This is a genomic window from uncultured Tateyamaria sp. (genome assembly GCF_947503705.1).
Taxonomy (GTDB): Bacteria; Pseudomonadota; Alphaproteobacteria; order Rhodobacterales; family Rhodobacteraceae; genus Tateyamaria.
In genome coordinates, this window is the sequence record NZ_CANNES010000002.1 from 454,817 (window position 1) to 504,605 (window position 49,789).

General features: G+C 60.5%; 51 protein-coding genes and 1 riboswitch (1 of these 52 only partly in view). Of the genes, 31 read left to right on the forward strand and 20 right to left on the reverse strand.

The window, feature by feature from the left end:
- A protein-coding gene (locus Q1A44_RS08305) for a cytochrome c peroxidase (RefSeq protein WP_299622661.1) crosses the window boundary here: on the reverse strand, positions 1–588 show its beginning. 678 nt of this gene lie to the left of the window's left edge; only the first 588 of its 1,266 coding nucleotides appear in the window; the start codon lies at positions 586–588; its stop codon lies off the left edge, out of view.
- A gap of 51 nt (positions 589–639) precedes the next feature.
- Between Q1A44_RS08305 and Q1A44_RS08310 the strand changes: the two genes are divergently transcribed.
- Positions 640–1,110: a tetratricopeptide repeat protein gene (locus tag Q1A44_RS08310; protein WP_299622664.1), complete on the forward strand. Its 471-nt coding sequence runs from the start codon at positions 640–642 to the stop codon at positions 1,108–1,110.
- A 126-nt stretch (positions 1,111–1,236) separates the two neighbouring features.
- On the opposite strand, the gene Q1A44_RS08315 is transcribed toward Q1A44_RS08310, so the two are convergent.
- The 7 genes from Q1A44_RS08315 to Q1A44_RS08345 form a co-directional block, all read right to left on the reverse strand.
- On the reverse strand, positions 1,237–1,782 hold the full coding sequence (locus Q1A44_RS08315; RefSeq protein WP_299622667.1) for a hypothetical protein: 546 nt from the start codon (positions 1,780–1,782) through the stop codon (positions 1,237–1,239).
- A gap of 160 nt (positions 1,783–1,942) precedes the next feature.
- Positions 1,943–3,001: a TRAP transporter substrate-binding protein DctP gene (dctP, locus tag Q1A44_RS08320; protein ID WP_299622670.1), complete on the reverse strand. Its 1,059-nt coding sequence runs from the start codon at positions 2,999–3,001 to the stop codon at positions 1,943–1,945.
- A gap of 36 nt (positions 3,002–3,037) precedes the next feature.
- A complete protein-coding gene (locus Q1A44_RS08325; RefSeq protein ID WP_299622673.1) occupies positions 3,038–4,510 on the reverse strand; it encodes a TRAP transporter large permease in 1,473 nt (490 codons plus the stop codon).
- Positions 4,511–5,095 (reverse strand): TRAP transporter small permease subunit, encoded by a 585-nt coding sequence (locus Q1A44_RS08330; protein WP_299622677.1) that lies wholly within the window; start codon positions 5,093–5,095, stop codon positions 4,511–4,513.
- Between the two features lie 131 nt (positions 5,096–5,226).
- Positions 5,227–5,745 (reverse strand): flavin reductase family protein, encoded by a 519-nt coding sequence (locus Q1A44_RS08335; RefSeq protein ID WP_366942596.1) that lies wholly within the window; start codon positions 5,743–5,745, stop codon positions 5,227–5,229.
- Complete coding sequence (locus Q1A44_RS08340) at positions 5,742–6,632, reverse strand: aldo/keto reductase family oxidoreductase (protein WP_299622680.1); 891 nt, start codon at positions 6,630–6,632, stop codon at positions 5,742–5,744. Before Q1A44_RS08340 ends, Q1A44_RS08335 begins: the two co-directional genes overlap by 4 nt.
- Positions 6,632–7,786, reverse strand: a complete 1,155-nt coding sequence (locus tag Q1A44_RS08345; RefSeq protein WP_299622683.1) for an LLM class flavin-dependent oxidoreductase — start codon at positions 7,784–7,786, stop codon at positions 6,632–6,634. Before Q1A44_RS08345 ends, Q1A44_RS08340 begins: the two co-directional genes overlap by 1 nt.
- A gap of 101 nt (positions 7,787–7,887) precedes the next feature.
- Here Q1A44_RS08345 and Q1A44_RS08350 point away from each other — a divergent pair, with 101 nt between their 5' ends.
- The 3 genes from Q1A44_RS08350 to Q1A44_RS08360 all read left to right on the forward strand — a co-directional run bounded on the left by Q1A44_RS08350 (position 7,888) and on the right by Q1A44_RS08360 (position 10,115).
- On the forward strand, positions 7,888–8,598 hold the full coding sequence (locus Q1A44_RS08350) for a GntR family transcriptional regulator (RefSeq protein ID WP_299622686.1): 711 nt from the start codon (positions 7,888–7,890) through the stop codon (positions 8,596–8,598).
- 12 nt (positions 8,599–8,610) lie between these two features.
- Positions 8,611–9,717, forward strand: a complete 1,107-nt coding sequence (locus Q1A44_RS08355) for a Gfo/Idh/MocA family oxidoreductase (RefSeq protein ID WP_299622690.1) — start codon at positions 8,611–8,613, stop codon at positions 9,715–9,717.
- A gap of 68 nt (positions 9,718–9,785) precedes the next feature.
- The gene (locus Q1A44_RS08360) at positions 9,786–10,115 is read left to right on the forward strand and encodes a hypothetical protein (protein ID WP_299622693.1); all 330 of its coding nucleotides are present in this window, start codon (positions 9,786–9,788) and stop codon (positions 10,113–10,115) included.
- A gap of 21 nt (positions 10,116–10,136) precedes the next feature.
- On the opposite strand, the gene Q1A44_RS08365 is transcribed toward Q1A44_RS08360, so the two are convergent.
- Together Q1A44_RS08365 and Q1A44_RS08370 are read right to left on the reverse strand one after the other, a co-directional pair.
- Positions 10,137–11,459: a GH1 family beta-glucosidase gene (locus Q1A44_RS08365; RefSeq protein ID WP_299622696.1), complete on the reverse strand. Its 1,323-nt coding sequence runs from the start codon at positions 11,457–11,459 to the stop codon at positions 10,137–10,139.
- A complete protein-coding gene (locus Q1A44_RS08370) occupies positions 11,459–12,490 on the reverse strand; it encodes a substrate-binding domain-containing protein (protein ID WP_299622699.1) in 1,032 nt (343 codons plus the stop codon). Before Q1A44_RS08370 ends, Q1A44_RS08365 begins: the two co-directional genes overlap by 1 nt.
- Before the next feature lie 245 nt (positions 12,491–12,735).
- Between Q1A44_RS08370 and Q1A44_RS08375 the strand changes: the two genes are divergently transcribed.
- From Q1A44_RS08375 to ugpC, 5 genes are all read left to right on the forward strand, one after another.
- Positions 12,736–14,094, forward strand: a complete 1,359-nt coding sequence (locus Q1A44_RS08375; protein WP_299622701.1) for an ABC transporter substrate-binding protein — start codon at positions 12,736–12,738, stop codon at positions 14,092–14,094.
- Between the two features lie 160 nt (positions 14,095–14,254).
- The gene (locus Q1A44_RS08380) at positions 14,255–15,490 is read left to right on the forward strand and encodes a carbohydrate ABC transporter permease (protein ID WP_299622704.1); all 1,236 of its coding nucleotides are present in this window, start codon (positions 14,255–14,257) and stop codon (positions 15,488–15,490) included.
- Positions 15,491–15,517: 27 nt separating this feature from the next.
- Entirely contained in the window at positions 15,518–16,717 is a 1,200-nt protein-coding gene (locus Q1A44_RS08385; protein WP_299622707.1) for a carbohydrate ABC transporter permease, read from the forward strand.
- Positions 16,718–16,743: 26 nt separating this feature from the next.
- Entirely contained in the window at positions 16,744–18,396 is a 1,653-nt protein-coding gene (locus Q1A44_RS08390) for an alpha-amylase family glycosyl hydrolase (protein ID WP_299622710.1), read from the forward strand.
- 48 nt (positions 18,397–18,444) lie between these two features.
- Complete coding sequence (gene ugpC / locus Q1A44_RS08395) at positions 18,445–19,536, forward strand: sn-glycerol-3-phosphate ABC transporter ATP-binding protein UgpC (RefSeq protein WP_299622713.1); 1,092 nt, start codon at positions 18,445–18,447, stop codon at positions 19,534–19,536.
- 83 nt (positions 19,537–19,619) lie between these two features.
- On the opposite strand, the gene Q1A44_RS08400 is transcribed toward ugpC, so the two are convergent.
- A complete protein-coding gene (locus Q1A44_RS08400) occupies positions 19,620–20,822 on the reverse strand; it encodes an ROK family transcriptional regulator (protein WP_299622716.1) in 1,203 nt (400 codons plus the stop codon).
- 148 nt (positions 20,823–20,970) lie between these two features.
- On the opposite strand from Q1A44_RS08400, the gene Q1A44_RS08405 reads away from it, so the two are divergent.
- The 6 genes from Q1A44_RS08405 to Q1A44_RS08430 all read left to right on the forward strand — a co-directional run bounded on the left by Q1A44_RS08405 (position 20,971) and on the right by Q1A44_RS08430 (position 26,164).
- Entirely contained in the window at positions 20,971–21,990 is a 1,020-nt protein-coding gene (locus Q1A44_RS08405; protein ID WP_299622719.1) for a sugar ABC transporter substrate-binding protein, read from the forward strand.
- Positions 21,991–22,109: 119 nt separating this feature from the next.
- The gene (locus Q1A44_RS08410; RefSeq protein WP_299622723.1) at positions 22,110–23,189 is read left to right on the forward strand and encodes an ABC transporter permease; all 1,080 of its coding nucleotides are present in this window, start codon (positions 22,110–22,112) and stop codon (positions 23,187–23,189) included.
- Positions 23,190–23,957, forward strand: a complete 768-nt coding sequence (locus tag Q1A44_RS08415; RefSeq protein ID WP_299622726.1) for an ATP-binding cassette domain-containing protein — start codon at positions 23,190–23,192, stop codon at positions 23,955–23,957.
- 1 nt (position 23,958) lies between these two features.
- Entirely contained in the window at positions 23,959–24,576 is a 618-nt protein-coding gene (locus Q1A44_RS08420) for a nucleoside/nucleotide kinase family protein (protein ID WP_299622730.1), read from the forward strand.
- A complete protein-coding gene (locus Q1A44_RS08425; RefSeq protein WP_299622734.1) occupies positions 24,573–25,490 on the forward strand; it encodes a carbohydrate kinase in 918 nt (305 codons plus the stop codon). The genes Q1A44_RS08420 and Q1A44_RS08425 overlap by 4 nt, the downstream gene beginning before the upstream one ends.
- Positions 25,491–25,495: 5 nt before the next feature.
- A complete protein-coding gene (locus Q1A44_RS08430) occupies positions 25,496–26,164 on the forward strand; it encodes a D-lyxose/D-mannose family sugar isomerase (RefSeq protein WP_299622738.1) in 669 nt (222 codons plus the stop codon).
- Here the strand turns inward: Q1A44_RS08430 and Q1A44_RS08435 are convergent.
- Complete coding sequence (locus Q1A44_RS08435) at positions 26,155–26,967, reverse strand: IclR family transcriptional regulator (protein ID WP_299622742.1); 813 nt, start codon at positions 26,965–26,967, stop codon at positions 26,155–26,157. The two genes, Q1A44_RS08430 and Q1A44_RS08435, sit on opposite strands and share 10 nt — an antisense overlap.
- A gap of 87 nt (positions 26,968–27,054) precedes the next feature.
- Between Q1A44_RS08435 and hpaE the strand changes: the two genes are divergently transcribed.
- Positions 27,055–28,566, forward strand: a complete 1,512-nt coding sequence (gene hpaE, locus Q1A44_RS08440) for a 5-carboxymethyl-2-hydroxymuconate semialdehyde dehydrogenase (protein ID WP_299622745.1) — start codon at positions 27,055–27,057, stop codon at positions 28,564–28,566.
- Positions 28,567–28,743: 177 nt separating this feature from the next.
- Positions 28,744–30,141: a pyridoxal-dependent decarboxylase gene (locus Q1A44_RS08445; RefSeq protein ID WP_299622750.1), complete on the forward strand. Its 1,398-nt coding sequence runs from the start codon at positions 28,744–28,746 to the stop codon at positions 30,139–30,141.
- A gap of 85 nt (positions 30,142–30,226) precedes the next feature.
- Here the strand turns inward: Q1A44_RS08445 and Q1A44_RS08450 are convergent, their stop codons facing one another.
- From Q1A44_RS08450 to Q1A44_RS08465, 4 genes are all read right to left on the reverse strand, one after another.
- Complete coding sequence (locus tag Q1A44_RS08450) at positions 30,227–31,141, reverse strand: glucokinase (RefSeq protein ID WP_299622755.1); 915 nt, start codon at positions 31,139–31,141, stop codon at positions 30,227–30,229.
- Positions 31,142–31,903, reverse strand: a complete 762-nt coding sequence (locus Q1A44_RS08455) for an ATP-binding cassette domain-containing protein (protein ID WP_299622759.1) — start codon at positions 31,901–31,903, stop codon at positions 31,142–31,144. It lies immediately after the preceding gene.
- Positions 31,900–33,222, reverse strand: a complete 1,323-nt coding sequence (locus Q1A44_RS08460; protein ID WP_299622763.1) for a sugar ABC transporter permease — start codon at positions 33,220–33,222, stop codon at positions 31,900–31,902. The genes Q1A44_RS08455 and Q1A44_RS08460 overlap by 4 nt, the downstream gene beginning before the upstream one ends.
- A gap of 149 nt (positions 33,223–33,371) precedes the next feature.
- The gene (locus Q1A44_RS08465) at positions 33,372–34,361 is read right to left on the reverse strand and encodes a substrate-binding domain-containing protein (RefSeq protein WP_299622870.1); all 990 of its coding nucleotides are present in this window, start codon (positions 34,359–34,361) and stop codon (positions 33,372–33,374) included.
- 219 nt (positions 34,362–34,580) lie between these two features.
- Between Q1A44_RS08465 and Q1A44_RS08470 the strand changes: the two genes are divergently transcribed.
- Genes Q1A44_RS08470 through hisD form a run of 3 tightly spaced genes read left to right on the forward strand, consistent with a single transcriptional unit; the run spans position 34,581 to position 38,698 of the window.
- The gene (locus tag Q1A44_RS08470; RefSeq protein ID WP_299622767.1) at positions 34,581–35,783 is read left to right on the forward strand and encodes an ROK family transcriptional regulator; all 1,203 of its coding nucleotides are present in this window, start codon (positions 34,581–34,583) and stop codon (positions 35,781–35,783) included.
- Entirely contained in the window at positions 35,776–37,344 is a 1,569-nt protein-coding gene (locus Q1A44_RS08475) for a CRTAC1 family protein (RefSeq protein WP_299622771.1), read from the forward strand. Before Q1A44_RS08470 ends, Q1A44_RS08475 begins: the two co-directional genes overlap by 8 nt.
- Positions 37,345–37,396: 52 nt before the next feature.
- Complete coding sequence (gene hisD, locus Q1A44_RS08480) at positions 37,397–38,698, forward strand: histidinol dehydrogenase (protein WP_299622774.1); 1,302 nt, start codon at positions 37,397–37,399, stop codon at positions 38,696–38,698.
- Here hisD and Q1A44_RS08485 read toward each other — a convergent pair.
- Positions 38,688–39,866 carry an alpha/beta hydrolase gene (locus Q1A44_RS08485; RefSeq protein ID WP_299622778.1) on the reverse strand — a complete coding sequence of 393 codons (1,179 nt, stop codon included), beginning with the start codon at positions 39,864–39,866 and terminating at the stop codon, positions 38,688–38,690. The genes hisD and Q1A44_RS08485 overlap by 11 nt on opposite strands.
- 141 nt (positions 39,867–40,007) lie before the next feature.
- On the opposite strand from Q1A44_RS08485, the gene Q1A44_RS08490 reads away from it, so the two are divergent.
- Genes Q1A44_RS08490 through Q1A44_RS08505 form a run of 4 tightly spaced genes read left to right on the forward strand, consistent with a single transcriptional unit; the run spans position 40,008 to position 41,919 of the window.
- Positions 40,008–40,487, forward strand: coding sequence for a UPF0262 family protein (locus tag Q1A44_RS08490; RefSeq protein WP_299622782.1), 480 nt, complete (start codon positions 40,008–40,010; stop codon positions 40,485–40,487).
- Complete coding sequence (locus tag Q1A44_RS08495; RefSeq protein ID WP_299622786.1) at positions 40,488–40,949, forward strand: low molecular weight phosphatase family protein; 462 nt, start codon at positions 40,488–40,490, stop codon at positions 40,947–40,949.
- Complete coding sequence (locus Q1A44_RS08500; RefSeq protein ID WP_299622790.1) at positions 40,946–41,338, forward strand: ketosteroid isomerase-related protein; 393 nt, start codon at positions 40,946–40,948, stop codon at positions 41,336–41,338. Before Q1A44_RS08495 ends, Q1A44_RS08500 begins: the two co-directional genes overlap by 4 nt.
- On the forward strand, positions 41,338–41,919 hold the full coding sequence (locus Q1A44_RS08505; RefSeq protein ID WP_299622874.1) for a GNAT family N-acetyltransferase: 582 nt from the start codon (positions 41,338–41,340) through the stop codon (positions 41,917–41,919). The genes Q1A44_RS08500 and Q1A44_RS08505 overlap by 1 nt, the downstream gene beginning before the upstream one ends.
- 12 nt (positions 41,920–41,931) lie before the next feature.
- Here the strand turns inward: Q1A44_RS08505 and Q1A44_RS08510 are convergent, their stop codons facing one another.
- Positions 41,932–42,294, reverse strand: coding sequence for a hypothetical protein (locus Q1A44_RS08510; RefSeq protein ID WP_366942597.1), 363 nt, complete (start codon positions 42,292–42,294; stop codon positions 41,932–41,934).
- Positions 42,295–42,571: 277 nt separating this feature from the next.
- Here Q1A44_RS08510 and Q1A44_RS08515 point away from each other — a divergent pair, with 277 nt between their 5' ends.
- The 7 genes from Q1A44_RS08515 (at position 42,572) to Q1A44_RS08545 (ending at position 48,141) form a co-directional block, all read left to right on the forward strand.
- Positions 42,572–42,697 carry an EcnA/B family entericidin gene (locus Q1A44_RS08515; protein ID WP_299622794.1) on the forward strand — a complete coding sequence of 42 codons (126 nt, stop codon included), beginning with the start codon at positions 42,572–42,574 and terminating at the stop codon, positions 42,695–42,697.
- Between the two features lie 524 nt (positions 42,698–43,221).
- Positions 43,222–43,310, forward strand: a riboswitch (TPP riboswitch).
- A gap of 43 nt (positions 43,311–43,353) precedes the next feature.
- Entirely contained in the window at positions 43,354–44,130 is a 777-nt protein-coding gene (gene thiM, locus Q1A44_RS08520) for a hydroxyethylthiazole kinase (RefSeq protein WP_299622797.1), read from the forward strand.
- On the forward strand, positions 44,127–44,762 hold the full coding sequence (thiE, locus tag Q1A44_RS08525) for a thiamine phosphate synthase (protein WP_299622801.1): 636 nt from the start codon (positions 44,127–44,129) through the stop codon (positions 44,760–44,762). Before thiM ends, thiE begins: the two co-directional genes overlap by 4 nt.
- Positions 44,759–45,577 carry a bifunctional hydroxymethylpyrimidine kinase/phosphomethylpyrimidine kinase gene (gene thiD / locus Q1A44_RS08530; RefSeq protein WP_299622804.1) on the forward strand — a complete coding sequence of 273 codons (819 nt, stop codon included), beginning with the start codon at positions 44,759–44,761 and terminating at the stop codon, positions 45,575–45,577. Before thiE ends, thiD begins: the two co-directional genes overlap by 4 nt.
- The gene (locus tag Q1A44_RS08535) at positions 45,574–46,512 is read left to right on the forward strand and encodes an ABC transporter substrate-binding protein (RefSeq protein WP_299622808.1); all 939 of its coding nucleotides are present in this window, start codon (positions 45,574–45,576) and stop codon (positions 46,510–46,512) included. Before thiD ends, Q1A44_RS08535 begins: the two co-directional genes overlap by 4 nt.
- Before the next feature lie 85 nt (positions 46,513–46,597).
- On the forward strand, positions 46,598–47,413 hold the full coding sequence (locus Q1A44_RS08540) for an ABC transporter ATP-binding protein (protein WP_299622811.1): 816 nt from the start codon (positions 46,598–46,600) through the stop codon (positions 47,411–47,413).
- Entirely contained in the window at positions 47,410–48,141 is a 732-nt protein-coding gene (locus tag Q1A44_RS08545) for an ABC transporter permease (protein ID WP_299622815.1), read from the forward strand. The genes Q1A44_RS08540 and Q1A44_RS08545 overlap by 4 nt, the downstream gene beginning before the upstream one ends.
- Before the next feature lie 223 nt (positions 48,142–48,364).
- Here the strand turns inward: Q1A44_RS08545 and Q1A44_RS08550 are convergent, their stop codons facing one another.
- The gene (locus Q1A44_RS08550; RefSeq protein WP_299622819.1) at positions 48,365–48,967 is read right to left on the reverse strand and encodes a hypothetical protein; all 603 of its coding nucleotides are present in this window, start codon (positions 48,965–48,967) and stop codon (positions 48,365–48,367) included.
- On the reverse strand, positions 48,922–49,674 hold the full coding sequence (locus tag Q1A44_RS08555; RefSeq protein ID WP_299622882.1) for a CAP domain-containing protein: 753 nt from the start codon (positions 49,672–49,674) through the stop codon (positions 48,922–48,924). The genes Q1A44_RS08550 and Q1A44_RS08555 overlap by 46 nt, the downstream gene beginning before the upstream one ends.
- Between the last annotated feature and the right edge of the window lie 115 nt (positions 49,675–49,789).

Genomic DNA, 49,789 nt, shown 5'->3' on the forward strand with positions numbered 1-49,789 from the left:
GATATCGGCGATGGTGATGTCGGTCGCTTTGGTGATGTGGGGGAAGGCGCCTGCGAACCCTTCGGCATAGGCGGGGATGTGGCGAACCCGGTCAGTGAGGATCGGCCAAGCGTAATCAATGCGTTTGTGAACCGCGCCCGCGACCTCGTTTTCCTTGGGGTTTCCGGCCATCTCAAACTGCGCCACGAGAGGAAAAATTGCCTGTGCAGCCAATAGGTTAGCGAGGCCCTCGGGCAACCACTCCTCTGCTGGGGAGTTAAAGCCGTTCTCGTAAGTATCTGCCACGCTGAGCCGCCCATCGTGGAACATAACGGTGAGGTCTTTAGCACCGAGGTTCCACAGCGCGGGCGCATTGCGCGGGATGCGTTTGCGGATGCGATCCTCGCCCGTACCAGCGGTGCGTTTGGGGCCAAGGCCCACGCCTCCTTCACCGATGCCGAGACTTAGCCCGTCGGCGGTGCCGAGGTCGGGGTGGTGGCAGGTCGAACAGGCGATGTTCTTGTTGCCCGACAGGATCGGATCATAGAACAAAAGCTGGCCCAGTTTGGCTTGCGCCGGGTCGGCTTGGATGAAATCATCCGCAGTCAAAGGACGCGGCAGATCATCCGCCCAGGCGGGTGCAGCACAGAGGAATAGCGCATGAAAAAGATAGCGATAACCCTTGTTTTTATGGCCTTTCCAGCGTTCGCCGAAATTGAGGCTGGCCGCGATTTTATGGAGGCCGGCGACTATAAGGCCGCCTATGACGCGCTGTGGCCCGCGGCCCGGTCGGGCAATGCAGATGCCGAGGAACTCATTGGCGTCATGTACGCCTTGGGCCTTGGGGTCGAGCGGGACGACGAGCGTGCCTTCGAGTGGTATTTGCGATCCTCGATGAAAGGGCATCCGGGCGCGCAAAGCGGGGTTGGCTGGTATTATGAGGTCGGGCGCGGCATGCCTGCCCCGGACCTTGTGCGCGCCTATATGTGGTACACGCTGAGCGCGATTGGCGGCGACCCGGATGCAGCGATTTCGCTGGAAGAGGTGGTCAAGAAAATGACGCAGGAAGAGATCAATCGGGCGCATGTTCTGGTCGCTGACTACAAGGTGTGGATGTATCCGTTCCGGTGAGTTTGGCAGGGGTTTGAGGGCTTGGGAAGGGGGCTGACAGGCCCATCAGAAAATAGTCCCGACGCCATATGCAAGCCAGTTCTTACGATCTGTCGTGCGTTCCTATCATCGACCTAGACAGCCAGATCAGTCAAAATAGATCAGCCGTACAGCAGCACCGGGGTCATCAAAGAATGGAAACGTCTTTGTCGCAGAAATGAAAACGGTCCGGTCCAAGTCCTGACTTCGCCAAGCCTGAACAACACTTTTGGACAGCCCCTGCCCGTTTTCTGCATTCGTAGTTGCCACGTATTGCCGAACCCATGGCTGGGCGAGGTCAAACGCCTGTTGCGGGGTCAGGTCTTCGACCCCAACCAGACAAACCCGTTCGCTGCGATTGCCCAACACAACAAGGACATCACCCTCTGAGTTCTGCATAACTGCAAACCGGGGCATCCTGTTTATACCTGCAAACTGACCTTCTGTCGTTTCTTTAAACCCGGCGGCACGAAGCGCTACCGCTGTTTTTTCAAGCTTTGGGAAGTTCTTGCCGCAGATCGTTACGGCTTTCTGCGCCTGAGCAAATGCGCGCGCGCTGGCAGGTGTTGCGCTGATCTGCTTGGGATCGACGGGTGTGTCGCAGCCGGCCAAGATCAGGGCTAATACCATAAATATCGATTTACGTTTTAACATCATTTTTCTGAAACTTTCGGAAACCCTGTTTGAACCGCGAGCCTATCTTTCAAAGCAAAGCATTCAACCCCAACATGTGTCATTGCGCACGAAAAAGCCGCCCCCATAGCAGGAGCGGCCTAGTTTAGCGCAGGGTGCGCCTTCCTGGCGCACCTCTCGCTTAGTTCAGGTCAGCCGCGCGGGCGGCGTTTACGTCCGCTTCGGCTGCTTCGACGGCCGAGACCAGCGCGTCAAAGATTTCGGGGCCGCGGGCCACGTTGTCTTTGAACCAGTCATAGACCGGTGTGGACGCTTCGGCGAAGGCGGCTTTTTGTGCTGGTGTGGGCACGTAAAGGTCACCACCACCGGCCACGAACTCTTCGTAAGCGGCGATGGATTTGCGCTTGGGCGACGCGAATGTCGCCTGTTGCAGCGCATAGAAGCCGTCAACCACGACACGACGCATGTCTTCGGGCATCGCCATGAAGTTGTTGTTCGACATCCACCACAGCGCGCCCATATAGGCGTGGCCGTCCAGCGTGACGTATTGCAGGCCCGCATCGGGGAATTTCATGCCCATGATGTCGGTGATGCCGTTCTTGGAGCCTTCGACAACACCGGTCTGGAACGAGGTGAACAGCTCGGGCCATGGGATCGGTGTCGGGGACGCGCCCAGCGCCTTGACCAGTTCCTGCGGCAGGTCGGCCACAACGGTCCGGATCTTCAGCCCTTCCATGTCGCCGGGCTCTGCCACGCGCCGCTTGGTGTTGGCAAAGTTGCGCCAGCCGCCGGTGTTGCCGATGGTCATCAGGCGGATGCTGTCGCCGCTGTCTTCCAGCGCCATATCGCGCATGGTGCGGGTGAAGTCGCCCGACAGCACGTGTTCGGCAATGCGGTCATCGGCCATCAGGTAAGGCAGATCGAGAACCTGCACATAAGGGAAGATGCCAGAAGCGCCACCCGAGGTGGAGATATAGACGTCGATGCTGCCATCGGCCACGCCTTGCAGGCATTCCGCACCGTTGGAGCAGAGCTGTGTCCCGATGAAAAGCTCCACGGCGATGGCACCGTTGGAAGCCGCCTCGACATAGTTCTTGAACACCACCAGACCGTCATAGTCTTCATCATTGGTGTTGGAGTTGGCGGTGGCGCGGATTGTGTATTCCTGCGCCTGTGCCATGACGGCGGAACCGGCGACAAGCGCCGCCGCCGTAAGGGTTTTCAGGGTCGTTTTGAGCATGTGGATAGATCCTCCCGTTTGAAACTCAATCTTATCTTAGTTGGCAAACCCCGTCAGGCGGGGAATGGTCATGGAAATGGCCGGAATGTAGGTGATCAGGAAAATCACTGCGATTTCGACCGCAAGAAAAGGCAGGATGGCCTTGGCGATGGTTTCGACCTTTTCCTTGCTCACCGCCGCCGCCACGAACAGGACCAGACCCATGGGCGGCGTTGCCAGCCCCACGGTCAGGTTCACACTCATGATGATGGCGAAATGGATGCTGTCGACGCCCAGATCGGTAAAGATCGGGGCAAGGATCGGCCCGAGGATGATGATCGCCGGCCCTGCGTCGAGGAACATGCCGACGATGAACAATAGCAGGTTGATCAGGAACAACAGGATCAGCGGATTTTCCGACAGCGTCAGGATGTAATCGGCCAGGATTTGCGGTGCGTAGGACAGTGACACAACCGTTTTGAAGGCCATGGCCGCCCCCACCAGCAGCAACACAACGGCCGAAGTCAGCCCCGCCCTGCTGAGGATGTCGGGCAGGTCGCGCAGCGACATGGTGCGCAGCACGAAGAAGGCCACGAACAGGGCGTAGGCTACGGCGACAGCCGCCGCTTCGGTCGGGGTGAACACCCCGCCCAGGATGCCGCCCAGGATCAGCACCGGGGTTTGCAGCGGTACGATGGCCCGTTTGCAGATGGTGCGGAAATCCGAGCTGACCTGCGTCCGCAGGGCCAGCATCAGCGCATGCGCCACGGCGACCGCGCCAAGGAAGGTGACCCATGTCATCAGCCCCGACGTTTCGGGCAGTGGCGCCACGACCCAGATCAGCAAGCCGATGTTCAGCCGGACCAGCGCAAAGCTGACCCATCGTTCCAGCGGGCCCAGTTCAACCCCGTCAAAGACGACCTTTTTGGCGGCGGGCAGATCATATTTGTCGGCTGTGAGCCGGATCATCACCATGAGGCCCACGCCGACCATGATCCCCGGCACGATGCCTGCAAGGAACAACGCCGCAACGCTTTCGCCCATGACATAGGCGTAGATGATCATGATGCCCGAGGGCGGGATGATCGGCCCGATGACCGAGCTTGCCGCGGTGATGGCAGCGGCGTAGCGGCGGGTATAGCCCTCCTTCTCCATCGCGGGGACAAGCATGGAGCCAAGCGCTGACGTGTCGGCCACGGCAGAGCCCGACAAGCCCGCAAAGAGGATCGAGGACAGCACGTTCACCTGCGCCAGACCACCCCGAAGGTGGCCCATCAGCGCTTGGGAGAATTGGACGAGGCGTATGGTGATCCCGCCTTTGTTCATCAGCTCACCGGCCAGCATGAAGAAGGGGATCGCCATCAGTGGGAAGCTGTCCATCCCATTGTAAACGTTACGATATAGAAGGGTGATGTCGCTTTCCTGCCCGTTCATCCAGAGCAGAAGACCAGGTGCGGCCAGAAGGCCAAAGAACACGGGCAGGCCGATCAGGAGAAACAGCAAGAAGAGGGGTAGGAACCATATCAGCATCTATTCACTCCCCGCCGCCATGTCGCCCAGATCAAGGTCGGGCAATTTATCACCGCCGCCCAGCATCGTGACGATGCTGCGCAGGATAAGCTCGATGTTCACCACCAACAGAAGGATCACGCCAACCAGCAGCGACAGCATCATCCAGCTGCGCGGCACCCGGAACCAGCCGTCAAATGTGGGGAGGTAAAGCGAGGCAGTGGCAAAGCGCCCGCCAAAGCCGGTGACTTCCTTGTATCCGATCTGGACCGCGACGATCAGGATCAAAAGCGAGATGAGCAAGAGGACCAGCCCCAGCATCGCCGCCACCCGCTTGGACATAAAGCCAGAGATCATGTCGAGCGCCACAAAGCCGCCACGCCGGAAGGCGGTGGGGGCCATCAGCCCCGTCATCCACATCATGCAAAAGCGCGCAGCCTCATCCGGCCAGGGCAATGCGTTGTTGAAAACATAGCGTGCGACCACCTGAATCAGGATCGCCGCAACCATAAACGCGATGGCTATGATGCCGATGCCGCGCCCAAACCTGAGCACGAATGCGTTCACCGCGCTGATCGGTGCAAGCACCGTCAGTAATAAGCCCATAATGGGCCCTCCCTATGTTCGGTCGCCCGACAGTTTGTCCTGTCGTGGCCCATTTTCCGCTTTCACCCCGCGGGCGGGTCGTTTTGGCCCCTGTTGAGGCGTACCCAAAGGTACGCCTGACGGGCGGGGCCCTAGTCTTGTTTTATGCTTCCAAAGCCACCGCCAAAGAAGGTGAGCGGCGCGCCGGCGCGCATCTGGGTTCGTTGCACCTGACCCACGATGATCACGTGATCACCGGCATCATGTGCCGCCACCCTGCGACATTCGAACCGTGCAAGGCAATGATCAATCAGCGGCACGCCGTCTGCGTTCAACTGGTGGGCCGTATCGTTCAGCGCGTGCGCGTTGCGCGCCACCTGGGTGCACAGGTCTTGTTGTTCCGCCGCCAGCACGTGGATGGCGTAGTGATCCGCCGCCTCGAAATAGGGGAAGCGTCGCGCGGAGCGGTCCACCGACCACAACACAAGCGCCGGGTCCAGCGACACGGACGAAAAGCTGTTGGCCACGATGCTGATCGGGCCATCGGCGCTGGGCGCCGTGATCACCGTGATCCCGGTGGCGAATTTACCGAAGGCGTCGCGCAGTTGGCGCCCGCTGTCAGCGTCGGGGGTAAAAACTGTGGGTTGGTTGGGGTCCTGCATCGTCATCATGCCACCTCGTGTCCAAGGGATGCCTCATAGAGGCGGAACCATGTGGGCCGGTCGAGTGTGACGCGTGTTGCGTCGCTGATCCGCTTGATCCGGTCCAGGTTGTTGGTGCCCATCACGGGCAGGATGCCAGCGGGATGCGCCAGCAAAAACGCCACGGCCACGGCGGCGCGATCGACGCCCGCGCTGGCCGCGATTTCGTCCATTACCACGTGCAGCCGGTCATTGCCCGACATCAGCCCGCCACCGCCCAGCGGCGACCACGCCATCAGGTGGTGCCCGTGCCGCTGGTGAAAGGCCAGATCGCCATTGGTGAAAGGTTCGATCACTCCCAACGACATTTCGATCTGGTTCGTGACCATCGGCGTTTTCATCGCCGATTGCAGCAGTTCAAAGTCATAGGGCCGGAAATTCGACACACCCACGGCCCCCACCTTGCCCGAGGCCACCAGATCATCCAGTGCGCCGCCGGTTTCATGGTGGTCCATGAACGGGTCGGGCCGGTGGATCAGCAGCAGGTCGATATGATCAATCGCCATATCCCGCAGCGAGTTTTCCACCGATTGTTCGATATGGGCGCGGCTGGTGTCATAATATTTGACCGGTGCGTCTGCGTAGCGGCCCACGGGGGCCACGATGTCGCATTTGGTCACGATCTCCATCTTTGACCGCAGGCCGGTATCGGCCTTGAGCGCCTCACCGAGGATCGCCTCGGCGATATAGCCGCCATAGATGTCGGCCTGGTCAAAACTTGTGATCCCCTGGTCGATGCAGGCGTGAATTTTCGCCTGAACATGGGATACCGACGTGTCGGCATCATCGCCCAGCCGCCACATGCCATAGACGATGCGGGACATTTCGAGGGATTTAGATAGTTGGACGCGGTCCATTAGCGGCGCACTCCTGCAGCAAGTGGGGTTGCGGGAGCCGATGCGGGCACCCGGCCATACACATGGGGCAAGGAACAGGTTTTCAAGTGCGGCATGACGCGGGCACCAAAGTGTTTCGCCTCGTCAATGTGCGGGTAGCCGGAGAAGATGAAGGCACGGATGCCCATTTTCTGATACTCTTCGATCTTGGACATGACCTGATCGGTGGAGCCGACAAGCGCCGCACCACAGCCTGACCGCGCCCGGCCCACGCCCGTCCAGAGGTTCGGTTCGACATAGCCGAACTTGTCCGCCAACTCGCGCGCCTTGGCCTGATGGGCCACGCCCAGCGAGGTTGAATCAAGCGCCCGGTCACGGATCAACTGCCCGTATTCGTCATCGAGTTTCGACACGATATAATCGGCATATTCACGCGCTTCGGCTTCGGTATCGCGCACAATCATGTGGACCCGTAGCCCGTAATCCAGCGTGCGGTCGTATTTTTCTGCGACCTTGTGCACATCCTGCATCCGGCCCTTGAGGTTTTCCGTCGGCTCGGGCCACATCAGATAGACGTCGCAATGCTGGCCACACAATTCGAGAGCGGAGGGCGAATAACCTCCGAAATAGAGCAGCGGGCCACCAGTCTGGTAGGGCCGCGCGGGGTCTGTCGTGACCCCTTCGAAATTGTAGACCTCGCCCTTGTAGTTGATCTCGTCCTGCGTCCAGGCCTGTTTCAGGATCTCGACCACCTCGCGGGAGCGTTGATAGCGGAAATTGCTGTCCGCCTTTTCGCCGGGGAAGTCGGAGGAGATGATGTTGACCGTCAGCCGCCCCTCAAGCATGTGGTCGAGCGTCGCAATGGTGCGCGCCAGCATGATCGGCTGCATCTCGCCGCAGCGGACGGCAGCCAGCAGGTTGATCTGCGAGGTGATCGGCGCGCAACCGGCCACAAAAGACAGGGTGTCCTGGCCCACCTGGTAAGAAGACGGGCACAGGATGTTGCGGAACCCCTGCGTCTCAGCCTCGCGTACGATGTTCGAGCAATGCGCCCAGGAGGAGCGCAGATCGCCATCGGGCACGCCAAGAAACTGATAGTCGTCCGAACACAGCGCCGAAAACCACGACACCTCGGCCGCGTCGAGATCGGGAGAGGTGATGGGGACGACGGTCATGGCAGAACTTTCAGATGCTTGAACTTGCCCCTTGCGTAACACTGTCATTGATGTAGATCAATGGTGTATCAATTTTCTTTGCCCCGTGTCCTTGCCGCCTCATGAACAGCCCGCGCCAATCCCCTCAATCGCTGCCGATCTATGTGCAGATCGCCGAGCTGTTGACCCGTGACATTGTTGCGGGCCGGTTGATCGACGGGGAGCGTTTGCCGCCCGAGCGGGACATGGCGACGGAGCTTGGCGTATCGGTGGGCACCCTACGCAAAGCCCTGCGGGATATGACCGAGAAGGGGTTGGTGGAGCGGGTTCAAGGCTCTGGCAACTACATCCGGGCGGGGGGCGACACCGGCACCGTTTATGCGATGTTTCGGCTGGAACTCCTGGCAGGCGGGGGCCTGCCCCGCGCCCAGGTGCTCAGCGTTGATCTGCTGGACAAGCCGGATGATCTACCTGCCTTTGGCACGTCGAACACAGGCACCCGGATCCGCCGTTTACGGTCGCTCAATGACACAATCATGGGCGTGGAAGAGATCTGGCTGGATGCGGATGCGGGTCTGGTGTCTGAGGCGACGATGTCCGAATCGCTATACGCCACCTATCGCAAGGATCTGGGCATCTGGATTCAACGAGCCGAAGACCGGGTGAGCCTGGGGCCAGTGCCCGCGTGGGCGCCGGACGCCTTTCCCCTGCCCCTCGGCCATACGGCAGGGTATATTGAGCGGCTCAGCTGGTCTGACCCGCCTGCCCCGATCGAATTTTCGCGCACGTGGTTTGACCCCACCCGCGCGGTCTATGTGCAACGACTGAAATAAGGAACGCCGCAAATGGCTCAACACATACGCTATGGCATCATCGGGTGCGGGATGATGGGGCAGGAACATATGCGCAATATTGCGCTCTTGCCCGATGCCAGCGTGGCCGCGTTCTTTGAGCCGGATGCGGAGATGGCCGCGCGCGCCCTGGCCATCGCCCCGGCCGCCAAATCGGTGGAGAGCCTGGAGGCCCTGCTGGCCGAGCCAGAGCTGGACTGCCTGCTGATCGTCAGCCCGAACTTTCGCCATGTCGAGCAGATGACGGCGATCCTGGAGGCGCGGCCCCTGCCCCTGCTGGTGGAAAAGCCGCTGTTCACCGATCCGGCGGATGCGGTGCGGCTGGCAACGTTTCGGGATGCATACCCGGCCCCCGTCTGGGTCGCGATGGAATACCGCTATATGCCGGTGATCTCTGAATTCCTGAACCGTGCGGAGGCCGCCACCGGCGGGATCAAGCAATTGTCGATCCGCGAGCACCGCTTTCCCTTTCTTGAAAAGGTGGGCGATTGGAACCGGTTCAATCGCTACACGGGCGGGACGTTTGTCGAAAAATGCTGCCACTTCTTTGATCTGATGCGCCTGACACTGGGGGCCGAGCCGGTGCGCGTCATGGCCTCTGCCGCCCAAGCCGTGAACCATTTGGACGAAGCTTACGGCGGTGAGACGCCCGACATCATCGACAGCGGCTATGTCATTGTGGATTTCGACAGCGGGGCGCGGGCGATGCTGGAACTGTGCATGTTTGCCGAGGGCAGCGCCTATCAGGAAGAGCTGTCAGCCGTGGGCCCCGTGGGCAAGGTCGAAGCCTTTGTCCCCGGTCCGGGACGGTTCTGGCCTGCGCATCTGGGGGCCGCCCCGGTGGCCAAACTGGTGGAAAGCCCCCGCGCGCCGCAAGGGCCGGTGGTGCACGAAATCCCGGTAGATCCGACATTGCTGGACGCCGGCGATCACAACGGATCGACGTTCTATCAGCATCAGAAGTTCGTGGACCTGGTGCGCGGCGCGGCGGCGGCACCGGAGGTGTCGCTGGCCGATGGCTGGGCGGCCGTGGCGATGGGACTGGCCGCGCAGGAAAGCGCACGGACAGGTCAGGCGGTTGATCCACGGCGGTGGATGTGACGGAGGAACGACGGGTTTGAGTCCAAAGCTTCCTTGACCAGCGATGGCATAAGCGATCTCTTCTCCGTATGGACGTATCAGCAATTTTTGAGAAAGACTTTCGCGGTGAAATCAATGGAGCCATTTGGCTTGTTGATACGCCCGAAAATAGAAGCCGGTTCGAAAAAGCATGTGGCCTTGATCCAAACAGCGCTCTATTTTCGATAAACGATTTCAATACCTTGCAATCAGGAGTGGTTGAAAAAGTTTGGAGCATCCACGATCACTACCCTGATTTGGACAGCATTACTTTTATCGGTATCGAACTCAGTGCGTCGACCGCTAAGGAGTTGGAAGACGATTACGTTTTTGAGGAAATCAAGGACGGGTTCATTTGCCGCCCTGCGAATAGCAGCTAGGTCCGCAAAGCTGCATCACCGCTACCGCGCCAGCGCGTCCTTGAACGCGTGCCAGGACGCCTTTGGTGTCCGCTCCAGCGTGTCGAAATCCACGTATACCATGCCGAACCGTTTTTCGTAACCCAGCGCCCATTCGTAATTGTCCAAGAGCGACCAGGCCATGTAGCCTTGGATATTCGCCCCCTTGGCGATGGCGTCGCGGACTGCGCCGAGATGCTGGTTGAAATAGTCGATGCGGGCCGTGTCATTGACCGCGCCCCCCACGATCACGTCCGGGTTCGCCATCCCGTTTTCCGTCACAAAGATCGGCAGATCGCCGGTATACTCTGCGCCCGTCCGCATCAGGAAATCGTGCAGGCCCTGGGGATAGATTTCCCAGCCCATCTGGGTTTTGGGCAGCGGCCCTTCGACCTCGTGATGGTGCGGCCAGGGGCCATTGTCGGGGCCGATCAGCTTGCGGGTATAGTAATTCAAACCCACCCAATCCAGCGGGGCTTGAATCGTGGGGAAATCATCCTGCCAACCGTCGGGGAAGTGATCCCCAAGGTCTCGGACCAGCCGGTCGGGATAGCGGCCATGGAACACGCCCGAGAGGTAGAAGCGGTTGTAATAGTCGTCATAGAGCGCCGCGGCCTCGGCGGCCTCCGGGCTGTCATCGGCGGGGGTGGCCCATTCCATGTTGAAGACGCAGCCAAGGTTTTCCATCCCCAGCCCCCGCATCCGTTGGATCGACGTCCCGTGTGCCAAGAGCACGTGGTGCATCGCGCGGGCGGCCGCGCGGATGTCGCGCAGGCCCGGGGCGTGATGGCCCAGAAAATGCGACAGAAAGGCGACGCACCAAGGCTCGTTGATGGGCGCGACGGAATACATGCGATCCCCGATCCGACCCATCACCGTCTCGGTGAAATCACCAAACCAAGCCGCGATGTCGCGATTGCGCCAGCCCCCTTGATCGGCCAGCGCGCTGGGCAGTTCCCAATGATAGAGCGTGGCGCAGGGTTTCAGCCCGCGTTCCAGCATCGCGTCGGTAAGCCGGTCATAGAAATCGAGGCCCTGCGCGTTCACCGTCCGCCCGTCTGGCATCACTCGCGCCCAACTGGTGGAAAACCGGTAAGCGTCAAAGCCTGCCTCCTTGAGCAGGTCAAGATCGTCGCCAAACCGGTGGTAATGGTCACAGGCTCGTGCACCATCTTCGGCCCGCACCACGTTGCCCGGCGTGGCGGCGAAATCGTCCCACATGGCGCGGCCTGCGCCGCCGAACTGGTGCCCTTCGATCTGGTAGGCGGAGGTCGCTGCCCCAAAGAGGAAACCGGGCGGAAAATCAGAGCGGGTGTATTTCAGCATCAGGTGCCATCCTTGAGCGGGCCGCTGGAGGAGCCAACGACAAATTCGGTTTCCCAGAGCCTCTGGGCCAGCGGCATATCGGGGTTCTGAATGCGGTCGATCAACATCTGGGCCAGTGCCGCGCCTGCCTCGCGGACTGACGATTGCACGGCAGTGAACACAGGTGTGTCGACCCCGATCCGCAGATAGCTGAGACAATCGTCAAAGGTCACAATGCTGGTGTCAGCGCCCACGCGCAGACCGCGTTCTTCGGCGGCGCGGCGCACGCCCAGCGCGGAAATGATCGACGACACCACAAAAGCGGTGGGCGCCGGGTTACGTTCAAGCATGGCGCTGGCGCTGGCGTAACCGTGTCCTTCGGTCATGTCGTTGCTCGACATGCAGGCGGGGTCGAGGGTGAGGCCGTTATTGGCGATGGCCGCCTCGAACCCCATACGGCGACGCATGGCAAAGTCCAGCGCCTCGTCCCCGTTGATCAACGCCAGACGTTTGTGCCCCAGATCAATCAGGTGCTGCGTGGCCATTTCAAAGGCGCGGCGGTTGTTCACGTCCAGCCAGGAGTAATCGACGGTGCTGCCGCTGGCGCGCCCGTGCACCACGAAGGGCAGCCCAAGCTGATCCAGCAGCGGCAGCCGCGCGTCCCGTTGCCGTGGGGCGTGGATGATCACCCCGTCGACCGCGCCCCGTGCCTTGAGACTGCGATAGGCCTCGTCTTCGTCCTGTTCGTCCACGCGGGTCAGCATCATCTCATAGCCATGGGCGGCATAGGTCTCGCCCGCTCCCGCCATGAAGTCGCCAAAGATCGGGTTCACCATCTCACCCGAATCGCGGACCGAGATCACATGACCGATACAGCGCGACCGCCCCATGGCCAGTCCCTGTGCACGGGCATTCGGACTGTAGGAATGTGCCTCGGCGGCCTTGACCACACGCTGGCGTGTAGCCTCGGAAACCTCGGGGTACCCGTTGAGGGCCCGAGACACCGTTGTTTGGCTCAAATTAAGTAGTTTTGAGAGTTCTTTGAGGTTCACGAGGGTCTTTCCAAAGCGCTTGCACAGTCCGCGCGACGCTAACGAAAGCGATGTGGAAGGTCAAAACTTTCGATGGATTGCAAGCCTGATACAAAACTAATAGCGAATTGCGCATGACTTTGTTTGACAGCGGCCAAATTTTAGGCAACGTTCTGCGCATTCCAAAGCGCTTTGATTAAAACCAAGGCGCGAAGGCCGGTTCACAATACCGTTCCGACTTGGACACCTATGGGAGGAAGACCAATATGAAAACGACACTTCTGGCCAGCGCAGCAGCACTGGCTCTTACGGCAGCGACCGCATCGGCAGATGGCCATCTGGCCTTTGCCCCCGGCGAAGGGCCGTTCAGCTGGGACAGCTACAATGCATGGGCCGAAAACGCGCCTGACCTGAGCGGCCAGACCGTCACGGTCTATGGCCCCTGGCTGACGCCCGAGGATGGCTATTTCAACAACGCCATGGCCTATTTCGAAGCCGCCACAGGCGCTGACGTCATTTACACAGGCTCCGATTCGTTCGAACAGCAAATCCTGATCGACGCCGAAGCCGGTTCCGCCCCCAACATCGCTGTGTTCCCACAGCCTGGCCTCGCCGCTGTAATGGCCGCCAAAGGTCAGTTGTACCCGCAGCCCGCGGGCATGGCCGATTGGGTCAAGGACAACTATGCCGCTGGTCAGTCCTGGGTTGATCTGGGCACGTACGCCGATGCCGATGGCAACGACCAGATGTACGGTTTCTTCTACAACGTGAACGTCAAGTCGCTGGTCTGGTACAACCCCGAAAACTTCGAGGATGCAGGCTATGACATCCCCGAGACCATGGAAGAGCTGAAAGCGCTGACAGACCAGATCGTCGCCGATGGCGAAACGCCCTGGTGTATCGGTCTGGGTTCCGGTGCCGCCACAGGTTGGCCTGCGACCGACTGGGTCGAAGACATGATGCTGCGCACGGTTGAGCCATCGGTCTATGACCAGTGGACCACCAACGAGATCCCCTTTGACGACCCACGCGTTGTGGCCGCCATCGAGGAATTCGGCCACTTTGCCCGTGACGACGCCAAGGTGTCGGGTGGTGCAGGTGCCGTTGCATCGACAGACTTCCGCGACAGCCCCAAGGGTCTCTTCTCTTCGCCCCCACAGTGCTACATGCACCGTCAGGCGTCGTTTGTGCCGGCCTTCTTCCCTGAGGATGTAGAGTTTGGTGTCGACACCGGCTTCTTCTACTTCCCCTCCTATGCGTCCAAAGACCTGGGCAACCCGGTTCTGGGTGGCGGTACGCTGATGGCGATCACCAACCCCTCTGATGCGGCCGGTGCTTTGATGGAATACTTCCAACTGCCCATCAGCCACGAAGTCATGATGGCCCAGACCGGTTTCCTGACACCCCATAAGGGCGTGAACACCGAAGCCTACAAGGACGACACGCTGCGCGCGCTGGGTGACGTTCTGCTGGGGGCCACAACCTTCCGCTTTGACGGGTCCGACCTTATGCCCGGTGGCGTCGGTGCCGGCACGTTCTGGACCGGTATGGTCGACTATACCGGTGGCAAGGATGCCGCGGCTGTGGCTGCCGATATCCAGGCCAGCTGGGACGCGTTGAAGTAACTCAACCACTCGCGAAGCTGACCAGTCCGCCCTGTTGCGGGCTGGTCCAACAAGACCGCAAGGTCGCGATACGGCTGGCACACAGCCGCAACAAGATGACCCACACACGGTTTCGGATTGACGACCGCAAGACGGTCAATGGTGGCTAGGGAGGCGACCCATGAACCCCGCATTTCAAGGGCTAATCACGATCATCATCGGCGTCGGTGGTTGCATCGGATATTTCTATCTTTCCAACCAGTTTCTGGACAAGGTTCTGTACCCCGCCAAGGGTCCGAATGCCGGGCGCAACATCAACCGCGCCAATGTTGTCCGTCCCTGGCTGTTCCTGTTTCCCGCCATTTTCGCGCTGGGTCTGTACCTGGCCTATCCGGTGGTCGAGACGCTCCGCCTGTCATTTACCGATCGTGATCTGGACGGCGCTTTTGTGGGCTTTGCCAACTATCAGCAGATGTTTTCCGAGCCCAAGTTCTGGGAAGCCATGCGCAACAACATGCTGTGGCTGATCGTGGTGCCCGCCGCCGCGACCGCCTTTGGCCTTTTGGCCGCCCAGCTGACCGACCGGATCAAATGGGGTGCGGTGGCCAAATCCCTGATCTTCATGCCCATGGCGATTTCCTTTGTCGGGGCCGCCGTAATCTTCAAACTGGTCTATGATGCCCGCCCTGCGGATCAGAACCAGATCGGTATTCTGAACGCCGTCTGGATGCAGTTCGAGGGTGGCTTTGGATCGGTCATCTTCCTGCAGATCCTGCCTGCGATCATCCTTGCGTGCTTTGCTGGGATTGTCGGTTACGTGGGCTGGATTTTCGTCCGTCCCATCGCGGAAAGCCGTGAGAACGGGGGCGGCGCTGGCTTTGTCCCCTTGCGCCTGCTGGTGGCTGTGGCCTCGCTCTACCTCGTTTACCTGTCACTGAATTCCATTGTCGGCGTCTTTACCGGCACCCTGCCTTATGGTGAGCCGCAGACCTGGCTGACCATTCCCTTCTGGAACAGCTTTTTCCTCATGGTCGTTCTGATCTGGATTCAAACCGGCTTTGCCATGGTGATCCTGTCCGCCGCCCTGCGCGGTATTCCAGAGGAAACAATCGAGGCCGCCATCGTGGACGGGGCGAACCCGCTCCAGGTGTTTTTCAAGATCAAGGTGCCGCAGATCATGGGCACCATCGTTGTGGTCTGGACCACCATCACCCTCGTCGTTCTCAAGGTCTTTGACATCGTGTTCGCCATGTCCAACGGACAGTGGGAGACGCAAGTGCTGGCCAATTACATGTACGACAAGATGTTCCGCGCCAGTGAGTGGGGCGTGGGATCGGCATCGGCCATCATCATCATGCTGCTGGTGTCCCCGATCCTCGTCTGGAACGTCTACAACGCCCGCAAGGAGATGAAATAATGGCCCGCGACCAAAAGGAAGCTAATCATGGATAACATTGCTGGTTCCAAATCCTCGCTGGGCTGGGCGGTCAATATCTCGGTTGTGGCCCTGGTGCTGCTGTGGATTTTCCCCACTGTCGGTCTGTTGGTGTCGTCCTTCCGGACCACCGACCAAATCTCCACCTCGGGCTGGTGGGCGGCCCTGTTCCCCTCGGAACAATCCCAACGTTTCCGTGTCGCGGACCCGGATGACAACCGGGTCGAGCGTGACGGGGTTTATGTCGTCGAAGGCAATTTCTTTACCGAAAACGGTGGCGGTGGTGACATCATCAGCTGGGGCACCTCGTCGCGCGATATAGCGGCCTATGCCCCCGGCGAGACCGCCGATATGGGCGACGGCGAAAGCATGAGCGTGGATGCCGAAGGCAACTATGTCTGGTCCGGCAATGACGAGCAGATCAGCGGGCGGGGCCAGCGCGCCTTTGTCACCGCCGTGTCGCCGCCCGAGTTCACCCTGGACAACTATGACAACATCCTCTTTAGCGGGGGCCCCGGTGACAACATGGCCAAGGCGTTTTTCAACACGCTGACGGTCACGATCCCGGCGACGATCATTCCCATCGTAATTGCGGCCTTTGCCGCCTATGCGCTGGCCTGGATGGACTTTCCCGGACGCGCCTTGCTTATCGCCTTTGTGGTGGGCCTGCTGGTGGTGCCACTGCAACTGGCGCTCATTCCACTGCTGTCTCTGCACAATGACTTTGCCAACGTGTTGAACGGGATACTTGGGTTGGAGGGCGCGGATGCGATATCAGGCAAAGGCTATTTCGGGGCGTGGTTTGCCCATATCGGATTTGGCCTGCCCCTCGCGATTTACCTGTTGCGCAACTACATGGTCGGGCTGCCGCGCGACATCATCGAGAACGCCAAGGTCGATGGGGCGACAGACTTTCAGATCTTTACCAAGATCATCCTCCCGCTGTCGTTCCCGGCCCTGGCGTCTTTTGCCATCTTCCAGTTCCTGTGGACATGGAATGACCTGCTGGTGGCCAAAGTGTTCCTGATCGACTCGACTGGGCAAACGACCGTTATGACCGACCAGATCGTGAACCTGCTGGGTACTCGGGGCGGCAATTGGGAAATCCTGGCGACGGCGGCGTTCGTGTCGATTGCGGTGCCGCTGCTCGTCTTCTTCACCATGCAGAAATACCTGGTGCGTGGCCTCTTGGCCGGCTCCGTCAAGTAAACGCGTTCAAACAAGGGCATTCGGCCATGAACCAAATCCTTTCCAAATCCGCCACGGTGGCAGGCGTTGACATCGACTGGTGGCGCGGGGCTGTGATCTATCAGATCTATCCCCGCAGCTTTCAGGACAGCAACGGCAATGGCATCGGCGACCTGCTGGGCATCGTGGGCCGGATGCCGCATATCGCGTCGCTTGGCGTGGATGCGATCTGGATCTCGCCCTTCTTTACCTCGCCGATGAAAGACTTTGGCTATGACGTCAGCAACTATTGCGACGTGGACCCGATGTTCGGCACCCTCAGCGATTTTGACGCGCTGGTGGAGACGGCCCATGGATATGGTATCAAGGTGATGATTGATCTGGTGCTGAGCCATACCAGCGACCAGCATCCGTGGTATCAGACCTCCAAGCAAGATCGCGACAATGACAAGGCCGACTGGTATGTCTGGTCTGACCCCAAGGAAGACGGCACGCCGCCCAACAACTGGCTGTCGATCTTTGGCGGCCCAGCCTGGACTTGGGAGCCCGCTCGCGAGCAGTATTATCTGCACAACTTCCTCGGCAGCCAGCCGGACCTGAACTTTCACAATATGGATGTGCAGGATGCCCTGCTGGATGTGACCCGCTTCTGGCTGGAGCGTGGGGTGGATGGTTTCCGCCTGGACACCATCAACTTCTACTTTGCCGACAAAGAGCTGCGCAGCAATCCGGCGCTGCCCAAGGAAAAACGTAACGCCAATATCGCGCCGTCGGTGAACCCCTATAACCATCAGGAACATATCTATTCCAAGAACCAGCCCGAGAACCTGGAATTTCTGGGCCGATTCCGCGCCCTTCTCGAAGAGTTCCCCGGCACAGCCGCCGTGGGCGAGGTCGGTGATGCGCAGCGGGGTCTGGAACTGCTGGGCCAATACACCAAGGGCAATGAGGGCGTGCAGATGTGCTATGCCTTTGAGTTCCTGTCCAAGGAAACGCCGACAGCGGCCCGCTTTGCCGAGGTCTTTGCCGATCTGGATCGGGTGGCCGCCGAAGGCTGGGCCTGCTGGGCGTTTTCCAACCATGACGTGATGCGCCACGTAACCCGCTGGGACCTGAACCCGGCTGCGGCGCGCGCCTATGCGACGCTGATCATGTGCCTGCGCGGCTCGGTCTGTATCTATCAGGGTGAAGAGCTGGGCCTGGCCGAAGCCGATGTCGCCTTTGAGGACCTGCAAGACCCCTACGGGATCGAGTTCTGGCCCGAATTCAAGGGCCGTGATGGGTGCCGCACGCCGATGGTGTGGGAGCCTTCGAACCGCAATGGCGGCTTTACCACCGGCGATCCGTGGTTGCCCGTCAGTCCCGAACACCTGCACCGCTCTGTCGCGGATCAGGAAAGTGAACCGGGGGCGTTGCTGCACCACTATCGCCGCGCAATCTCGTTCCGGCACAGCCACAAGGCGATCCGGCGGGGCAGCCATGGGGGCGTCTTTGCCTATGGCAATGTGCTGCACTTCACCCGCGAACATGAAGGCCAGGAGATCTTTTGCGCCTTCAACCTGAGCGACATGCCCGTCACCCACGCGCTTCCTGCTGGGGATTGGGTCACGATCGGGGCCGAACTGGGCAGCACCGCGCCCGGACCCGACGGCAATCTGCATCTTGGGCCCTGGCAATGTGCCTTGGCGCTGAAACAATAAACACCAAGCGCCCGGACCTTGCGGGCGCGTCCACGGGAGGGGACGACCATGGCTGATTTGAAACTGACGGATGTGGCCAAGACCTATGGCGGGACCGTCAATGTCTTGAACAACATCAACCTCGACATCGAAAAGGGCGAGTTGATCGTTTTTGTGGGCCCGTCGGGCTGTGGCAAATCCACCTTGCTGCGGATGATTGCGGGACTTGAGAAGATTTCCGACGGCACTTTGGAAATTGACGGCACCGTCGTGAACGATGTGCCCCCCGCTCAGCGCGGCATCGCGATGGTATTTCAGTCCTACGCCCTATATCCGCACATGACCGTGCGGGACAACATGACCTTCGCGTTGAAACTGGCCAAGAAATCCCAGGCCGAGATCGACGCCGCCGTGGAAAAGGCCGCCCGTATCCTTCAGCTTGAACCCTATCTGGACCGCCTGCCCAAAGCCCTGTCGGGCGGTCAGCGCCAGCGGGTCGCCATTGGCCGGTCGATTGTGCGGGACCCCAAGGTCTATCTCTTTGACGAGCCCCTGTCGAACCTCGACGCGGCGTTGCGCGTTGCCACCCGGATCGAGATTGCGCAGCTGAAAGAGTCCATGCCCGACAGCACGATGATCTATGTGACCCACGACCAGGTCGAGGCGATGACGCTGGCCTCGCGGATCGTGGTTCTGGCCAACAAGGGCATCGCCCAGGTGGGCAGCCCCCTTGAGCTTTACGAGCGCCCCGAAAACGAATTTGTGGCCCAGTTCATCGGCTCGCCGTCGATGAACCTGCTGCCCGGCGAGATTGTAGAGACGGGTGCTGTGACCAAGGTCAAGATGGATGCCAGCGGCTATGTGGTTGAATCTGCCGTGCCCACGACCGAGGCCGACAAGGGCCTCAAGGTCAATGTGGGTGTGCGCCCCGAGGACATGACCGTAACCGAAGGCGAAGCCGTCTACGAAGGCGTGGTGGATTTCACCGAAGCCCTGGGCGAGGTCACGATCCTGTATTTCAAAGCCGAGGGCGAGGCCGCGGCGGTGCTGGCCAAGATGCCCGGCATTCACAAGGATCTGCGCGGCAAGACGGTCAAGGTAACGGCCGTGCCCGGCAAGGTACAGCTCTTCTCCAACGGGCAGTCGCTGTACTACCGGTGAGCGCCAGTGGCGGATCAAGATCCGCCTTACGGGGATGAGCGTACCGTTTGTCTCATCCCCGTAAGGCGTACCTGTGGTGCGCCCTAACCGTGGCCCAAAAGGGCTGCGGATCGGTTCAGCAGAACCTGGCTGATAATCGGCCCTGCCGCAGCCCCGATGCCTCGCGCATTGTTGCCCACGCGCCCTTCGATGATTTCTGGTGCGATCACGCCGCGCAGGTCCTGATCTGACAGACGAGTCCGCGTCATCTCCACCAGTCGCGCCCGGCAGGTCGCGGGCATCGCCCCGTCAATCACCACCGCCTCAAAGTCGATGACGGCACAGGACGCCACGCTGGCGATGGCCAGCGCATCCGCCGTCTGTTCCAGCCAGGGCTGCACATAGGCTTCCAGATGCGACCAGTCCTGCGGGGTTTGCCACAGTTGGCGCGGGTCCAACCCATCGGCTTCCAGCCGCACCTCCAGCGCACGGATCGAGGCCAGATCAATCAGTTGCGCCGGTTTGCCCTGCACGTCCGGCACCGGAAGCGGCCCGAAGGCCCCGGCGTTCTTCTGATTTCCCTCAAAGACCGCATGATCCAGCACGATGCCTCCCCCGATGAAGGCCCCGATAAAGAAATAAACATAATCCCGATATTCGCGACCCATCCCGAACACATGCTCGGCCCGACAGGCCGCAGTCGCATCGTTGACCTGATGCACCGGCAGATCGGTGATCCGCGCCGCCTCTGCGCTGAAGTCGATGTCGCGCCAGGCGGCAAATTCGGCCGGCGGGGCACCCACCAGCTCGTGCCAGTTCCACAGCTCGAACGGGGCGGCGATGCCCAGGCCGCACATACGGGATCGCATGTCGATGGAAAGGGCGGACATCAGGTCTTCGTAACCTCGCTCCAGAAAGCCGAAAACAGTGTCGGGCATCGGATAATCATAGGTCTCGCGCAGCTGCATCCGAACCTCGCCCTTGAGGTCGAGCACCAACAGGTCTGCACTGCGCCGCCCGATCTTGAGGCCCATGGAAAACAGCCCATCCGCCTCGATGTCAAAGGGCACCGAAGGCTTGCCCACCTTGCCCTTGACTGGCGCACCCTTGTGCAAGAGGCCGTCCTGTTCCAGCTTGCGCAGAATGACCGAGGTGGTTTGGGGCGACAGCCCGGTACGGCGCGCCAGCTCACCCCCCGGCAAGGCGCCATTGCGCTGCAACACCGACAAGAGGAGCCGTTCGTTATACGCGCGCACACCTGTCTGGTTGATGCCACTCGACAGGCTGCGCACGTGGTCCACGGTCATCACAAACTTCTCCCTGCGGCCATCATGGCGCCTCTTATTAATAAATCAAGTTGATTTATTAATTGACACTGATACAGAATCGCGTTTCCCTAGGGGCAGTTGAACCCGGGCGTATGCGCGGGACAGCCTAATGTCTTGGGAGGACATCATGAAAAAACTGCTATTGGGCTCTGCCCTTGCCTTGTCGTCTGTTGCAGGTACTGCCTATGCTGACGGCCATTCGGTATCAGCCTGCCTGATCACGAAAACCGACACCAACCCCTTCTTTGTGAAGATGAAGGAAGGCGCCACCGCAAAGGCGGAAGAGCTTGGTATTACACTGAAATCCTATGCCGGTAAGGTCGATGGTGACCACGAAACCCAGGTGCAGGCGATCGAGACCTGCATCGCAGACGGGGCCAAGGGCATCCTGCTCACCGCCTCTGACACATCGTCGATCACCACATCGGTGCAGCAAGCACGCGATGCGGGCCTGTTGGTCATCGCGCTCGACACGCCGCTTGAACCCATTGACGCGGCCGATGCCACATTTGCCACTGATAACTTTTTGGCAGGAGAATTGATCGGTAAATGGGCCGCGGGCCAGTTGGGTGACGCCGCCGCAGACGCCAAGATCGCCATGCTCGACCTTGCCATCAGCCAGCCATCTGTCGGCGTATTGCGCGACCAGGGCTTTATGACCGGCTTTGGCATCGACATCAAAGACCCCAACAAATGGGGGGACGAAGACGATCCACGTATCGTCGGCCATGACGTGACTGCGGGCAACGAAGAAGGCGGCCGCCGCGCCATGGAAAACCTGCTGGCCAAGGACCCGTTCATCAACGTGGTCTATACCATCAACGAACCAGCGGCTGCCGGTGCCTATGAGGCGCTGAAATCCATTGGCCGCGAAAACGACGTTCTGATCGTGTCCGTCGATGGCGGTTGCCCCGGCGTGCAAAACGTCGCCGACGGTGTGATCGGTGCCACCAGCCAGCAATATCCGCTGCTGATGGCGTCGCTGGGCGTCGAGGCGATTGCCGCATGGGCCAAGGACGGCACCAAGCCTGAAAACACACCCGGCAAGTCGTTCTTTGACACAGGCGTGTCCCTGGTCACTGACCAGCCGGTTGACGGCGTTGACAGCATCTCGGTCGCCGAAGGCACCGACCGCTGCTGGGGCTAAACCACCCAGGCTGAATAAGACAGGGGCGGTGCAAGCCGCCCCTTCACCGTAGACGGAAGATGGCAGGACCGCCTACGCTCAAACACATCTGCCACAGCCATTCAGATCGGGACCCACCCATGTCAGAGACCTCGCCCAAGGGGCAGGATTTCGAATCCTCCCTGACCAAAGCCACCGACAGCGTCGCCGATTTCGACAGTGACCGGCGCAGCTTCGTCAGCAAGGTACAGCATGTGCTGCACGAGAACCCGGCCATGGTGCCGCTCATCGTTCTGGTGCTTTCGCTGCTGGTCTTTGCGGTGCTTGTCGGTTCAAAATTCTTTTCGCCTTTTGCCCTCACCCTGATCCTGCAACAGGTCCAGATCGTGGGCGTGCTGGCCGCCGCCCAAAGCCTGATCATCCTGACCGCTGGCATTGATCTGAGCGTCGGCGCCATTGCGGTCCTCAGTTCGGTGGTGATGGGCCAGTTCACCTTTCGCTATGGCCTGCCCCCCGCTGTTGCCGTCTCTGCCGGTCTGCTGGCGGGCACGCTGATCGGAGCCGCAAGCGGCTGGCTGGTCGCACGGGTCAAACTGCCCCCCTTTATCGTGACGCTGGGTATGTGGCAGATCGTGCTGGCCGCCAACTATATCTATTCGGCCAACGAAACGATCCGGTCCCAGGATATCGAGGCGCAAGCCCCCCTCCTCCAGATCTTTGGCAGCAATGTGAAGTTTGCGGGGGCCACGTTTACCTTTGGCGTGATTTTTATGGTCGGGCTGTTCATCCTTTTGGCCTATGTCCTCAAACACACGGCCTGGGGGCGACACGTTTATGCGGTGGGGGACGACCCCGAGGCCGCAGAGTTGGCGGGTGTCAACGTCAGCCGCACCATCATTTCGGTCTATGCCGTTGTGGGCCTCATCTGTGGCTTTGCGGCCTGGGTGATGATCGGGCGATTTGGCTCCGTTTCTCCTTCGGCCACCACTGGTGTGATCGGCAATATCCAGTCCATTACCGCCGTTGTGATCGGCGGCATCTCCCTCTTTGGCGGTCGCGGCTCGATCATGGGGGCGCTCTTTGGCGCGCTTATCGTGGGCGTGTTTGAACTGGGCCTGCGCATGTACGGGGCCGACCCCCAATGGACGTTCCTGTTGATCGGTGTGCTGATCATCGGCGCAACCACCGTGGATCAATGGATCAGAAAGGCAGCCGCATAGATGGAACCTATTCTCAAAGCCAAGAACCTGGTCAAGCGCTATGGCCGCGTGACCGCACTCGACCACTGCGACTTTGAACTTTATCCCGGTGAAATCCTCGGCGTGATCGGGGACAACGGGGCCGGCAAATCGACCCTGATCAAAGCCGTGTCGGGGGCCGTGATCCCCGACGAGGGCGAGGTGTATCTGGACGGGCAACGGGTGAATTTCACCTCTCCCATCCACGCCCGCGAACATGGGATCGAAACGGTCTATCAGACGCTGGCCATGTCACCGGCCCTGTCGATTGCCGACAATATGTTCATGGGGCGGGAGATCCGCAAACCAGGCTTTCGCGGCAAGGTCTTGCGCCAGCTTGACCGCCCCGCGATGGAGAAGTTCGCCCGCGACAAGCTGTCGGAACTGGGGCTGATGACGATTCAGAACATCAAACAGGCGGTCGAAACCCTGTCTGGTGGGCAACGCCAGGGGGTGGCCGTGGCACGCGCAGCCGCCTTTGGCTCCAAAGTCATCATTCTGGATGAACCGACAGCGGCCCTTGGCGTCAAGGAAAGCCGCCGGGTTCTGGAACTGATCCAGGACGTGAAGTCGCGCGGCATTCCGATCATCCTGATCAGTCACAACATGCCCCACGTCTTCGAAGTGGCCGACCGTATTCACGTGCACCGGCTGGGCAAACGGCTGACTGTGATCGACCCAAAGGAACATTCGATGTCCGACGCGGTGGCCTATATGACGGGTGCTGCGGTGCCTGAGGCGGCGGCCTGAGATGACCCTCGATCAGATCTGTGCGCAGATTCTGGATCGCCCGGCCACACCGCATCGGCGGCTTGTGGCCGTGACTGGCCCGCCCGCCAGCGGCAAGAGCACGCTGGCCACGACCCTCGCCGCACATCTGAATGCGGCGGGCGAACCGGCGACAGTGGTGCCCATGGACGGCTTTCACCTCGATGACCGGCTGTTGGCCGAGGACGGCACTGCCGCCCGCAAGGGCGCGCCACACACCTTTGACACGGGCGGTTTCCTGCGGCTGGTCACGGCCCTGCAATCGCCCGATCCGGTTGTCTTTCCCATCTTTGACCGCAGCCGCGAGATTGCCATTGCCGGTGCGGGGCGCGTGCCCGCAAGCTGCCGCACCGTTCTGGTCGAAGGCAATTACCTGCTGCTGCGAAAGGCCCCTTGGGATGCGCTGCATAACGCATGGGCCTTTTCCATCGCCTTGCACCCGCCCCAGGACGAAATTGTGGCCCGGCTGCGCGCCCGCTGGGCAGACCATGGCAAAGCGGACGCAATGGCTTGGATCGAAAGCAATGATGTGCCAAATGCAGCAACTGTACTGACCGGGTCGATACCGGCTGATGTGACCCTGATGGAGACCCCCTTATGATCCTTTGCGCGGGCGAAGCCCTGATCGACATGATCCCCAATGCCGACGGGGCCTTTGTCCCCCATGTGGGGGGGGCTGTGCTGAACACTTCGGTGGCCCTGGGCCGTTTGGGCGTGCCCACCGGGCTGGTCACGGGCCTGTCTTCTGACCCTTTTGGGCAGCTGATAGAGGCAGCACTTGACGCAAGCCAAGTCAGCACCGCCCATGCTGTGCGCAGCGACCGCAACACCACGCTGGCCTTTGTGCACCTCGAACAGGGCCAGGCGACCTATACCTTCTATGACGACAATACCGCGACGCGGGCGATCAACTCGGCTGACATGCCGACCCTGCCCGACGATACCGAAGCGGTGTTTTTCGGCGGCATCAGCCTGTGCAACCCTCCGGTGGCCGACAGCCTGTTGGATGTGGCGTTGGCGCAATCGGCAAGCCGCGTGGTGATGGCCGACCCCAATATCAGGCCCAGCTTTGTCTCGGACCACGATGGCTACCGGACGCGGCTGACGGCGCTGATGGGCCGGGCCGACATCGTGAAGCTGTCGGATGACGATATCCACTGGGTGATCCCCGGCGATATGGACCTGCACGACAAGGGGCGCGCGGTGCTCGACATGGGCCCCAAGCTGCTCTTGCTCACCGAAGGCAGCAAGGGCGCAACGGCGCTTTGCGCCAACGGCACACGGGTCTTTGTCGCCGCCCAAAAGGCCGAAATGGTCGACACCGTGGGCGCAGGCGACACGTTCAACGCAGGTGCGCTGGCTGCCCTGCGCGCCGCCGGGGCCCTGACCCCCACCGCCCTGGCCACGCTGGACGAGGCGACGCTGACAGATATGCTCGGCCTCGCCGCCCGCGCGGCCGCCGTTACCGTATCGCGCGCCGGAGCCAATCCGCCCTGGGCATCCGAACTGGAGTAACCGCCATGAAACGTTCCCGCGTCAATGACATTCTGGCCGAGGGGGCCGACTTTTTCGCCAAACACGGCTGGTCCCTGCCGCCCTTTGCGCAATGGTCCGCCGAAAAGCTGCAAGGGTCGGACGGGACGTACATACGAGATCGTAGGTTGGGCTGGGACATCACCGATTACGGCCAGGGTCGCTTTGACGAGATGGGGTTGTTCCTGTTTACCATGCGCAATGGCGACATGACCGAGATGGGCCAACAGGGCGCAATGCTGTATGCCGAAAAGCTGATGATTTCGCGCCAGGATCAACTGTCACCGATGCACCGCCATGTGCTCAAGACCGAGGACATCATCAATCGCGGTGGTGCGACTTTGGTGATGGAACTGTTCACCTGCGACGCCGAGGGTCAGATCGACCGCGCGGCGGACGTGCACGTCCTGTCCGACGGCGCGCCCGTGACCCTACCCGCAGGGGGCCACCTGAAACTGCCCGTGGGCGCGTCCGTGACGCTGACCCCGACCACCTGGCACGCGTTCTGGGGCGAGGGAGGCGATTGCCTGATCCACGAGGTGTCTACCGTGAACGATGACCTGACCGATAACATCTTTGCCGAACCCATCGGGCGGTTTTCCGACATCGAAGAAGATGTGGCACCCACGCATCTGTTGGTTTCGGACTACGCTTGATCCGCCATCTTGGTCGAATTACCTTGCGCTGCCCAGATTTTCTGGACCCGGGCGGGAACCACGCCGCCCATCGCCACAGTCATCTTGGGTGCAAAGGCCATCAGATGCCGGGCCAGCCTGTCACGGAAATCCGCACCACCCCGCCCCGTCGGATAGGCGATTGAACAGGTCGCCACCGGCGTGCCGTCTGCATCAAAGACGGGGATCGCCACCGACGACACCCCAAGCCTTAACGTATCGCGATTGTAGGCAAAGCCGTGCGCGGCAATTGTGGCCAGCGTCTCACGTACCGCAACGCCATCCGGGGCCGCGTCTTTGCGGTCCCAGGTGCCCGGATCGGCCAAGGCCGCCGCCACGACTTCCGGCGCGGAGAACGCCAGAAAGGCACGCCCTGACGCCGTGGCCAGAACCGGCGGTCGCTCTGTTGCGTCGAAACTGACCCGTACGGGATGGTTGTGATGTTCTGCGTGACACAGATGGATCAGGTCAAACCCGTGCAACCGGTTCACGTGGACCAATTCGCCCACAACCCGGCTCAGATCGTCGATCAAAGCCCCGACCATCTCGATCTCTGGCACGGTGTGCCGCCGCATGTCCGCCAGCCGCGTGAGCGCGGGGCCCAGCCGATAGGCGCGCGTGTCCGGTGCCTGTTCAAGGTATCCCGCCTGCACCAGCGCCGTCAGGTGTCGGTGCACCGTGGCCTTGTCTCGCCCGCTCAGGCGCATCATCTCTGTCAGGCCCAAACGCGGGTGGTCTGGTGAAAAATGGTCCAGTAGGGCCAAGGCTCTGGCAATTGTTGACATGGGGGCAGGTTGACGAGGTCATCCGAAGCTTGCAATATATTTTTGCGACCATCGGTTCAATTATTGAACCATTGTAACAGGGCCACAATGTCAGATCTGGATCATAACCTGCGCATCCTGCGCCCCTTTCTGGATCGCATCGCCCAAAGCGGTATCCAGAATCATATCGGCGGAGCGCCGCAACCCGCGGCGTCCGGGGCCTGGTTTGACACCCGCGCCCCGTTTGATGACAGCGTGATCGCCCGCGTGGCCCGCAGTGACAGCACCGACATTGATCGCGCGGCCCAAGTGGCCAAGACCGCCTTTCCCGCATGGCGGGACACGCCCGCCACCGAGCGCAAGCGTATCCTGCACGCCATTGCCGACGGGATTGAGGCCCGTGCCGAGGAAATCGCCCTGTGCGAATGCTGGGACACCGGCCAGGCCCTGCGCTATATGTCGAAGGCGGCGCTGCGCGGAGCGGAAAACTTTCGCTTTTTCGCGGACCGCGCAGAAAGTGCGCGGGATGGTCAGACCCTGCCCTCTCCCCGCCTGATGAACATCACCACACGGGTGCCCATCGGCCCGGTGGGCATCATCACGCCCTGGAACACACCCTTCATGCTCTCGACCTGGAAGATCGCACCGGCGCTGGCCGCAGGCTGCACCGTCGTCCACAAACCGGCCGAGTTAAGCCCCTGGACCGCACGCATCCTGATCGAGATTGCCGAGGCCGCAGGCCTGCCCCCCGGCGTCTGGAACCTGGTGAACGGCTATGGCGCAGAGGCGGGCCGCGCCCTGACCGAACACCCCGACATCCGCGCCATCGCCTTTGTGGGCGAAGGGCAGACCGGCGCGGCCATCATGGCACAAGGCGCGCCGACGCTGAAACGGCTCCACTTTGAGCTGGGCGGCAAGAACCCCATCATCGTCTTTGACGATGCGGACCTCGACACCGCACTTGATGCGGTGATGTTCATGGCCTTCTCGCTGAACGGAGAGCGTTGCACCGCCGCCTCGCGGCTTTTGGTACAAGAGAGCATCGCCGATGCGTTCGAGGCGGCGTTGGTCAAACGCACGCAAGCCCTGAAGGTCGGCCATCCGCTTGACCCGCAAACCGAGGTCGGCCCGCTGATCAGCGCGGCGCATCAGGCGAAAGTCATGCAGAGCGTTGAGATCGCCCGAACCGAAGGGGCCACCATCGCCGTCGGTGGCACGTCCGGCACGGGCAAGGGTCACTGGGTCGCGCCCACCGTCTTTACCCAAGCCGCCCCCGACATGACGGTTTCGCAAGCGGAGATTTTCGGGCCCACACTGACCTCCATCCGCTTTGGTACCGAGGACGAGGCCCTCGCAATCGCCAATGATACGCCCTACGGGCTGACTGCTTTTCTGTGGACCGCGAACATCACCCGTGCCATGCGGATGACCGAGGCGCTTGAGGCGGGCATGGTCTGGGTCAACACGGCCAATGTGCGCCACCTGCCCACGCCCTTCGGCGGCATGAAGTCCAGCGGCATCGGGCGCGACGGCGGCGACTGGTCCTTTGATGTCTATATGGAGCAAAAGCATATCGGCCTCGGCACCGCCGACCCGAACATCCCCCGCCTTGGGGTATGACCTTCCTTTGGTCAGAAATATTCCGGGGGAGGCCGCAGGCCGGGGCCAGCGCCCCTTTGTGACCACCAGCCACGGTGGACACTTGCACCTTGCGGGACCAACGGACCCGTTCCGCCCTATACAAAGGGCCGCCGCCACGAAACACTGCGCCAACCTCACGGTGCGGAAAGGACCAAGATGAGCTGGGACGATTTTGCGAAACATGCCAAGGACGCCGCCGATTGGGGGGCTGCCTATCACAAGACCATCCGCGACCGTCCGGTGCGCGCCCAAACCGCCCCCGGAGAGATTGCGGCCCAGCTTGCCGATGGCCCGCCCGAGGACGGCACCGACCTGGGCACCCTCATGCAGGATTTCGAGGATATCGTGATGCCCGGCATCACCCATTGGCAGCACCCCCGCTTTTTCGCCTATTTCAGCTCCAATGCCGCCCCCGCCTCGGTGCTGGCCGAATTCCTCGCCTCGATCATCGCGCCGCAATGCATGCTGTGGCAGACCTCGCCCGCCGCCACGGAAATGGAAACGCGGATGATGGATTGGCTGCGCCAGGGGCTTGGCCTGTCGGCCGTCTTCCAGGGCGTCATTCAGGACAGTGCCTCGTCGGCGACGCTGGCCGCCGTGCTGACGATGCGCGAACGGGCGCTGGCCTGGTCAGGCAATCAGGAGGGCCTTGCGGGTCAGGCGACCTTGCGCATCTACTGTTCGGATCAGGTGCACAGCTCCATCGACCGGGCCATTTGGATTGCGGGGATCGGGCAGGACAACCTGGTCAAAATCCCCACCAAAGGGCCGATGAAGGCGATGGACCCTGACGCCTTGCAAGCGGCCATCACGGCGGACCGGGCGGCAGGGCACCGCCCCGCAGGCATCATTGCGGCGACCGGGGCCACAGGCATGGGGGCCTGCGATGACATGCAAGCCGTGGCCGCGATCGCGAGGGCCGAAGACCTTTATACGCATCTCGATGCGGCCTGGGCCGGGACGGCCATGATCTGCCCCGAGTTCCGCACACTTTGGGACGGGGCCGAGCAGTTCGACAGCATCGTCTTCAACCCGCACAAATGGCTGGGGGCGCAGTTTGACTGCGCCGCCCACTTCCTGCGCGACCCGGATCAGTTACGGCAAACGCTGGCCATTCGGCCCGAATACCTGAAAACCCACGCCCAGGGGGACATCATCGACTATTCGGAATGGTCGGTGCCCTTGGGGCGGCGGTTTCGCGCGCTCAAGCTATGGTTCCTGATGCGCCATTACGGGATGGACGGGCTGCGCACCCGCATCCGCAACCATGTGAAATGGAGTGTCGCACTCTGCGAAAGGCTGCGGGCCGTGCCGGGGTTCGAGATTGTCACCGATCCGATCCTGTCGCTCTGGACATTCAAACAGGTCGGCGCGTCAGACGATCAGACTCAGATGCTGGTGGATGCGATCAATGATGATGGGCGGATTTACCTGACACAAACGCTTGTCGATGGGGTCAAGGTGATCCGGTTTACCGCCGGTCAGTTCGATTGCGAGGAACGGGATTTCGACACCGCCTTCGACACGATCACCGAGATTGCCGCGCGCGCATAGCGTGACACCGTAAGGCATAGACCTTGGTGCGCGATGACGACGGCGGATCACGGGTCGCCCCATGAGGATGGTCGGGGTGTAGCGCTTAGATATGTACCGAAAGATAGCGGGCGCAGCCATGCAGCGCCGAGGCGTCATCGGTCAGCAAATACATCGGCATACGCGCCATCCGCCCGTGAAAGCTGTCGTCATTCTGCAAGGGCGCCAGCACCAGATCGGTCGTCTCGGGCGTCAGAAGGGTACGCGCCAGGCTGCCGTTAAAGTAAATCCCGCCCTCGGGCAGATAAAGGTACGCGACCTCACGCACCAGCGCACCCAAAGCTCGCGCCATGATGGCTTGCGTCTCGGCTCCGCCTGTTGCGTCTGCCACTTCCTCGGGTTTGCAAACGTGGCCCGTGCGAGCCTGATGCAGCCGCGCAAGGCCACTGCCCGATAACAGGTGCTCCACCGTGTCAAAACCGCTCATATCAGACACTTCGTGCCGGATGATCGAGGCCACAGGTTGCGGCAGGGCTGCATGGCCCATTTCCGCAGCAAAGACTACGCCCGACGGCCCATGCGCCACACTGACGTTAAAGCCGGTGCCCAGGCCAATGACCACCGATTGCGGTTCATCCTCTGCCGCCGTGCCGCTGAGAAAGCGCAGGGACGCCTCGGGCAGAACGGCAATGGCGTGGCCCAAGGCTTCCAGATCGTTGAGCAGATGAACCGCGTCCAACGACAGCGCGCCCGCCAACTCATCCGCATCGAAATGCCAGTCCCGGTTGGTCAACCGACCCCAACCCTTGCCCACAGGCCCCGCAATCGCCACGGCGGCGGACGACACCAGCGGCTGATCGGCAAGATAGATCCGGGCCAGTTCGGCAAAGCTGCCATGATCGTCATTGCGAAAACGGCGCCAGGTCTCGACCTGAACGCCGTTTGTATCCGCCAGGGCAAGGCGGCAATTGGTGCCGCCCACATCTGCCACAAGGTGCAGCTTTGCCGCCTCGTCCTGCATTTACGCCTCGCCCGGTTGCTTGCCTAAAATGATCATCCCAAGCAGGTCATCGTCGGTTACGTCATCAACGTCAACCGTGCCGACCAATTTGCCGTTCTTCATGACCGACGCGCGATCACACAGCTCCATCACATCGTGGATGTCATGGCTGATCAAAAAGATGCCGATCCCTTCGGCCTTGAGCTGGGTGATCAGCTCCGACACCATCTGGGTCTCGTGGGGGCCAAGAGCGGCGGTGGGTTCGTCCATGATCAGGATGCGCGCGTTGAAATAGACGGCGCGCGCAATGGCCACGGATTGGCGTTGACCGCCCGACAGGGCCGACACGGGGTCTTTGAACTTCTGAAAGTTCGGATTGAGACGCGCCATGATCTTGCGCGTCTCGGCCTCCATCGCATCGTCATTGACGAAACCGATGGGCGACACCAATTCGCGCCCCAAAAACAGGTTCGACGCCGCATCGAGGTTATCGGCCAGCGCAAGGGTCTGGTAAATTGTCTCGATGTTGTACGAGCGCGCGTCGCGAGGATTGTTGATGGTGGCCTTTTCGCCATCCACGTAAATCTCGCCCTCGTCCATGGCATAAGCGCCCGACAGGATCTTGATCAGGGTCGATTTGCCAGCCCCGTTATGGCCCAAAAGGCCCACAACTTCGCCCGGATAAAGGTCGACAGACACGTGGTCGACGGCATGCACCCCACCAAAGGAAATGCAGATGTCGCGCATGTCGACAAGGGGTGTTCCAGTACGATCAATGCTCATTTCGAGGACCTCCGATACAGGTTATCCAGATAAACGGCCAGAACCAGAACCGAACCAACGACGATCTGTTGAATGGCGGCATCAAAGCCGATCAGAACCATGCCGGTCTGCAAGGATTGCATGACCACGGCACCCAGGATGGCCCCATAGATCGTGCCAACCCCACCGGCCAGCGACGTGCCGCCGATAACGGCAGCGGCGATGACATAAAGCTCGTCCAGGGTGCCCAGCGCGTTGGTGGCCGACCCCAGACGGGCCGAGGCGACAGCCGCCGAAAGACCCGCAAGAAAGCCCATGAGGGCAAAGATCTTGACCGTCATCCACTTGGTGTTGATACCCGCGAGGGCCGCCGCCTCCGGGTTGCCCCCAATGGCATAGACATAGCGGCCAAAGCGGGTGCGCGACATGATGAGCGTCATAATGATGCCCACGGCCAGCAGGATGAGAACCGGGATGGCAAAGCCATAGCTGATGAACAGGCCCTCCGGCGGAATCTCGATCCCTTCGGCGGCGGCATAGCGACGGACAATACCGCGCGGCCAGTAATAGGCGTTGACGAGCAGTACCGCCCCGATCATGGCCGCAGAACCCGCCACCGCGATGAACCAATCGGCCCAGAGGGGGCGCAGGGCAAAGCCGTGGGTGACACGCTGGCGACGGCCCATCACGACGGAGGCCAGAACAGCCGCCACACCGATCAGACCCACAACCCACGACCCCGTGGCCCCGATGGCACCCTCGGCGGTGCCGCCCAGAAGGCGAAAGGTGCTGTCCACGGGCGAGATCGTCTCGCCCCGCGCCACAAGGAACCCCGCACCGCGCCAGGCAAGCAGGCCACCCAGGGTCACGATAAAGGCAGGGATGGAAAGGTAGGCAATCAGATAACCGTGAAAGGCCCCGATCAATGTCCCGGTGATCAGGCCGACGAAGACGGTAATGATCCAGATGGCCCAATGCTCAAGACCCAGCAACTGGGGCAAAAGCCACACCTGGGTCACGCCCATGATAATGGCGCAAAAGCCCAGGACGGACCCAACGGACAGGTCAATATGGCGGGTCACGATGACCAGGACCATGCCGCAGGCCATGATGCCGATGGAAGAAGTCTGAACACTCAGGTTCCACAGGTTGCGGGGGGTCAGGAAGGCCCCAAAGCCATTGACCAAAGCGCCATACATATGAAAGCCGACCCAGATCAGGGCCAGCGCCCCCAACATGCCCAATAGGCGGGTATCAAGCTCGGTCGCCTGAATGAAACGGGCCACGGGGCCTTTGGCGGCGGGGGCGGCAGGACCGCCCGATTGAGATGTATCTGTCATCACGAAATCCCGGATATAGGGCGACCGGGCACCTCAAGACGAGTCTTGGGCAAGCGGACGCGCACAGGTGATGTAAGAAAAAAGTCGAATGGCACCGGCGACGCCCAGGAACATTGGGGCCGCCGGTGCAACAGGGCCTCAGCCCTTACTTAGCAGCCGTCAACACCGGCAACGGCACCGGCACACACTTTGTCTTTGGCGATGTGGCCAGCGTCGATCACGGCGCTGATGTTGGCTTGGGTCACGGGCGTTGGGTCAAGGAAGATGGCGTTCATCTCGACACCGTTCTCACCACCGGACCACTGCACGGCACCGTCGATGTCAGCCAAAGCTGTGCCGCCGGCCAGAGCCACGGCAATCTCGGCAGCTTTGGAACCGAGGTCCAGGGCGTTCTTCCAGACCGACACGGTCTGCTCGCCACGGGCAACACGGTTCAGAGCGGCATGGTCGCCGTCTTGACCACCAACAGGCACAGCCAGACCCTGAGCTTGCAGAGCGGCGATTGCGCCACCGGCCATGCCGTCGTTCTGGGCCAGAACCGCGTCAACGTCGTTGTTGGCGGCGGTCAGGATCTGCTCCATGTTGCGCTGCGCGTTGTCAGGCTTCCAACCATCGGTGAAGGCTTCGCCAACGATGTTGATGTCGCCGGACGCCACGGCGTCACCGATCACTTCCATCATGCCTTCCAGCAGGAAACCGGCATTCGGGTCACCCTTGTCACCCTTGATGATGGCAAAGTTGCCTGTGGGCTGGGCAGCTGTCACGGCTTGCGCGATGATGCGGCCAACACCCTTGTTGTCAAAGGTCAGATAAAAGGTCCGGTTGTCTTCGATCAGACGGTCATAACCAACCACCGGAATACCTTCGTTTTCGGCCTGATCCACGGCGGGGCCAATGGCGTCCTTGTCCATCGCCAGGATGATCAGGGCATCGGCACCCTGGGCAATCAGCGATTCAACGTCTGTCAGCTGCTTGGCAGCAGAGGCTTGCGCGTCGGACGAGATATAGGTTGCGCCCAGTTCTTCCAGCTTGGCCTTGATGGCCGCTTCGTCTGTTTTCCAGCGCTCTTCCTGAAAGTTGGACCAGCTCACGCCAACGGTCAGGTCCTGAGCCTGGGCCACCATCGGCGAAGTCATCATCGTGGCAGCCGCAAGGGCGCCAAGTAGCGTGCGTCGTTTCATCAAAAGTGTCCTCCCAAAGACTACTGCCCGCCGTGTTAGATTTTGGCGGGTTCCTCATTGTTAGCTGTTTTAATTTGAAAAGCAAATTAAATTGGACAGCTTCTTGAAAAAGAGCCATCATGCCCAAAGGAGCGCCCCGGCGACAGCAGGGGCGGGAGGAGAAAAGAGAGTAATATCATGGCGTTCGGTCACCAAAAGGTCGAAAGCAGGCGGCTGTTGTTGCGCGAGATCGCGAGCCACGGGCCCCTGCCCCGCATTGATTTGGCCGAACGCACAGGCATCAGCCGGGCGACCGTCACCTCTGTGACGGCCGATCTTTTGCGCGGCGGGTTGATCGCCGAAGTACCCCGCGAATCACATCCCGACGGCAGCGCACGGGGCCGCCCGCGCGTCGATCTCAAGATCGCCGGAGGGGCGCATTTGGTGGCGGGGCTGAAGGTGTCGGATGCCTCGATCTCGCTGGTTTTGATCGACTTTGAGGGGGCCCATCTGGCCGATCACGAACGCCCCATGGTGCGGGGCCGTCAACCGGCGGCTGACCTCGCCGCCGAGATACTGGCGGGATTAAAGGCGCTTGTGGCCGAAGCAGGCCGTGACCTGTCCGACATCTCGGGCGTGGGCGTGGGCATTTCAGGCGTGGTCGATGCCGATCACGGGCTGGTTTACTGGTCGCCCTCGCTTGATCAGCGCAACATGCCTTTGGGCACGCTCTTGTCCCAGCATTTGGGCATTCCGGCCTTTGTGGACAATGACGCCAACCTTGTGGCCATGGCCGAGTTGACGTTCGGGCTGGGCAAGGACCATTCCGATTTCATCGTTATCACCATCGAAAGCGGTGTGGGCATGGGCATGGTGCTGGGTGGCCAGATCTATCGCGGCACGCGCGGTTGTGGCGCGGAATTTGGCCACACCAAGGTACATTTCGAGGGCGCGCTGTGCCGCTGCGGCCAACGCGGCTGTCTTGAGGCCTATGTGGCCGATTACGCCCTGGTCCGCGAGGCCACCAGCGTGGGCGGGGTGGGGGCGACCTCGTCGACCTCGCAAGCGGTCACAACGATCCTCACCGCGGCCCGGGCGGGCGATGCCACCGCCAAGACCGTGGTGGACCGGGCGGGGCGAATGTTTTCCATGGGGCTTGCCAATCTGGTCAACATCTTTGACCCCGAACTGATCATTCTGGCCGGCGAGCAGATGGAATTTGACCACCTTTATGCCGACGCGGTGATCGAAGAGATGCGCAAATCCATTGTCGAGATCGACAAGCCCGCCCCGGAGGTTGTCGTGCACAAGTGGAACAACCTGATGTGGGCACGGGGTGCTGCGGCCTATGCGCTGGAATTCGTGCAGGATCGCGCGGTGGAGGCGTTGGAAGATGTATAAGGGGCCCGGATTTTGTGAAAAACCCGACGCGGCGCGTGGGCAGCGCGCTGTTGGGCACCTCACGGCCACTGTTGCCGCTCTTCTGGCGACCGTCGGGCAGGCCGATACACCGATGGAACCGCGTTTTGCCCCGGTTCCCGTCTCGCATCACGTCTACGATGGCGGGTGGGAGCATTTCGTTGGTGGCGGCCTTGCGGTGTTGGATTGCGATGGTGACACCCGCCCCGATCTGGTGGCGGCAGGGGGCAGCAACCCGCCCATCCTGCTCCGCAATACCTCGGACGTCGGCCGCCCAATCACCTTTGTCGACGCCACGCCCCCTGCCCTCGACCTGACCGCCACCACCGGTGCCTACCCCTTTGATGCCAATAATGACGGCCATCTCGACTTGATGATCCTGCGCGTCGGCCCTGATGTGCTCTTGAACGGGAAGGGCGATTGCACCTTTGCCCCCGCCCCGCTGGACACCGGCGATCACTGGTCCACCGCCTTTTCCGCCACCTGGGAGGCAGGCCAGTCAGAGCCGACATTCGCCATCGGCCACTATGTCGACCGCGCCGATCCCGAAGGCCCGTTCGAGGCCTGCGACACCAACAGCCTTTGGCGGCCCACGCCAATGGGCCATGCGGAAACCGTACTGGAACCCGGGCATTGCGCCCTGTCGATCCTGTTCACCGACTGGGCCCGCAACGGCCGCCCCGACCTGCGCATGTCTAACGACCGGCACTATTACATCCGCGACGGGCAGGAACAACTGTGGGCGATGGAAGCCACCCCGCGCCTTTACACCCAAGACGACGGCTGGGCCCGCCATACCCTGTGGGGCATGGGCATCGCCACCCGCGATCTGGACCGCGACGGGCGGGACGAGGTGTACCTCAGCTCCATGGGCGATCAGCGCCTGATGGAACAGCAAGGCGACGGCCCGGCCTACAAGGACGTGCCGTTCGCACGCGGCACCGCTGCCCAACGCCCGTATATCGGCGACGATGGCCGCCCCTCGACCGGCTGGCACATCGCCTTTGGCGACGTGCAGAACGACGGGCGCGATGATGCCTTCATCGCCAAGGGCAATGTGCAGCAAATGCCCGGCAACGCCATGGAAGACCCCAACAACCTGCTGATCGGGATGGCCGATGGCAGCTTTGCGGAACGGGGCGACGTGGCGGGCGTCGCCTCTATGCACCGCAGCCGGGGCGCGGCCCTGGTGGACCTGAATGGCGACGGTTTGCTTGATCTGGCGGTGGTGAACAGGCGGGCCCCGCTCGAAGTCTGGCAAAACGTCACGGCGAACCCCGGCACCTGGCTCAGCGTCGCGCTGACCCAACCCCGGACCAACACCCAGGCCGTCGGCGCCTGGATCGAGGTGGATGACGGCACCGCCATTCAGGCCCGCGAAGTAACGGTGGGCGGCGGGCACGCAGGCGGCGTCGCCGGGCCACAGCATTTCGGGCTGGGCACGGCCCAAACCATCAAACTGCGCATTCGCTGGCCCCATGGCGACTGGACCGACTGGCAAACCGTCCCCACGAACCAAAACCTATCCCTCACCCGACCTTGAGGACCCCGGCCCGCCCCGCTATGTCCCAGCGGGACACATAAAGGATGGGCCGATGCCTCAGTTTCTGGACTACAGCGACGCGGATTTTGACGCGCGGTTCGACGCGCTCTTGAATGCCAAGCGCGAGGACAGCCCTGACGTGGACGCCACCGTGGCCGGGATCATCGCCGATGTGCGACAACGCGGCGACGCCGCCGTCATTGAACTTACCGAAAAATTCGACCGGATCAGCGTGACACCCGACACGCTGCGGATCACGGGCCAAGACGTCGATACCGCCATCGCCCAAGTCTCGCCCGAAGACCGCGCAGCGCTGGAACTGGCCGCCGACCGGATCGCCGCCTATCACGCACGGCAAATGCCCGAGGACGCGGAATGGACGGACGGTGCAGGCGCGACGCTCGGCTGGCGGTGGACGCCTGTTTCGGCGGCAGGGCTCTATGTGCCGGGTGGGCTGGCAAGCTATCCATCCTCCGTCCTGATGAACGCGATCCCGGCCAAGGTCGCGGGGGTCAGCCGGCTCGCCATCACCGTGCCGACACCAGACGGCGTGCTGAACCCGCTGGTCCTGCTGGCCGCGAAACTCGCCGGCGTGGACGAGATTTACCGGATCGGCGGCGCACAGGCGGTGGCGGCGCTGGCTTATGGCACCGAAACAATTGCGCCCGTGGACAAGATCACCGGCCCCGGCAACGCTTTTGTCGCCGCCGCGAAACGGCGGGTGTTCGGCAAGGTCGGCATCGACATGATTGCAGGCCCGTCAGAGATTCTGGTGATCGCGGACGCGGACAATGACCCCGACTGGATCGCCCTCGACCTGCTCAGTCAGGCCGAGCATGACGAAAGCGCGCAATCTCTGTTGATCACAACCGATGCAAATTTCGGCCAGCAAGTGGCCAAAGCTGTCGAAAAACGGCTCGAAACCCTGCAACGGCGTGCCATTGCCGGGGCCAGTTGGCGGGACTATGGCGCCGTGATCACGGTGCCCGATTTCGACACCGCCGCCGCACTGTCGGACAGGATCGCCCCCGAACACCTCGAACTCTGTGTCGCCGATCCCAAGGGGCTCTCCCAAAAAATCACTCATGCAGGTGCGATATTTCTGGGCCAATGGACGCCCGAGGCCATCGGCGACTATATCGGCGGGCCAAACCACGTCCTGCCCACCGCCCGGTCTGCCCGGTTCTCATCCGGCCTTTCGGTCATGGATTTCGTCAAACGGACCACATTGGCGCAAATGACACCCGAAGCCCTGCGCGCCATCGGCCCCGGCGCAGAACGGCTGGCGGCGTCCGAAAGCCTAGAGGCACACGGGCTGTCGGTGACGGCCCGCTTGCGCAAGCTTAACGACTAGGGTCAGTCGGCGGGGCCAGATGAGGCAGCTGCTCCAACGGTTCCACCAGCATCAACATTGCCTTTTCACAGCGGAAATAGGCCATATGCATCTGCTGATAGGCAAAGGCAGAGCGCTTGGGCATCGGCGGCACAATCGTGTCTGGGAACTTGGCATCGTAAAGCGCCTTGGTCCGCTTGGGCCCGTCATATTTGCGCGGCACGGGCCGGGGGCTGGCCATCACATCCTTGGCAAAGACCACGTCGACCCATGTGTTCAACGGCGTTTGCGCGTCATACAACTTGGCAATCTCCAACTCGACCAGCGCCTCCTGCTGAACCAAAAGGCCCATGGCCGACCCCCAGGTGTGCAACACCGTCTTGGGCAAGGTTGACCCGTATTCGGCCAGCGCATCCACGGCAATGGCCCCGCCCAGCGAATGGGCGACCACATGCACCTCATCATAATTCTGCCCCTCGCCATTCACGTGATCCAGCATGTTGAGAACGCGCAGCCGGGCCTTGGCCCGCAGGCCCACATCATCGTCACTGGTGGGATCATCGCGCAGGTAAGCTTTGACAAAACTGGATATGTTCGCCATCCCCTCCAGCTTGCCCAGACCAATAAGGCCGATCAGAAACAGGATCAGAGGCAAGTCGCTGAAGGACCCCGCCCAATCCAGGGTCGCACGGGTCCAGGCATAGTCGTTCAGCACGTCCTGCAAGACTGTGGGCACACCGGATTCGGTCGATCCAATGGCCTGGATCAGCACACTGATCACGCTGGTATACCACAACAGCAACATCAGCGCCGCGATGATCATGGCCACAACGGTACGGGTGGGCATCTCGCCCCGACCAATGGATTTGACCAGACCACCGCCCGCCCAATACCAGATCAAGAGCAGACCGCGCTTGAACCGCTGCCAGGGGCTTTCCTGGCTCCAGTCGGGCACAAGGTCGCCCCAATAGGCCTCATAGACATCCAGGGTCGCAGCATAATCGGATTGACGATCCTGCACCTCGACGGTCACGCGGTTGGCCCCGTTTTCGGTCACCCCGTCAGACACAGAGGTCTTGTAACCATCGGTATAGTGCACAATCGACGACACCAAATGATCGCGAACGGCCAGCTGCTCGCGCCTCTCAAAACCGGGAACAAAAACAATCGCGCGCTTAATCTTGGTCATGGACAAAAACCTTCTCTGAATAGGAGCACCGTACTGCTTGAGGTTGGATTTGCAATAAAGCACAGTGAAGGACGTGGCATTGCCCAGGGTGCCGACCTGCGATACCCAGTTTTAAATTGATTGCCTGAAAGTGCCGGACCCATGACCCGCATCACCAATATCACGCTCGACGACGCGAACCTGCCCCCGCCCACGCCCGAGATCGAGCAAGAGCGCAAGGTCGCCGTCTTTGACCTGCTCGAAGACAACGTCTTTGTCCTGCCCGAGCGCGATGGGCGCGCGGTACCTGCGGGGCCTTATCATGTGGGCTTGTCGATCCGGGAAAAGCGGCTGGTGTTCAACGTCCAGACCGAAGGCGCCGAACCGGCGGCCGAGTTCCACTTGTCGCTGGGCCCGTTTCGCCAGGTGGTCAAAGACTACTTCCAGATCTGCGAAAGCTATTTCGACGCGGTCAAGAAACTGCCCCCCTCCCAAATCGAAACCATCGACATGGCCCGGCGCGGCATCCACAACGAAGGCAGCCGGGTGCTCCAGGAACGGCTGGAGGGCAAGGTCGAGGTCGATACCGACACCGCCCGGAGGCTCTTTACCCTGATCTGTGTCCTGCATTTCGGCGGATAAATGACCCAACCCCTGCCCCAGTCCGTGCTGTTTTGCTGTGACCACAACGCAGTGCGCTCGCCCATGGCCGAGGGGCTGATGAAAAAGTTCTACGGTACAGGGACTTACGTCCAATCGGTGGGCGTGACCAACGACATGGAAATTGATGGGTTTTCCATCGCCGTCTGTCAGGAAATGGGGGTCGAGCTCAGCCGCCACCGCTCGAGGAGCTTTGACGAGATGGAGGATTGGGGCGACGATCTCAGCTCGTTCGATCTGGTCATCGCGCTGTCGCCGGCCAGCCAGCGGCGGGCGCTGGAACTGACACGATATTACCACCTCGACGTGGAATACTGGCCGATCCTTGACCCCACGGGACTGGGCGAAACCCGAGAGGCCAAGCTTGAAAGCTACCGCGCCGCCCGCGACCAGATCATCAACCGCCTCACCAACCGCTGGGGCGACGCAACCGGAGGGTCATGATGGAGATCATCAACCGCTATTTCGACGCCTTCAACGCAGGCGACGTGCCGGGCATGCTCGATTGTCTGACGGCAGATGTGGCTCACCACGTGAACGAAGGACAGGTGCGCACAGGCATCGACGCCTTCGACGCCTTTTGCACCCATATGAATGCCTGCTACGCCGAGAACCTGACGGATATGGTGGTGCTGGCCAGCGACGATGGCACACGGGCGGCTGCCGAATACACCGTGAACGGCACCTATCTGGCGACGGATACCGGCCTGCCCGAAGCGCGGGGGCAACGCTACTGCCTGCCCGCCGGGTCGTTCTTTACCCTGCGGGACGGCAAAATCGCCCGAGTGACCACCTATTATAACCTCGCCGACTGGCTGCGGCAGGTCGCGTGATCCGCCTTGAAAACCTGACGGGCGCCGATCTCAGCGACGCCATCGAAGACATCGCGCGGCTGCGCATCGCTGTGTTCCGGGATTGGCCATACCTCTATGACGGCGATCTGGAGTATGAACGGCGCTATCTGCAAAGCTATGAACTCAGCGACGCGGCCATCGTGATCGGAGTCTATGACGGGGATTGGCTGGTGGGGGCCTCTACAGGTGCGCCTCTGGCCGACCACGCAGGCGACTTCCAAGAGGCGTTCGAGAGCTCGGGGATCGACCTGAAAACCACCTATTATTGCGGCGAAAGCGTTCTGTTGCCACGCTACAGGGGGCGCGGGATCGGGCAGGAGTTCTTTGACCGGCGCGAGGCCTATGCCCGCGGTCTGGGATATCGCAACATCTGCTTTTGCGCGGTGATCCGACCGCCAGACCACCCACTGCGGCCCTCGCAATACCGCCCGCTCGAAGGGTTCTGGGAAGGGCGCGGCTACGCCCGGCTGCCCGGCGTCGTGGCGCATTTCAGCTGGAAAGATGTGGATCAGGCTGGCGAAACGGTCAAACCGCTGCAATTCTGGCTGCGGAGCCTCTAGGCACCCGTCCGATCAGGTGCACATGCGCGCCGCATCCGAACTATAGGCCTTCCATTTGGTCCAAAACCGCTCATCGGCGCTGCGATCCGACTGGCGGACCTCCTGGGCGCGATGGGGGTCCTCAAAGAAACTGGCCCCGCGCCGCTGATCGTCGGTGTTCAGACTCTGATCCGCGACGGCCTGGACACAGCCACATCGGGCCCGGCTGGCCTGCTTGCGCCCCGCCTTTTGACACGCGGAATAGATCGGACCGGTGGCAAACAGGACCGTGGGCGTGGTGCCACGGACCGCGTTGTAGCTGGAATAGCGGGTGCCGCCGCAAGCGGTCAGGGCAAAGGCCGCCACAGCCGCGATCAGGATCTTGGATACCATCATGGGTTACTCTCTGCTCCGGCGGATTTGCCCGCTCTGATAGGGGCGAGTATGCCGGAATTGAAGGGCAAGAGCAATTCACGAACCAGCGTGCCGCCCTTGGGCGGTGCGCGTCGCCCGGCAGTGTATCGCAAAGCGATGCACGAGAGGGCCTCACCTCACAAGCAATCCCCTAAGGCACTGTTCAGCCCGCCAACGCAACACATTGTGCACAACCCAATAAATTGACGGCCCACCGCCCAAAGGCTATGTCCAGCACAGAACAAAACACAGAGGTCCCATGCCCCGCACCCGCCTGATCCTGCTGGCGATCATCGCCGCCACGGCACTCGCCGCCTGCGAAACCGCCAAAGGCGTCGGCCGCGACATCACCCGCGCCGCCGAAGCTGTAGACCGGGCCATCTAAGCAACGCACCAACCACCGCAGGGCGAGGTTCACCCCGCCGGCACCACGGCGTTCAACCAACACCGCCGCAGCGCATGCAAGGCCGAAAGCGCCAGCACTATACCCGGCATCGCCCGGCTGGGCGAATGCAACCTCATTTCCTACATCGAAGCTGTTTTGCCCGGCGGCACCACCGGGCCGCGCCCGCCCCTCCCCCCCTGGAGGGCGCAGTGGTGAAGTCACGCCCCGAACTCCTGTGTTGAGCGCAATAACGCCGCAACCTCAGACTATTCAGTTTCCGAATTTCGCGAGCAGAGGATAGCGCCACAATGCGATTCAAAGACCGTGGCAAATCACGGGGGGCGAAGGTGTTTTCTTAGACCGGATGGAGGGACGACATGGCGAAGCCGTATCACTTTTTGGTAGTCACAAAACCCGCAATCGAATTTCTGCATAGAAACCCTAAGCCTATGAATCCTGTGAAAAGATACTCCTGAAAACCTAGCATCGGCTCTGTTTGACATTCTCCGGCTGAGATCCTAAACAGCACGCACCAGGGGCGCCGTGAGGCTGAGAAGTACCCTTTGAACCTGAACCAGATAATGCTGGCGGAGGGAGGTCGGACGTTCTGTGCTTTCGTGAACGCTTTCTCCTTTTTTCGTACAGAAGGAGACGTGATGACCCCACAAAACCTGTTGACCACTATGAGAGAGAAAAACCCTCTCGTTCAGTGTATCACGAACTATGTCGCCATGAACGTAGCTGCAAATGTGGTGCTTGCCGCTGGTGCATCGCCCGCGATGGTCCATGCGCCAGAAGAAGTCGCTGACTTCACACCCGTCTGCAGTGCGCTCACAGTCAACATCGGCACACTGTCAGAACCGTGGGCTAAAGCCATGATGGCATCGGCCCGAGTGGCCCGTGCCAACAACGTGCCTTGGGTCCTCGACCCGGTTGCTCATTTCATCTCACGATATCGCAAAGGTGTGGCACAGGAACTTATGGCACTCCGGCCGACAATCCTGCGAGGAAATGCTTCCGAAATCATAGCCATGACTGGCCAAATCGGCGCAGGCAAGGGGGCCGACAGTGGTGATACTGTGAGTGCCGCTGAAAACGCGGCGTGCACGCTCGCCCGTCAATATGAAACCGTCGTTGCAGTAACGGGCCCAGTCGATTTCGTAACGGATGGCGTGCAATCTGCAAAAGTCACCGGTGGTTCTGATCTCATGCCTAAGGTGACAGCCCTGGGATGCGCGCAAACGGCGTTGATGGGCGCCTATGTATCCATTGGACCTGCGTTCGAAGCCGCGCTCGCAACGCTCGCACATTTCAAAGCGGCAGGAACCAAAGCAGCGGGTAGGGCGAATGGACCGGGCACGTTCCAAATGCATTTCCTTGACGCTTTGGCCACAACCCAGCCCGATGAGCTTTCCAGTGTTGTCACCTCATGAATGGTCTGCACCAGTTGCTACGTCTGTATTTAGTGACAGACAGTGCGTTGTGTCGCCATCTTGGCTTGGTCGAAACCGTTGTGCAGGCCGTTGCGGGCGGCGTCACGATGGTACAACTGCGCGCTAAAGACGCCACAACTCCTGAACGGGTCAGCATGGCGTTGGCTTTAAAGGCCGCATTGGCGGGAACTGGCGTGCCTTTGCTTATCAATGATGACGTAGAAGCGGCAGTTGCTGCTGATGTCGACGGCGCCCATATCGGGCAAGGGGACATGCAGCCTGCGCAGGCGCGCAACATTCTCGGCCCGCACAAGATTCTTGGCCTGTCATGTGAAACTTCTGATGCGGTTCTTGCCGCTGATCCTGGCATCGTCGATTACCTCGGCATTGGTCCAGTCTTTGGGACGGCAACCAAAGCAGATCATGAAACACCGATTGGTTTTGATGGCCTCGAACGATTGGTGCGCCTCAGCGCATTGCCCACCGTCGCAATTGGTGGATTGAAAGCACAGCACCAGAAGCAGGTGTTGGCGACCGGATCAAAAGGCCAGGCGATCGTTTCGGCTATTTGCGGTCAAGCCGACCCAAAAGAGGCCGCATTGGCATTCAAGTACCCAGAGTTATGCACATGATCCCGAATGTGCTGAGTATAGCAGGGTCGGACCCGTCCGGTGGAGCAGGCATGCAGGCGGACATAAAAGCCATTTCCGCAAACGGCGCATTTGCCATGGCTGCGATTACTGCACTGACGGTACAGAATACCCGTGGTGTCCGTGATATTTGCCTCGTGTCACCCAGCTTTGTCCATGGCCAGATACAAGCGGTGTTTGACGATATTCATGTGCACGCCGTCAAGATCGGTATGATCGCAAACGCAGAGATCGCTCATGCTGTTGCCGAGGCACTGGCGGGTCAAGATATTCCAATTGTGCTTGATCCGGTGATGATCGCCAAAGGCGGCGCATCGCTTTTGGATCTGAGTGCAGTTGCGGTTGTGCGCGAAGCGCTTTTGCCAATGGCTACCGTTCTAACTCCTAATCTGCTCGAAGCAGCTCACCTGCTTGGCACAGAGGTCGCAACGACGCGGCCGGATATGGAAATGCAAGGCCGCGCATTGCTTGCGCTGGGATCTGCGGCTGTCCTTGTCAAAGGTGGACATCTGACCGGTGATGACTGCCCGGATTGTCTCGTAACCGCAGACAGTTGCGTTTGGTTTGAAAGCGCGCGGATCGCGACACGCAAAACGCACGGAACTGGGTGCACATTGTCGTCCGCGCTGGCCGCACAAATTGCCCACATGCGTGATTTACCGGCCGCCGCGGCTGCCGCCAAATCCTACGTTACTGCAGCTATCGCCCAAGCCGATGACCTGAACGTTGGGTCGGGTCACGGCCCCACACATCATTTTGCAAGCTTTTACATACCGTCAGAGGAAACACGTTCATGAAGTCTTTTCTACTCAGCTGCGCCTTTTCCATCTGTGCAAGCCCCCTGTTGGCACAGGATCAGATGACACTTTTGCTCGATTGGTTTGTAAACCCCGACCACGGACCTGTCATCATTGCGCAGGAAATGGGCTTCTTCACCGACTATGGCCTAAACGTCGAGGTCATTGCCCCCGCCAATCCCTCCGATCCGCCAAAATTAGTCGCAGCCGGAAGGGCGGATCTTGCGATTTCCTATCAGCCACAACTGCATCTTCAGGTTCACGAGGGTCTGCCCTTGCTGCGGGTTGGTACATTGGTGGCGACACCGCTGAATTGCCTGCTGACACTCGCTGAAGGGCCCATAGCTTCGCCTGCGGATCTAAAGGGCGGTAAAGTAGGGTTTTCCGTCGGCGGTGTCGAAGAGGCTGTCTTGGGCCACGTCCTAAAAACTCATGGTCTGACGCTGGACGATGTGGAATTGGTCAACGTTAACTGGTCGCTTTCTCCTTCGCTGATGTCAGGCCAAGTGGATGCGGTAATCGGAGCGTTCCGAAATTTTGAATTGAACCAGATGGACATCGAGGGCGTTCCCGGACAGTGTTTCTACGTCGAGGAAGAGGGCCTTCCATCCTATGATGAGCTAATATACGTGGCGCACGCCGAAACGATGGACGTTGATATGATCCGCCGTTTTCTGCAAGCCACGGAGAAGGCTACTCAATTCATCATCAACCATCCGCAGCAGAGTTGGGAGATCTTTGCGGGCACCGCACCCGAGTTGTCTGATGAACTAAACCAACGTGCATGGGCGGATACGTTGCCCCGTTTCGCATTGCGCCCTGCCGCAATGGATAACGGCCGTTATGCCGCGTTCGAGGCGTTCTTACACGATGCTGGCCTGATCCCTCACGTCAATCCCGTGCAAAAGATCGCCTTCGACGTGACGGCGCAATGAGCGACGGACGCTATCCGAAATCGAATGGAGCGGTCGGCAAGATTACCGGCATCCCGTTTGAGCGCCGCTTGAACGCTGATTTCGTATGTGCCGCAAGGTGGGAAAATCTTCAATTTCGTTTCACGACCGTCTCACAGCAAGAGGCGCTGTTGTGGGATGTCGGTTTGCACAGGCTGTGACTGACGCACCAGCGATAAGAATCCGCGGTCGGTATGACATTGCAGGTCATCGGCTATTTGACGGAGTGGATCTAGAGCTGCTTGCAGGGCAGTGGACATGCTTGTTGGGCAGGTCCGGAGTCGGGAAAACGACACTGCTCAGGTTGATTGCAGGGCTCGATTCCGGCGAAGCTTTTGAGGGTAATATCTGGGTATCGGACGATAACCCGCTGGACGGACGGATCAGCTACATGGCGCAATCAGACTTGCTTTTGCCATGGCTAACCGTTCTTGAAAACGTCGTTCTGGGTATCCGCCTGCGGAAGGAAAAACCGGATATGCGGCGCGCCATGGACTTGATTGGTCAGGTCGGATTGGGTGGGTATCGCGATGAAAAACCCAACGCCTTGTCCGGCGGTATGCGTCAACGCACAGCCTTGGCACGCACATTGATGGAGGAGCGCCCCATTGCTCTGCTGGATGAGCCATTCTCTGCGCTGGATGCCAGCACGCGCGCTGACATGCAGGATCTTGCCGCGCGAAAGTTGAAGGGAAAAACAGTATTGATCGTGACCCATGATCCGGCAGAGGCAGTACGGTTGGGCCATCAGATTGCCGTGCTCACATCGCACGGCCTACGACTATGGCAGACACCAAGCAGCGCACCGGTGCGTGACCAACATGCCCCTGAAACGGCGATTTTTCAGGCGGAACTGCTGTCGTTTCTGCGAGGTTTGCGATGAACAAAATCAGTTACCTGGCTGGTGTCACGGCATTTGGTCTGACGGTTTGGCAAGGCACTGTGTGGATCGCCGGAGTTCCACATTTCATCTTGCCATCTCCTCGGCGGGTTGCGCAGGTCGGCTGGGAAAATCGCGTGCTAATTGGTGAAAATGCACTTGTGACGGGATTCGAGGTCGCTATGGGGCTCGTTCTGGGGGTCTTGCTTGGGGCTGTCACGGCAGTGCAGTTGGCCCGCTCGGATCGACTGTACCGTCTAGTAATGCCACTGTTGGTCTTCACACAAGCGGTTCCCGTGTTTGCCCTCGCCCCCATTCTGACGCTTTGGCTTGGATACGGGATGGCATCGAAAGTCATGATGGCAATTCTGATTATCTATTTTCCTGTGACCAGCGCATTTTACGACGGGCTAACCCGTGTCCCGCAAGACGTCACCGATATGGCTCGAACGATGAACGGAACAAACTGGCAAGTCATGTGGCGGATCAGAATTCCTCATGCGCTCCCGTCTCTTGCAACGGGGCTGAAACTGGCCGCAGTCTATGCACCACTCGGAGCCGTAATAGGCGAATGGGTCGGTGCGTCCAGAGGGTTAGGCTATCTTATGTTGCTTGCAAATGGGCGCGCCAAAACGGATTTGATGTTTGCAAGATTGGTGGTTCTGGCGATCATGACAATCGGATTGCATCTTGCTGTCAAAAGGGCCGCCCTGCGGATGCAATGGGAGTAAACCCTCTTGGGAACACTGCGCAGTGCCGTCTACATCTAGACGGGAACTGAAATGAGCACAGCAGCTAGATTATCGGAATTTTCATATTCTGGGTTAAGCCAGGCGGAATGGCACTTCAGAACAATGGGCGTACTGCCGGAGAAGCGAACCACATATTAAAAGTGGAGTTTTTTTAAGTTTCTGTTGAAACGATGGGGGAGGCTCGCCCCCCCACCGACCGGTATCAGAACAAGAACTCTTCTGCGAAAAATGTATCAGGTTGTGCCAAAGCATCGGCAAAATAAAGCGTTGAGCTGGTTGGCGAGTTGTCGGCGACCGGCGGCGCCAGGCCCTCAGGTTCTGCGTTGCCCTGCATCAAAAGAAATTCAATCAGAAAGGCGTCCTCGGCGCTTGCAACCGCATCTGCGATACCGCCTTCATCCATCTCGGCAGTAAGGCTTGACCCAAATACGACTTCTGCCTCTGTGACACCGCCCACCATTACGGTTCCACTGCCACCGAAGTTTCCTGCGCCTTCAACCCCCACTGAAGGACCACCGACCCAACTTGCGGTCGCCGTCGCGTCGCCACTGCCTGTGGTCGTCATGGTCTCAACTTCAGCGCCCTCTTCCAAGCCCATGATGAATTCATCAAAGTTGAAAGTTTCGCTGGTGGGAACCGCATCTGCAGCAGTCTCCTCAGGAAGTGGGACACTTTGTTCTGCTGCTGGAACCGGATCAGTTTCGGCAGGGTCGGAGATTGGATTGGGTCCGGACGCCAGTTCTGTTTCTGAAACGCCATTCACCGTCGCTGTGCTGCCGCCACTGTAGTTTCCTTCGCCGTCCACCTCTGTGGATGGGCCGTCCGTCTGGCTGGCGGTGGCCGTCGCATTGACGCTGCTTGTGGTGCTTTGCTCGGTGGATGTGAAACCTGTGGCAGTTTCGCTATCATTCTGAAAAGCCGTGGAGAAACCCTGTCAGCCATGAATTGTGCGATATCGAAAGCAGATCCACCGGATGCTTCGGTCTGAGGCTGCAAACCTTCGCCGCTGCCTGTCGGCATTTCGGTTTGATCAACAACCGCGGCTGGGGCTGCGTCGTCAGGGAGAAGCACAGAATTCGCACTTGTCGTTCCGAAATTTTGCGTCACAAATACAGCGTCGACATTCTCTCCGTCGTCAACAAAATCCCCCGTCTCGATACCGATGCCGATTTCTTTGAAATCAGGGTTCAAAAGGTTGGCGCGGTGCTCGGGGCTGTTCATCAGGTTGGTGTGCAGGCGGACAACTTCGTCGGACAAACCATTCTCGCCAGCTTCGTTCACCCATGCGATATTTTCACCGGTCAGCCAACGGCCCGCCAATTCATAGCCCGCGTCTTCTATGCGATCACGGGACGACGAACCGTCTTCACCACGGTGAGAGAAGCTGTCTGTTTCAAGCATCCAGGCGCTGTGTTCTTCGTTGGCCTCGTTGAGGTCTCCATTGAAGACAAGGGGGGTAGACCCGCGGCAGCTCGGTCTGCGTTGATTAGATCCAGCATTTGTTGTTCGTATTGATTAGCATCTGACATGATAGTTTCCTTTTTAGAAAGCTAGGGTCAGGACTCATAGCCAATAGATGACGATGGCGGCGAGAGCGATGGCAGAGAGGAAGACCTTGGGGCATCTG

Coding starts and splice junctions, on each gene's coding strand:
- Q1A44_RS08310 (WP_299622664.1), top strand. CDS start 640: ATGAAAAAGATAGCGATAACCCTTGTTTTTATGGCCTTTCCAGCGTTC.
- Q1A44_RS08315 (WP_299622667.1), bottom strand. CDS start 1,782: ATGTTAAAACGTAAATCGATATTTATGGTATTAGCCCTGATCTTGGCC.
- dctP (WP_299622670.1), bottom strand. CDS start 3,001: ATGCTCAAAACGACCCTGAAAACCCTTACGGCGGCGGCGCTTGTCGCC.
- Q1A44_RS08325 (WP_299622673.1), bottom strand. CDS start 4,510: ATGCTGATATGGTTCCTACCCCTCTTCTTGCTGTTTCTCCTGATCGGC.
- Q1A44_RS08330 (WP_299622677.1), bottom strand. CDS start 5,095: ATGGGCTTATTACTGACGGTGCTTGCACCGATCAGCGCGGTGAACGCA.
- Q1A44_RS08335 (WP_366942596.1), bottom strand. CDS start 5,745: ATGATGACGATGCAGGACCCCAACCAACCCACAGTTTTTACCCCCGAC.
- Q1A44_RS08340 (WP_299622680.1), bottom strand. CDS start 6,632: ATGGACCGCGTCCAACTATCTAAATCCCTCGAAATGTCCCGCATCGTC.
- Q1A44_RS08345 (WP_299622683.1), bottom strand. CDS start 7,786: ATGACCGTCGTCCCCATCACCTCTCCCGATCTCGACGCGGCCGAGGTG.
- Q1A44_RS08350 (WP_299622686.1), top strand. CDS start 7,888: ATGAACAGCCCGCGCCAATCCCCTCAATCGCTGCCGATCTATGTGCAG.
- Q1A44_RS08355 (WP_299622690.1), top strand. CDS start 8,611: ATGGCTCAACACATACGCTATGGCATCATCGGGTGCGGGATGATGGGG.
- Q1A44_RS08360 (WP_299622693.1), top strand. CDS start 9,786: ATGGACGTATCAGCAATTTTTGAGAAAGACTTTCGCGGTGAAATCAAT.
- Q1A44_RS08365 (WP_299622696.1), bottom strand. CDS start 11,459: ATGCTGAAATACACCCGCTCTGATTTTCCGCCCGGTTTCCTCTTTGGG.
- Q1A44_RS08375 (WP_299622701.1), top strand. CDS start 12,736: ATGAAAACGACACTTCTGGCCAGCGCAGCAGCACTGGCTCTTACGGCA.
- Q1A44_RS08380 (WP_299622704.1), top strand. CDS start 14,255: ATGAACCCCGCATTTCAAGGGCTAATCACGATCATCATCGGCGTCGGT.
- Q1A44_RS08385 (WP_299622707.1), top strand. CDS start 15,518: ATGGATAACATTGCTGGTTCCAAATCCTCGCTGGGCTGGGCGGTCAAT.
- Q1A44_RS08390 (WP_299622710.1), top strand. CDS start 16,744: ATGAACCAAATCCTTTCCAAATCCGCCACGGTGGCAGGCGTTGACATC.
- ugpC (WP_299622713.1), top strand. CDS start 18,445: ATGGCTGATTTGAAACTGACGGATGTGGCCAAGACCTATGGCGGGACC.
- Q1A44_RS08400 (WP_299622716.1), bottom strand. CDS start 20,822: ATGACCGTGGACCACGTGCGCAGCCTGTCGAGTGGCATCAACCAGACA.
- Q1A44_RS08405 (WP_299622719.1), top strand. CDS start 20,971: ATGAAAAAACTGCTATTGGGCTCTGCCCTTGCCTTGTCGTCTGTTGCA.
- Q1A44_RS08410 (WP_299622723.1), top strand. CDS start 22,110: ATGTCAGAGACCTCGCCCAAGGGGCAGGATTTCGAATCCTCCCTGACC.
- Q1A44_RS08415 (WP_299622726.1), top strand. CDS start 23,190: ATGGAACCTATTCTCAAAGCCAAGAACCTGGTCAAGCGCTATGGCCGC.
- Q1A44_RS08420 (WP_299622730.1), top strand. CDS start 23,959: ATGACCCTCGATCAGATCTGTGCGCAGATTCTGGATCGCCCGGCCACA.
- Q1A44_RS08425 (WP_299622734.1), top strand. CDS start 24,573: ATGATCCTTTGCGCGGGCGAAGCCCTGATCGACATGATCCCCAATGCC.
- Q1A44_RS08430 (WP_299622738.1), top strand. CDS start 25,496: ATGAAACGTTCCCGCGTCAATGACATTCTGGCCGAGGGGGCCGACTTT.
- Q1A44_RS08435 (WP_299622742.1), bottom strand. CDS start 26,967: ATGTCAACAATTGCCAGAGCCTTGGCCCTACTGGACCATTTTTCACCA.
- hpaE (WP_299622745.1), top strand. CDS start 27,055: ATGTCAGATCTGGATCATAACCTGCGCATCCTGCGCCCCTTTCTGGAT.
- Q1A44_RS08445 (WP_299622750.1), top strand. CDS start 28,744: ATGAGCTGGGACGATTTTGCGAAACATGCCAAGGACGCCGCCGATTGG.
- Q1A44_RS08450 (WP_299622755.1), bottom strand. CDS start 31,141: ATGCAGGACGAGGCGGCAAAGCTGCACCTTGTGGCAGATGTGGGCGGC.
- Q1A44_RS08455 (WP_299622759.1), bottom strand. CDS start 31,903: ATGAGCATTGATCGTACTGGAACACCCCTTGTCGACATGCGCGACATC.
- Q1A44_RS08460 (WP_299622763.1), bottom strand. CDS start 33,222: ATGACAGATACATCTCAATCGGGCGGTCCTGCCGCCCCCGCCGCCAAA.
- Q1A44_RS08465 (WP_299622870.1), bottom strand. CDS start 34,361: ATGATGACTTCGCCGATGGTGGCCCAGGCTCAGGACCTGACCGTTGGC.
- Q1A44_RS08470 (WP_299622767.1), top strand. CDS start 34,581: ATGGCGTTCGGTCACCAAAAGGTCGAAAGCAGGCGGCTGTTGTTGCGC.
- Q1A44_RS08475 (WP_299622771.1), top strand. CDS start 35,776: ATGTATAAGGGGCCCGGATTTTGTGAAAAACCCGACGCGGCGCGTGGG.
- hisD (WP_299622774.1), top strand. CDS start 37,397: ATGCCTCAGTTTCTGGACTACAGCGACGCGGATTTTGACGCGCGGTTC.
- Q1A44_RS08485 (WP_299622778.1), bottom strand. CDS start 39,866: ATGACCAAGATTAAGCGCGCGATTGTTTTTGTTCCCGGTTTTGAGAGG.
- Q1A44_RS08490 (WP_299622782.1), top strand. CDS start 40,008: ATGACCCGCATCACCAATATCACGCTCGACGACGCGAACCTGCCCCCG.
- Q1A44_RS08495 (WP_299622786.1), top strand. CDS start 40,488: ATGACCCAACCCCTGCCCCAGTCCGTGCTGTTTTGCTGTGACCACAAC.
- Q1A44_RS08500 (WP_299622790.1), top strand. CDS start 40,946: ATGATGGAGATCATCAACCGCTATTTCGACGCCTTCAACGCAGGCGAC.
- Q1A44_RS08510 (WP_366942597.1), bottom strand. CDS start 42,294: ATGATGGTATCCAAGATCCTGATCGCGGCTGTGGCGGCCTTTGCCCTG.
- Q1A44_RS08515 (WP_299622794.1), top strand. CDS start 42,572: ATGCCCCGCACCCGCCTGATCCTGCTGGCGATCATCGCCGCCACGGCA.
- thiM (WP_299622797.1), top strand. CDS start 43,354: ATGACCCCACAAAACCTGTTGACCACTATGAGAGAGAAAAACCCTCTC.
- thiE (WP_299622801.1), top strand. CDS start 44,127: ATGAATGGTCTGCACCAGTTGCTACGTCTGTATTTAGTGACAGACAGT.
- thiD (WP_299622804.1), top strand. CDS start 44,759: ATGATCCCGAATGTGCTGAGTATAGCAGGGTCGGACCCGTCCGGTGGA.
- Q1A44_RS08535 (WP_299622808.1), top strand. CDS start 45,574: ATGAAGTCTTTTCTACTCAGCTGCGCCTTTTCCATCTGTGCAAGCCCC.
- Q1A44_RS08540 (WP_299622811.1), top strand. CDS start 46,598: ATGTGCCGCAAGGTGGGAAAATCTTCAATTTCGTTTCACGACCGTCTC.
- Q1A44_RS08545 (WP_299622815.1), top strand. CDS start 47,410: ATGAACAAAATCAGTTACCTGGCTGGTGTCACGGCATTTGGTCTGACG.